The following is a 41,096-nucleotide window of genomic DNA, read 5'->3' as shown; positions in this document are numbered from 1 at the left end:
GGAAACGTAGGTGCCTGATTTTTATCACTTCTTATTTAAAGTGTCTATTTAAAATTCAATAAACATCTAGGAATTCTCATATCAATCTGTTCTATTCTTAAACTTTGATGAAATCGCCCTGCCCCTGTTTAGGGCAGCATGGTTATCGCTAGTTTTTATGTAGTAAATTCATTGGGTTAAAAAAGATATAATATAGTTTTTATTGACAGAGTAATCGATTCTTTGTACTCTTTTTAATCTCGTTTGACATTATTTAGTACCTTATTTGAGGATTATAATGGGTGTTGCTCCTAAAGTAATATATGTAAAACACAATAGTGTTGAGCCTGAATTTTATACATTTGTTGATGCAGTGTATAACAATTTCTACGAAAAAGCAGAGGAGATGCTTAAAGTATACCCAGATTTCATTAACACAATTATCACCCCCACAAATCAATCTCCTTTATCCTCGGTTTTATCTAAGAAAACAATTGATTACACGATGCTAAACATTCTCGTAAAACATGGTGTTGAATTTACTTATCCTATTAATACAATGGGAGATTTTGCTTTAGATCTCGCCTGTAGAACGAGGGATTTGCAGTTGATTAGCTATTTAGTCGCTCATGATGTCTCAATTTCAGAAGCTGCTATTCACAAATTATTATTTAAAGCTAAAGACATCAAAACTCTTAATACTAAAGATATTAAGATGCTTCTTAGCATAATTCATCAATTAGGAGGATTGGCTGAAGTTGGCGAAATGATAGATGACCAAGGTCGTACTTTTAAAGCTAAAGCAGAGCGAATAAATCTAAGCAATGACTCATATGGAACGTTGCGTTACAATCTATGGAATTTACTGAATTTAGCTGAAAATCAAGAGCCAGATAAGGCTGAACGAAATGATGCAAATAAAATATTAGATGAAGAACTAGCATTAATTACCCATCGCTATTATGAGAAAGAGAATACTGATTTTTCTTTAGGAAATTCAATAACCTCTTTATTTGGAGCAGGAGGTATGCCAATAGAATTTCCTGACGACTCTGTCTATGAATATCAACAGAAGCCTTTAAATCAAAAATAAGTATAATTTAATTATACTTGGTGACAAAAACAAATATCTATTTTTGTCCGCAAAATAAGCATTTTTATAATCTTATGATAAACTGCACTTTCTTTTACTTTTATAGAAATCCTTATGTTTGAAATATATAAAGATAATCACTTTATTATGTGCTATGAAAACCTAAACAATAGTTCTGGATTCACTCATTCACTCTCTATAAAGAACTTAATAACAAACAAGACCACAGGAATGTGGGTAGATCCGACTCACACAAGTACGGATGCGAAACTTCTGGATAAAATTCTACGATTACAACTATTGAAACAAACCCTTACTCAGGATGCATATGAACATGAAGTGGCTTGCTTTATAGAACGACTCATAGAAAATGGTGGTTATACTTGTCTTGAGATTTCAAGTTTAATGAAAGACGCATTAAGGCATCATAAAGACCCTCAGCATTTGTTTGAAACCATTAAAAACGTAGATGTTTCATACATTCGCAATGAAGATATTGATAGGTTCCATAATATTCAAGAAATGAAAAATTCTGTTGCAGAATTTATAAAAACTCTTACCGAATTCATCGGTAATCTTTTGTCTGTACCATCTGATACTTTAGTAACATCAATATTAGTAAAATTTAATATTTATCAAAATCCTATTGCTGATGATGAGCCAAATGGACCAATAAATATAAAATCTTCAATTATTTAAAATCTTCTTCTAGACGAGGAGGGCCGGGGTATTGCCCCCTCTTGTTTGATAACCATAACGCACTAGCTTATCCTTGAATCGCTATTAGAATGCAAATGGCTGATGCCTAATTACTACCTAAGAAGTGGTGTTATAGTTTCTTTTGAATCATTGCTCTCTATTTCAGGGCTTTCAGAATTCCCTATGTCTAGAGTAAAACTCTTAGAACATTTATTTGCTTGGGTTATGGTATCTGATAATGCTGTGAGTGGCGGAGCGTCCATATTCTCATGATCTTGTAGTGCGTGTTCATTTTTTCCGGCTTTATTTGCTGGTTCTACACGTGCATTTTCCCCTTTGCGTTGCCCAATATCATCTCCATATAGATCTTTTGATATTTGATTCAAGAACTTTGCGAGCATACTATCTTGATAAGTTCTACTTCCGGGATATTTTTCTTCAACTGCCCCAATTCCACCAGCTCGAATCGTTGCCAACATATCTTTGCTAAAATCATTTTTATTTATATTTAGATGAGAAATGTCATGAAAAGTATCTGAAGCAGAGCCTCGCCCTATACTGTAAGCGAGCATCTTGCCAGATGGATCATAAACTAGAACTGCAACAATTAGTTCAGGCTCTTCTTCTTCCTCTTCCTTTTTTTGAGGTTTATTTATAAACATTGTATCTTCAAGTGCTTCCTTTTCTGAATTCTCATCATTTTCCAAATTATTTATCAAATCTTTTTTAATTTCTTCTTCTCTTTCAATGATTAGAATTTCCGCTAATTGATCCTCTTTGTCTAAACTAACGATCATCTGAATATAAGCCGCTTCCTTGTTGTTTTTTTCTAAATTCTCTTGTTCTAAGTGTGGGTTGGACATAACAATGGCTCTCGGTGAATAAAAAACAAATATTATGTATTATAATAGGTCAAATTGAGTTTATTGTCTAAAACTAGAAAAGGGACCCTATGTTGTTAAGGCCTATCGCGCCAATAAAATTGAGAAAATAGGGCTCTTTAAAAGTAATGAGTTATAATCGTTTGGATTATTTATAGCGGTTTTAGCTGTATTGATTTATTTGATTACTCGTGATGAATGAGTCACATGTTATTTTTGTAGTTTTGTAGCCAGGGCTCCATGATACGGAGCCCACGAACTCAGGATTTAAACTCTCATGGGTTTATATTTTCATTGATGATCTTAGTGTGGAGGCGATTAAAGTTTCTAATACATTTTTTTTACCCATATCTGCAGCTAATGTTATAGCCGACATCATGTCACTATCAGCCAAACATGGATTAGCTCCATTACTTAGAAGAATTTCAATCAAATCCATGTCGTTATCAGGATAAAGTTTTACTACTTCGTTTAGAAATAGAGTATGTTTATTTGTTTTTTGGTATTGAAGAGGGGAGTTAATTAATTCTTCAAACTGATATTCAAAAATATCAATAAGCTCTTTAATTATTTTTTCGGCTGATTGCAACCGACCACATTTCATATAAGTAATTGCCTTGACTAGATCTTCAGGTATATCTTCTTTAAAAGAAGACGGATTTGTTCTGGATATTCTGATTTTACTGAACATTATTATAACCTCATATTATTTTTGTTAATGATTATAAGAACATCCAAATTGTATCGATGGTTTTAATCTCAATGTCCGAGAATATAAACCCAATCATCTTCCTTTTGGGACATGGATCTTAAAGTGCTAAAATCTAAACAGCAAGTACTTAATAAAAATATCTATGTGGTGAAATTTGAGCCGCCCAGCCGACAACTATCTATCTACCTTCCTATACAAATAAATCGCTTTTTCACCTGCTGAAATTAAGTAAAACTTAAGTTTATCTGCTATTTTTCGCTCCAAGTAAAGATGAATGAGAAGTGAAACAAATAACATTAAAATAGCGATCGAGATTAAAAGAAAAGGCCTTTGAGTTGACCCGGAAAAGAAATCATATATGTTTTTACCAGCCCGATTGTGCAGTAGATACAATGGATAGGTTATTCCTCCTAATGCCAACACAAATACAGTGTCCCTCATGATAAACTTACGAATAGAAATTAAATAGAACAGGAAGTAAAGACACCATACAACTCCCACAGCAATAAATCTGTCTATCTCAGAAACACCATAATGCAATATAAATCCATCTATTGCCTCCATAGCTCTAAGTGAGGAAATTAAAAGAGTGATGGAGAGGATAATGATATGAAACACTTGATATCCGCCTCGTGTTGCGAGAAAAAAAACAATCCCGGCGATAAAATATGAAGAATATTCAGGTGAAATAAACCAACCTAAGAAGAATGGTTGTTTAAAAAGTAAGAAACTAATGGTTAATATGAGCCATATAGTTATCCAAACCCTATAATATTTTAAAAGGTTACACACCAGCAACACAAAAATAAAGAAATAGAATTTGATTTCTACTCCCAGAGTCCAATAGACCCCATCGATATCTTCAATGCCAAATCGTGTATTAAAAAGAGTAAGATTGGCAAGCCAGTATTTAAAAGTAATTTGACTTGCAGTGCCCTCAAGAATAATTGCTATTAAAGCAGTTATCGATACGCAAACCCAATATGTTGGATATATTCTAGTAATTCTAGAAATACTAAATTGAAAACTAGTGCGCCCAGAAGCAGAAGCAAAAATCACGAAACCACTTATGATGAAGAAAAGGTCAACGCCAAGGTACCCAAATTTAGTGAAATTATATAGACAAGTAGCCAAAGCAGAGTTTTCCGTAGAATTTTCTATATATTTTGCTTGGTAATGATAAATCATGACCGAAAGAGCTGCACAGAAGCGGATTAAATCAATTTCCCCAAATCGTTCTTTCTCGCCAACCATTTCATACTCCGATTTAACCATCCAATTTAAATGCTAAGCTGGCTTTGCTGCATAACTATCGGTCCATTTATCTGTCACTAATTTTAGATGTATCGCTAGCTTTATTAGCGATATCATTTTATTGACTATACTACAACCTATATAGGTTTTCTGCTTTTTTCTTAATATCCTTTGAATGCATCAAACCTCCAATTCGACAGGCTTCGGCTAAAGGTAATTTAGAAGAGACGATAAAATTAATAGACATCGTTAAAAAAACAGGGGGCATTGATGCGGCAGGACTTAGCAGCAAACAAACAGCTTTACATCGTGCAGCTGAAAAGCAATATGATGTAATCAGTAATTTACTTTTACGAGCGGGTGCTAATCCAATATTACAAGATAAAGATGGAAAAACAGCGCTTAATCTTTACTTTGGCAAGATGCCTTATTAATTAGGCAAGGTAAAACTAGCCCGTATTTAAATCGACAGCCAGCAAATACAGAAGAAAACCTAATTAAACATGCTTGTATCGAACTCTCTAAGACGAATAAGTCAAAAGAATATTTTACACTTACACAAGATGGTAATCTTATTTTTGCGGACAACCCAATTGAATTGCCACATTTATCAATGCCATTCCAAGAAAATTTGTTTCAGCAATTTGGCAATTATTAGGCGGTTTTTTAGCCTTATATATTCTCCTTTTTTGAGTGGGTAAGACGCAAACAAAAAAACAGCTGAAATTGCTGGGGCTGGTTCAAAATAGAGGCGCAGTAGATGGGAGGGGACATTTAAAGGCCATAGTTAATACACAGGCGTTGTTATTTTTACATCACAGCGCAAGTCAAATCCGCATATCTTAAGTCTGATTATTTTGATAATCAGACCTAATTAGATTTCCGTTCACAACGTTAGATATATGCAATATATTTAGCCATTATCGTTGGAGCGTAAATAATGAAAGTACAGAAAATCAAATTAAGTCCTTGTGATTTCAGTTGGCTGGTTCTTGATGACAATCATTTGCCGATTAAACCAATTACAGATTTCATTCGATATCTTAATAATGTTGATAAGTCACCGTGTACCGTCCGAAGCTATGCTAACCATCTGAAGCTGTTTTGGGAGTTCTTGTCAGAAAAGCAAATACAATGGTCTAGAATAAACTTGGCAAACTTAGCCAGTTTTGTTGGCTGGCTAAGGAATATCAATAGCACCAACCAGGTAATTGACCTTCACGTCAAATATCGCATTGATAATCTCAACGAAGTAAGAAACAAAACAGGCTTAATGAATATGTATTCATTAACTTTAATTCCTATGAGCCGCTCCGTTATTCAGCAGTCAAAAAACTATTTAGTATTCTCAGTGAAAAATGTAGCTTTTATATTCGTCCACACATGCTTCGTCATACGCATGCTTCATCGTTGATTAATGCTGGCTGGGATATGGCGTTGGTACAACAACGATTAGGTCATGCAAGCATACAAACAACAATAAACACTTATACGCATATTGATAATAAGGCTATGAAACAAGCCTTTAAGCACTATATCTCCACTCAGGAGAATGGCCAATGAAAGCAATAGCATATAATCCATGTAACCAATCAGAATATGACGCCCTACTTGATAAAGATGTTTGGCTGGCTAGTGATGTAGGATTAAGCCCTGCTGCATGCCAAGGAGCATATTATTTACCATTTTCAAATGTTACTACTACGTGGTTAAAAAAAGCAGCCATGAAATTCGTACGTTTACAGGCAGCAACGAGAAGCTTTTCAACTTGTAGAGGATATATAAGAAGTTTTAATCATCTGGATTCTTACCTCCAAACACTGGAAATTAGCTTAGCCCCTAATAATATCAACCGAGCACTTATAGTTGATTTTATTCGGTTTCTATCATTAAAAGGTTTAAGCCCCATGACCAGAGGCATAACATTAATAAACATCAGGCTATTTTATCAGGTTGCCTTACAAGAGGAATGGCTAAACTGGCCAGCAAAGCCTATCATATTTGATTCAGATCTTCCTCGACGCACGATAATTGTCCCACGGTACATCAGCAATGAGGTGCTGGTTCAGTTAAAAATGCATCTTAATGGATTAACTGATTGGATGCAGCGCTTTGTTATCATTTTGATGGAAACTGGCAGGCGAATTAGTGAAGTTTGCCATCTCAATTTTAACTGTCTGGAAAAAGATAATGATGGTGATTGGTTTCTTAGAGTAAATGAAAATAAACTTAAAAGGGTTCGCTTAATTCCTATCTCTAAAGCTTGCGTTGATGCTGTTATGGCCCAGCAAGAATACTTGAGACAAACAGCCTCCAGATTGCAGTTTCTTTTCCCAGGATGCGTCGTATCAAAATCCCCTACTGTCTCAGCGCCCCATATTAACAGAGTTTTAAACAAGCTTGCCGTTGAAAAGAATATTATTGATACCAACGGGGTGGTATGGAAGTTCTCTTCACATCAATTTAGGCACACGATAGGTACCCAGATGATAAATTCTGGTGTGCCACAGGTAATGGTTCAACATTATCTTGGCCATGAGTCACCTGAGATGACTGCACGCTATGCCCATATTCATAATGAAACTATGAAGGCTGCTTTTACTGATTATCAGGAGAAGCTTATAGATATCCAAGGCAAGGTTAAATCCTCCGACGATCAGATTAATGCGCGTTGGCTTAAGAAAAATATTATGACCCAAGCCCTGCCCAATGGCTTATGCGCCCTTCCTCTCACCCAACAAAAATGCCCCCATGCTAATGCCTGTTTAACCTGCGCACACTTTAGAACATCAAAGCAGTATCTTAAACAGCATAAATCCCAGCTGGACGAAACTGCTAAAGTCATTGAAAATGCAAAACAAAATGGCTGGCAACGAATTGTTGAGATGAATACTGAAGTAGCCAGCAACTTAAAGTTAATTATTAGTACATTGGAAAATTAAAGCGATGAATAAAGGCACAGAAAATCAAATTAAGGCTCTAAAGGAAGCAGCACGTGGAAAACGGGCTGCTACTATTGAACGGGTTTTAGTAGCTTTAAAAGCTATGGAAGAACAATCATTACCTATTAATTTTGAATCAGTTGCAAGTTTTGCTAAGGTTTCAAAAACCTGGTTGTATGCATCTGATGAAATAAAAGAATTAATTATTAAAGCCAAAAATGAAGATGGGTATAATCTTTATATGAAAAACCAAGCTGCCAAATTAATCACTAAAGATAAGGAAATTAGTGTACTCATCAAGCAAAACAAAATGTTGAGGCAGGAAATTGATGAATTAAAAAAACAACTCGAAGTAGCATATGCTGCGCTTTATAAAAAAGAAGATTAGTTCAATTGTAGTACTTTAACCTTGTGTTGATAAAACCACTCTCAATTTATCTCGTAGTTTTATCAACACAGGGTTAACCCTCAATAGTTAGGCCTATCTCAAAATTATATCGGCATATTTTTCTGGTGCCGTTTTTTTATCTAATCCCAAGTCTTCTTTCAAACGAGCTGGTTGATGCTCAGCTGTAAAAAATGAAGCTATAGTATTAGTAAAATATTGGCGGGGCAAATAAGGTTTTCCCAAATGCGAATAAGTTGGTTTGCCTTCCAACACGGCTTGATTCAGTAGCGCACCAGGTACCGCTTGTGCGATTCTATCTGCAGCAGATGCAGCCTCATTCCCCGTAATATTAACCCTTAAAAAAGCACTCTGGTAAATAGGATCATTAATGGTTAATTCAGGTACTTTAATCCGACCCACAATACTATCTGGTAAAATAATTTTAAATTGATCGTTTATCTCAGGATGTTTTCGATAGATCTTTAAAATCTCTGCTAAATAAACATCCAAATTTTGTATGCCGGGATGGAGACCAAGACGAACTTGCATGTTCGGATGCTTTTTTAACTCTGTTAATAAACAATCCAAAAAGCCTGAATCGATTTCAACTGGTTGAGTGGTGCTGCTTATGAATGCTAATGATTTATCTGGTGAAACCCGTAAAGTCTCTTTGAGCTCCTTGGGGCTTTTTGTACTTCCAGAGCCTGGTATATAAGCATTGTCAATACTTAAATGTCCAGTGACGAATAGACTATCACCAGGAACCTGAAAATCTTCTTTAGCTGTGTCCAAAGGGATAGCCCATTTAACATTGGATTTTTTGCCTAAGGAAGATACATGATTCCATAAGCAATGGTTATCTGGCTTGAACATAAACTCATAAGCCATTAATACTGGAATATTGAGAGACTCTGCCAACTGGAATGGAATTTCATTGTTTACAGATGGTACTCCAAAATAGGAATAATCAATCTGTTGGCTTTGAATATATTGCCCTACCATATTAATTTGTTGTTTAGTTAACAACCCTTCAGGAAAGGAGTCTGAGTTAGATTGGAGAATTTCAAGAAGTGATATTTTATTAACTAATGATGATGATTGGAAGCTATCCACACGTTGTTGAGCAGCTTTGGTTAGTGAAATAAGAACGGTTTTTTGTCGGACATCATGCTCTAGAGCATTAATCGTTTTTAAAGCTAAGTCTGTATCACCTACACTACTAACAAAAAATGCTATTTTCATAATACTTCCAATAAGTCGTGGAGCACAAAAAAAGGACATTTTACAATTTTTTACTATGTTATTTCAATAATAAGACTGAATGTTTTACAGTCTAAATTCATTAAGATATATTTTTAATATCTATTGAACTTAAACAAATGTCTGAGATATATTTACTACCTAATCGTTATGAACGTTGTGAACGACATCCTCTTGGTTCTTTTAATATAGATAATCAGACTTAAATTAATTGTAGTATTCATAGTATTCAATGATAGAAATTAAGCGTATATTCGCGTTCTTCATTGAGGTATTTTATGAAAGTCCAAAAAATTAAATTGAGTTCTTATGATGTCACATGGATAGTTCTTGATGACAACCACTTGCCGATTAAACCCATTACCGAGTTTGTTCGCTATCTAAATAATGTAGACAAGTCACCGTGTACAGTGAAAAGCTATGTGTATTGCTTGAAGTTATTTTGGGATTATTTAGCTGATAAACAACTTAATTGGCAAACCATTAACCTTGCAAGCTTAGCTGGATTTGTGGGCTGGTTAAGACAGTCAAAAGAACCAACTCCGATAGTTGATCTACATGAAATCCAAGCGGCAAGAAAACCTGCCACTATAAACGTTATTCTGGGCTGCTTATCTAGTTTTTATCGCTTTCATAACCAACTTGGTAACACAGATGTTAAAGTCACTGAAACAGTAAACTTACCCAATAATCGATATAAAGCACTTTTGCATCATGTTTATAAGAATAAACCTTCACTCTGTCAATCAAACTATTTTTGAACAGTTCTATAGACTCGCTGCATGAGTTCGCCCAAAATAAATTTGGCTTACGCCTGTTGTAAATTTTGCGACAAACCCCTTGGCATACCATAAGGAACTATTATTTAAGACAAAGAATAACTATCTGAATCTTCATCTTCAGAACTAGAGTCAGCTCCATATTCAGATTCGGATGCAGAATTGTCCCTATCAAAATATTCATTCAAACATAAGTTAAATAAACATCGTTCTGAATAAGACAGATTTTGGTGAATGTAATCAAAATCAACACCGTCCTCATCAGCATACTTTAAGATTAAATCAGGCACATCGGGCGCTTCATCCAATACAATGTCAGTCATATCATCAGTAGTTAAACAACGAATATGATTAGCATCTTCTTTATGCAGATTTATCAATTGTTCCAAGGAATAACCTTCGCTAAGTGGTTTTTCCAGGTTATTAAACTCAAACAGGTCAGCCAGCTCGTCGCAATCAAAGGAAGCGATATCATCAATAGAAAGATGCTGATTTTCCAAGAGCTCCAGGAATTGCTCATTGCCAAGAAAATCCAGCATATCAGCAGAAAATGATAAGATTGTTGTTAAAACATCGGCATCATCCTCAATAGCAGCGATCACTTCGTCCTGACAAATGAGACCTAACTGTTCGCTGGTTAAATCAGTTAATTGAGCTAAAGTGACTTCATTTTCAGCGATAGCTGACAACAAACAATCACAATGAATTAATTCTATTTTTTCAAAATCTATAGACTTAAAATCAGTAAGTGAATACCCATTCTTGAGTAATAGTTTAAAATGCCGCTGCACATAACGAATCTTTTTCTCTTCTTCATCAAATACCTCACGGCTGATGGTTTTCAAGACCTTACCCCGGCCATCGGCAATGGTTTTATATAGAGTACGTTCGGCTTCAATAATAGAGGCCAGGCGTTTATTAGCAGTGGTCGGCGTATCAGGCAAATCAAAACTAAAATAGCCGTTTTCATCCCTGTAAATCAAAACACTATTTCGTTCTCTTGCCAAACTTTGCGCCTTATCAACCAGGCGTACCTCATTAAATGCGGATAAATAGTCCCCTAGTGACTTAATTACATTTTTCCGTTCTTCAGTATGAGGAGCATGCTTTTTAAGTGCTTCTTGCACTGCTAGATACATCTCTTTATTAATGCCGTATTTATGATGAAATATCGTTTTATAAGAACCACTAAAGGACGGATATTTGGCTTTGAAATGATAAGCGACTCGATCTTCAGGCATGTAGGCCAAAAAGGATGTTTCACGTTCGGCAACGATTACATTCCCCAAAGTGATCAGCCCCTTTTTAAATAAGGATGTAAGATGCGATGGCTTATGCTGTGCATAATCGCTTAAAGGATGCAAACTCAAATACACTTTACCTGAGTAAGGGCGTTCAGCACGCAAATTCTCTCTCCAGCGCGGACGTAAACGCTCATCTTTATGGCCTTCGTATAATTTTACACCAAACGCATATTTTAATGCATGATTAGGAACATCACTGGTTGAGAGTAAGGGGCGCTCCCTGCTCTCCAGATAACCCGCAAGAATACTGTTTCTTTTTTTCAATTCAGCATCTAGCCAGCTAGGAAATCCATCGTAATCTGCTGAGTATTGTTTTTGTAACAGTAAAAACAGATTTTGATATGCGTACCCATTGAAAGAACAAGGATCGCTTTCCTGCATTTCAATCAATAAGTTTTGTATTACCACAGCAGCTTGGGTTAAATGTACATGAAAATCGGGATTATCTTGCTCTTTATTGAGCATATCACGATACCCTTCTACTCCTTCTGCATTAAAAACTGCACTGGAATATTGCGGTTTCCCCATTTCATCCATTTCACGATGTGCTCGCCGAGCTTCGGCATCCCATCGACTTGTTACGTAATGAATCCCGCGATATTGAGCGACTAGAAACTTGGTATTTAATGATGCTAAAAACTCATCGTTAACTGACTGGCCAGCCTTTAAGCGATCATTAATAGCATTCAAATCGCTTTTGGCTTGTCTTCGCGCGAAATTACTAGGACGTCGGATGTCAGCTCTCAATTTGGGTGTGGTATCGTTCACTTGCTTATGATTTTTGAATGCCGTGAAAAATTTACCTGCTTGAGCAGTATTACGATAAATATTAGCCTGCAGATCTTTCGCTTCACGTTCTTTTTTGGGTGTTTTTATAAACTCTTGTTCCTCGTCACTGTCTGAATCATCAGATAAACATTCACTATAATATGTTTTAGCAAGTGTTTCTTGTTGAGCAAGCAGTCTGCTAAAATAATTCAGCGAACGGTTCTTGCTTTGAGGCCGCAATTTATTGATAGCGGCACGTAAGCTGAGGCAAGGTTCTTCCGTTAAATCATGACGCATCGATTCATAGATGTATTTATCAATTAATGCATAAAGGACGTCATCAGATTTTTCCGAGTGAGGCAAAATATAAAATTCGCCCTTTAAAAATAGATAATGACGTGTAGTCGTTTGCATATCATAATCTTTGACAAACTCCATTTTAAAAGATCGTGGAATGATCTCCCCCTCTTGGGTGCATTTGCTATACAATTCAAGATCTGTTTTATTGAGTAACAGAGAATCTTCAATCTGTTTTTTAATCTCTAAATTAGCCTTTTTTTTATCCTTTGTTTTTAAATCATTCAGATGTTTTAACAGTTTGTTGTATTCCTCTTTTTTTGAGGTATCGTATTTTTTGGTCAGGGATATCAACATGAAAATTGGTACTCTAAGTTTGAATAAGAAAAAAGGAGCGATTGTATTTCATTTAAAAGGCAAATAACAAGCACCTTGATTTCTGATTGATCGCTCAATGACCTTACAGGCAACGAACTAGAGCTTTTGGACTGAAAGATCACCTGGGTATTCCTGGGCGGCGTTTCTACTGGAAATCAAAAGATAAAAGAACCCATAATATTCATTTGTTTGAACAGGGATCAACAGAAATTTTACGTCATATATTTTTTAGGGATTTTATGCGTAAGCATGAAGACTATGCAAAAGCTTATTCTGTTTTAAAATGTTGTCTGGCTGAAGTATTCAATGATGATATAGAAAATTATGTCAATGGCAAAAGTTCTTTTGTACAAATCATTGACTATCAAACAGGTACAGCTCGAGATAAGCAATTAAAAGCGCAGCAATTATTAGTAATTTCTGAAGAGTGATAATTTCCTTTACTTCCTCTTGAGATTTTTGAATCACCTTTTGTAAGTCTTTGCCTGGCATTATTGGGTTGCATGCCTTTATAAGAACAACAAGACCCAATAATTGATAATTGAAAATCAATAGGTTACATGTTAACTCGTTTATTGATGCTCTGCTGAAAATTCACAATGTATCCTATGAACCTGGTATACAAAAGTTTTTCATAGAGGCTAATTCGGAAAATTTGCTTATCACTACTTCTATTTGTTGTAATGATCCGTTTGTATTTGTGGCCCAAATAATAGGTGCAATAATTTCTTTATTTAATTGCTGTAAAAGCTGTGGATTATCAAATAAAGTTTTTAACTCAGATTTATATGTTTGCAAAGCAGTAGATCTATCTGAATAGCCGAGGGTTCTTATGACTTCCTGTTTTAAATTGCTGCCATCATTACTTGCCAATAAACAATAAATAAGCAAATCAGATATAGGTTTATCATGGGCATACTTTTGGAGCAGTCCTCTAAATAGATTAGCGCGGTTTTTTCCTCGATCATAATCAAACCAGAAAGAAAATATATTCATGGTGGACTTATTCCGATTCTTAAGATAGCTTTGAATTGCAGCTAATGTACCATTGGGTGGCGATATTGCTAATTCATATTTTTCTAAGGCCAGAGCTTGTTTATTTAATAGAACCAAACGACAATACAACGTTTGCATTTTATAAGGATTCTTTTTTATTAGCTTATCAAGATTTTCGGTTACTTTATTGAAAACGCTTTCGAGACTAGGATGCAGTTGATGTTGCAAAGATGTGTAATCTTTTTTTATATCCAAAAGTTCTTGATTTACAGCTTTTCTTAATTCTGATTCATTTTTACCATCCATCATCGAGCTTCGACGTATAATTGTATGTTCCATTTTACCTGGGAACTTAGCATAAATGTTTTTAACAACCTCATCTGTTTCATATAATGGTTCTTCTGTAGAACCTATTTGATATACATCTTTTATTTCCTTATTTAAGGAAGCTAACCTTTGAAATAATATATCAATATTAAAATCTATCTCATCAGAATCGATTAATTTATTGACCTCTTCTTGGAAAATGCTTATGGATTTTTTATGGAGTTTAATTAAGGCCTCGAAATCTTTTTGGGGGTTGAATACTATGCCGTGTTGACTTAAATCTTGAGCAGAGAATTCGATTGTATTTAATACGTGATTTGGATACTGATCATCAGGATGAATTGTAATATCTTTCCATAAAATACCATGTCTTGTTTCCCACTCATTATTACGCTCAAAAGTATAAGCAAATGGAGTAGGAATGTTATTCAATAAAATTGGTTTGTCACCGGGAGCGACAGAGGATCTTAGAGGAACATTCTTCTCTTGCAACCTTTGCCAAAGAGTACAAAGTAAGTGCTTTAGCTGGGGTAGCTGACTAACATCGCAGTCATTGAAAAGATAAATACAAACTTCTTTCCCCATTTGATCTCGATCGCATCCTCGTTCATCTCTTGTTCCATAAAGCCAGTTCTTATTTAATGGTTTTTCAAGTTCTTCGGTTCTTCTATATTTCGCTAATCCCGTGACTTTATAATAATTAATTAAAGGATGATTTTTTAAAAGCTGCTCGAGGATATCAAAAACAATATCTGAGTTATTACCACAAGCTAACCATTTAGTATCGATTCCAATACGTAATTGATAGTTAAAAAATTCCCTACTTCTTTTCGTGCCTGCTCGATATATTACATTTCTGTAATCAAAATCAGTTTTTTCTTTTGCCATTTACCGCACCTCTGTAGTCATCACAGGAATTGAGTTTTCAATTAACTCCTGACCTTTCGATTGGTCATCTTTTTTATCTTTTGGAAACATACCATGATGTTTGAGGTAATAAGATTTTACGATGGTTTTTACATAAATACGGAGTTCAGCATCGGCATTTATCGTTTGCCTGTAAACGTCATCTTGGTACAATGAACAAAGGGTTCTAGCCAATTTTTTTGGTTTACCTGATTTCTCTTTATATTCTGGTTTATCTATGTCCTGAGATTCCATGGACTTCATTAGCTCCCTATAACTCATATTTTCACTCAGTTGGTTTTTATAACTATCTGCAGCCAAATGAATAAATTCCTTATGACACCACTCGTAAATAGTAACAAAACCCTCTGAGAGAAATTTTATAGGATAGGAAAAAATGATTAATGGAACAGCTATGAAGAAAGAAACACCACAGGTTAAAAATAGAGTAGCCTGGCTTGTCGTGTCCTTTAGATCAAACAAATAATCTAAAGGTTTCGTAATAATAAAAAGAGGTAAGGCCATCAACAGGCCTATTGTTCCATAAATAATGTTCAGACCTTTGGTAAAATAATCATCTGGAGAATCCCAGCCTATCCAAAAAAACGGATTTGAACCTATATAATTGGAGTAATCATTCAATAAATCAGCTACTTTTTCTATAGAGCGTTTAAGTAAATCGATAAAAGCAACAACAAGCCCTGAAAATAGTCCAATGGACCCACCAAAAAAGATACCTAGATATTCTCCGGGAGATCCAAAAATTTTTCTTAAAAATTTTCCTCCAACAGACTTTCCAAATAAAAATCCTTTCCTAATATAAGATTCAATTCTCATAACCCTCACTCCTAAAAAAGTAATATACAACTTGTATCTGTAGTCGACATTAATTTAGTTATCTGCAAACCTAAAAACTAAAAATATTTTAAAATTTTACTGTTAAAGGATGTCGATTTTCACTTTTTATTTCAGAAGTATTTGTAGCACCTTGAACTTTAAATAATATGACGCCCATGTTAACTCCAATTGCTCAGATGTAGTTAAAAGGAGGCAAGTGAGAAATTCGTTGAAAAGTTCTTTACACGAGTTGCTTCGCCGAATTAAAGTCTCAAGAAAAAGTAATTTACTTTTTCATATTCTTTGCCGCAGCGACAAACCCGTTTAATGATTAAAACTAAGTGATGCACTAGTTCTCTAGCTGTCCATAACGAGAAGATAGGTCGTTAGAAATAGTATACTATTAATATATTAAATTAAAATTAAGTTCACTTATAAAAATTGATAAAAAAATGCAATTTGAAATTACAAGTAACTAAATATTTTCTGCGGTGTGTTTACAAATTGATCCTCACCGCCTAGGCAACTAGGCTTGCTTGAGGCTCCAGGGAAATGTTCAATTGAGAGCAAGTTTTTTCATATAAGTCATCCCAAGCAGGATTCATTTTCTCACTTAAATTTAATTTCCTCTGCCTTTGGTCACGCATGCTTACCGAAAACTCAGAATGTACCGTATTGGGAAATTTTTGTCCTTTCTGGGAAATATGGGTTTATTCCCTACTCTAAAATATATCATTTTATTTTTTGAATATTTAAAATATCAAATCCTTCTATATCTATATTTTGGTGCTATATCCGAAATGGGATTTGGTATTTTTCCGTCCGGTCATATTGGCATTTGTCGATTCCCTTGTGATGGATGCCAAGTGCCTGCTCGTAAGCTCCCACTGTAGATTACAATTATAATATTAATAACAATGGCCAGTTTTCCAGAAGTTCCTTGTTTTACTGACTGTAAACACAATGGCTTAGTAACAGTTTTAGCTGTTTTCCTAGCTACTTTCTTTAGGATTGTAAATTTACTTTTTTGCTCCACAATCGATATTACTGCTTGCTGATGTGATGAGCGTCCGAAAATAATAGAGGAAAAACACGCCTAATTGATTGGGAGATCGATACAATTATCGGAGAGTTTGTAGATCGGCTAGTGACCCCTGATATCAAAAAAATGGAAATGACATATTAATATAATTGATTGGATATACTTTGCTCAAAAAGATTAAAATGGCAACTGAAAAAAATAGAATAGATAATCATCTTAGATTCAGGAGTTTTTTATGGCCCAAATGAAGCACGAATCAGTACAACCCTCAACGCCTGCAGAAGGAATGACGAGTAGCTGGATCACCGTTCGAGTGGTTGACAATGAATATTATAAATATCTAATGATTCTAAATGATAATGATAGAGATGATATCTATATCTCTGCTGAGGATTTTGCTTCTAGACCCTACGAAGCAATTAGCAAAGCGATTGAACAACAGCTGCGAACCCGCCCTCTCTTATTTACTAAGAAAATGGAGAGGACCAGTGTAAAAGGAATGGAAGTAACCTCTACCTCCTTTGATACTTATCTCGCCACCTACCTTGTAGAAGTTCAGATTCCTACTTCAAGGGTAGAAGCAACAAAGAAAAATACGACGACGCTTTATCAAAATGCTTTTGAGCTACCTCAAGGTAGCTCAATTAATCCTGGCCAAGTTAAACGCCTGGTACTTGATGTATTGAAATTGGAACGCCATATCCTTTTATTTGCCAATAATCCTACAAAAGAACTTGCAAGCCATGAGATTGCAGTATTTAAAGAAAACGATAGTTGGTTTTACTGTTTAGCTGGTGAGAAGCAGGTTTATGAATTGCCTAACGAATATGCTCCTAATTGGAGACAACCTTTTTATAGTATCTTAGATTTTTTTAGAGATGATTTAGTACAGCGAGGACGCGAATATAAAGATTATTGTGATAGTCGTTATGGGGACAATGCAAAAGTGCTCGCAATGCAAATTTTGACCCAAATAGCTGCGGCTGGGCATATACCCAAAGATTTCGGACTTAATTATCATTTTCCTTTGGAGTTGTCTTGGAACTATGATCCTATTAATTTAGCTCTAATGCTCAACCAAGCAGCTCTGCAGTCTGGATCCAATTTTTCCCAATTATCACCAGAGTTGCTCGCAATTATTTTTGCTGAGGCAACAGGTAAAAAAACCGCACAAGTTAGTCCTTACATAAGTCAAATGAATGCTTGTGTTAAGGATGTCTATAATAACCAAATTGCCCCCCAACTGATTTGTAAGGCAGACTGGGGACAAACACCAAGTCTAACGCTCTTCTGCCCTAATGATTTAGCGCTTGTGGATAAATTTTATAAAACAGGATTGCTTCCATTTAGCGAGTTTGTAAAATTAGACAAAAATAATTATCAAATTACGATTCAAAGCTCAAATGGACCTGGGTGCAGCGGGGTTTATAAAGCGAATCAAGGCCGGGAGCTCGCTATTGCTTTTGCTTCGCAAAAGGAGCGGGATGCTTGGGTCAGTATCATGGGGTTGAAACATGATTTTTATAATGAAGGTGTTGGTATTTGGAAGGATCACCCCAATAGTATCTACTTCACCGAAAAATATTTTACCATTCAAGAGGTGAAGCAATACCTGGCGCAAAAACAACAAGAACAAGAAGGATTTAAGCTGTACCTTGAGGAAGCCGCTCAAGATTCTAGCAGCCCTCAAGTTTCTTTAAGTCTGTTTAGCAATTTACTCACAGCAAAGAGTATGACTCAGCATATGACAGAAAGTTTAAAAACCTGTAATGAGCAGATTGTAGCCTCTAAATTGTTGTTAGATGTTCTTAGAAATAAAATTTCTGTGGAAGATGTACAGGAGAAATATGCACCCTTTGTTTCCATTATTAAAGAAGAAAAGGCTTTAGCTAACATTTGGGAGCAAATTGAAAGGAAAAGAACTCTTTCTCAAGGGGTATAAAAAGCCTTGATTATGCTGCGCTGTATCAAGGCTACCATGCAAGTATTGTAGTCGCTTAGTCTTGATACAGTGCTAATTATTATTTATGTAGTTGACGCTAATCACTTTAAATTTTTGATATTTAATCAACCCTGTTATTTACTTAAATAGTACCTCATAGATTTAGGTGCCCTCCTTTGGTGATTAGGAGCTCTCATATTAAGGCACTTGAAAGTGCAATTATTCCTTTTATAAAATTGGCTAAATCCGAATTAAAAACCCCGATCATTGATTTTTATGATTCAAGAACAGAAGATTAACGATCTTTTAAACATTTATTATGGAATTGATATTCACGGGGCACAACTCATCCTGGGTGGTGCTGATCTGAACGCTTTTGGATATAAAGCAGATTCTAAATCCAATTCTTATTTCGTAAAGCTTAAATATGGAGTTCATAATGAAATTAATTTCTCAATTATCCGTCTCTTGCATGATTCAGGAATAAAAGAAATTATTTTTCCTATCCATACAATCGACGGAAAATTATTTCAGCAATTGGATCATTTCAAAATAATTGTATATCCATTTATTAATGCGCCAAATGGTTTCACGCAAAATTTAACAGAAAAACAGTGGAACCAGTTTGGAAAAGTATTAAGGCAAATTCATGAAACAGCAGTTCCCGCCTCTATTCAACATCAATTAAGAAAAGAAACCTACTCTACTCAATGGCGTAAAATTGTCAGGTCCTTTTATAGTAAAATTGAATTGGATGCGTCAGATGATAAGATTACTGCTGACTTCAAATCTTTTTTTAAACAAAATATCGACTCAATTCATCAATTAGTTGATTCCTCAGAAGAACTATCTAAAACAATTCAACCTGATTTAACCAAGTATGTTTTATGCCATTCTGATGTACATGCAGGCAATCTATTGGTTAATGGGGAGTCTATATACATTATTGATTGGGATGAGCCCATTTTAGCTCCCAAAGAACGAGATTTGATGTTCATTGGAGCTGGCGTTGGTAACGTCTGGCATAACCCTCTTGAAATCCATTACTTTTATGAAGGTTATGGTCAAGCAAACATCGATAAAACAATTTTGTCCTATTACCGGCATGAACGAATCGTCGAGGATATTGCCGTGTATGGACAAGACTTGCTTTCACGTGCTCAAAACGATCAGTCCAGACTCGAAAGTTTTAAACATTTTAAGGATATGTTTGCTCCAAACAACGTTATTGAAATTGCTTTTGCTACAGGACATTAGAAACCTCTGTGCAATCAATTATTTCTACGTGCAGTTTAACCGCTCATTTCTATTGAATGAAGAAACTGGATTTTTTAGATAAGCTCTTAACTACCTCCTCGATACACTCCTCTACCCCACTTCTGAAACTGACAAGATCCGCGGCTGTTTGTCCTCGCTTATTGACAATGGTGCAGTCAACACGCTTATCTTGGAGCAAACGCTTCACACAGTTCAAATGACCGCGCTCCACAGCATCATGCAGAGCTGTATAACCTATATTATCCTGTTGATTGGGGTTGAGTTTAGGATCAGCAAGGAATAGTTCAAGCACCGCGACATCTCCAATGGATGTGGCCCAGAACAGGATGGGCTCAGATGTTGCAGTACAAGCATTAATATCAATACCTGGGGTTTTTAGAAGCATTTTGACAATGTTGAACGCGTCGTTATATTCCTCTCCTTTTTTCCCGGCCAGTTTTTGTATTGCCTCTGTCAAAGGAGCGGTGCAATAGTGGTCGCTCGTTTTGACTACTTTGACGTCAGGATAAGTGAATAAAAATCCGCGGATGGCACGTACATCGTTGGTACGAATAGCTATAATTAAATAATCTATATTTTCCTTTACAATACCAGGATTGCTATTTTTAAATGCCTTAAAATATTTACGATCCGCTTTTCTTTCGTGTTTCTCATGTATAAGGAGTTGTTGCATTTCGGTATCTCTGGTCATATTTACCACAGAATCACCACGATATGGGCGTTTGAATAATGTCCCTGGATATTGAAGCAATAACCTTACTGTATCGGTATGTTCATTTTTAAGAGCTAATTGTAACGGTGTAATCCCATTCACATCTTTTGCTGCCGTATGGACATCACCATAATACACCAGGCTCTGAAGATTTTCATTTTGACCTGATAGAGCTGCAGCATGAACAGGGGTTCTGTAGCTATGCGTAGTTTTTTTCATAGCCTCTGGATGAAACTCCATTAACGAGTTTAAAATCTTTGGATCTTTAGAAGCAGCATAATAAGCACTATATTCGCTAGGTTTGGCACCATGATTTAGTAAGGCATTTACTAAGTCAACTCTATTCATCCTAATGGCGCAGTCTAATGCATTGTCATCTTTTGTCTTTGTTGTATCTGCCCCAGCCTTAACCAATAGATCAATCATCTCAACAGATTGTACCAGGCATAATGGTTCTTGGTTGTGCCAATTGGGTTGATCCACTGCATTGGGGAACATCTGGATAAGTGAAGCAGCAAGAGCAAGGTTATTATTCATTACTGCAAAATGCAATAAATGATATCCTTGGAACTGTTGTTCCGTTAAAGAGGAGGATTTTAATTCGTCTAAATCTTCATGAGTCACTTTATCATTAAGGAAGCGGTCTAATAACTGCAGCCGAGAATTCATTTCAGGAACACGTGTTATTTGAAGAGACTGTAATTGTTTATCAAACTCCTCTCTTGATTGGCGTGTAGCTTTCAGTAACCAACCTTTCACCATGAGTTCAATCTGTAAAATCTCCTGATTTTCGTCTGAACTGAAATGGTCGGTTAATAGCGTCCTTATTAAATCCAGTTTGCCTTCAGGTAGTAACTTTTGGGTAATTAACCGCATTAACAAATGGGGCAATGTTGGATTATTAGCGTATAGAAAAAGATATTCGTTCAAAAAGAATTGTTCAAAAAACCGAATCGTATCGGTAAAAAGCTCATCGGCTATGCTTTCAGGTAAAAATAAGCGATATTTTATTTTTAAAGCGATTAACTTATTGTGAAGATCGCAATTCCCTACTGTTTGAAACTCTCCATCAATACTATCGTGATAGACAAGACCGAGAGTTTCATGCAAATCTTGTTGGATGAATGTTTTATTTGCCTCATAGCTATCTTCATAAAGAGTGGCAAATACTTTTTTTGTTACATTCTCAGATTTGGTAATTGTGTAATGCTCTGTTGTACTGTCAGTACTGCATCCTCCGCCATTATTACGATATAAGTCTTTTTGTTTGATGATAAGATCGATACCATGCCCAGGCCAACCAGTGAATAATTCCACCCCTGACTTTTTACTGTCCTCTTCCATAGATAACCAATAATCATCCGTGTATGGGAGCATACCCGAATAATTCGCCAGAAAATAATAGCGCATTGCTTTTATTGTCATATTTCTAACTTGCCGAATAGCGTCCTGGTGTTCTATGTAGCTATCATTTTGCTCACAATGAGACATGTAAGCATTCATCAAATGCACTATAAATGGCGCTGTGTAAAATGAATTACTCCCTGTAAGTCTAACAAGATTGCCGTCGACAGGTATTGATCCACTCAATGCAAATAAATGGCCGAACATTTGAGTGTCTTTCTTGATAGAGGAAAATGTTTTAGTTTGTAGATGATGTTCTTCAAAAGCGAGGGCACTGTCACTGAAATCATTGATGTTATTGGAAGAAAAATTGAATTTGCAGATATAACTTAATGCGTTGGAACGCTCATTACTACCCTCTTTGGTTAAATTTTTTATATGACGAATAACAACATTGAAATCCAAATCAGGTTTAAGCGTCTTAAAATGGCTGTTTATTTTTTCACTTTTATACTGAGGATTATAAATCGCGACAAGAGCGAGGCAATACTCGACATCTACACTAATACCTGTTGTAACAATCGATTGAGTTAAATCGAGGATTGTCCCTTCAGAAACACCATTTTGATGAAAATTAGCGAACGCCTCACCTATTATCTTTTTAAGAAGCCCTGCAGAATTCTCCTGATTTTTACATAGTTCAATAATGGTGACGAATTTGGAGCTGATGCTCCAATCATCCATAGCAAGTAACGCACTTAAAATTGTTCTTCCATCTGAATATGTATCAAAGAGTGATGAGGGATGTATCTTAACTAGCGTTAATAACAGGTCGTTTCGGATTGTATCGGATCTACACGCTTTGTTTTCGAAAATCAAATCAAATACTGACTTACCATCATTATTTCTATGTGTGACGTCAATACCTCTATTAATAAGCAAAGGTGAAATTTTTTCAGCACTGAATTTTTGAGAAATAATCGCAAGTTGGAGGTAATTATTTCCATCATTATCTACGGCATTGATATCAAACAATTCATGATTAACTAATGCATTAACATACTCCATGTTACTCGATTGTTTTCCCTCCAGGGCTAGAGCCAAAGCAGTTTTTCCATTATCATTTTTGACGTTAGGATCTGTCCTTTTGTGGTTAATTACACTGACTAGTTGATCTCTATATTTGAACATATCCTTGAACATCATATGGAGCAAAATGGTGTTATGTTCAGATGTTTTCTGATTAGGATCAAACTTATCATGGGCTATTAAAGCTTTTAGGGAATCACTTGATCGATAATCTGTGGAGTTAAAAATGCATTCGAAAAGAGTCTGGCCGTTTGCCAATGTTTGATTGACATCAAAGTCGTCATTTCTAAGTAATAAGTCGAAGGTATCATATTTTAAGTAATTTGCCAGATTATCCGTTCGTATCTGTTCTATATAGTAACCCAAGAACCCATTACCTTGCCTATCGAAAACATTTACATTTGCGCCTGCTGTCATCAACGCGTTGAGGTATTCAGAAAAATTTATTTTTTTTGCATGTTCCGATTTAGCTAATACATGCAGTATCGAATCCCCATCATCAGTAACATCAGAAATTGCAAATTGGTTTTCTTTAAGTTTTGTTAAAATCTCATCCGGTTGCTTCACTTCATTGATAAGAGCAAGAAGACTTATGGTGTCCATTAATAATCCAATATGGTATTGAAAATAGCCCGAAGTATGCCAGAATAATCTTAATAAAATATTAAGGAATAGGCTTTTATTTGCTCTACGAATTGGTCATTAAAAGCGATTTCATCACAACGTCAGGTCATTTTAAATTTGATGTTTTATGATAAGATTAGTGCTGGCTTCAAATATTTTTCAATCATATCGAATTAACTCCTCAATTAGTTGATTCGTCAGAAGAGCTATCTAAATAATTAATCTGATATAACTAAATGCTAAAAGGATACTATTTGGAAACGAAAATATGAGATATCACTTTATTTCACTGATACTTATTCCTTTAGCTTTTAGTGGAAATTCTTTTTCTCAACAACAAAAAGTATATCAACCCCAATTAGAATCTGTGACAATTAGGTCTATTCATAATGCCATTCAATCTCATCAACTCACTTGCTTTGATCTAGTAACTAAATATATCGAGCGGATAAAAAAATATAACTTAAGTGCCAAAAACCATGCCCCAATCAATGCGTGGAGCGAGATCAATCCTTCTGTTATAGTACAAGCACAACAATTAGATGCTTCCTTTAAAAATACAGGTCAGCTATTAGGCCCCCTCCACTGCATTCCAATTATATTAAAAGATAATATTGATTCATTTGATACAACTACAAGTTCTGGATCCTATGCGTTATTAGGCAGCCAACCAATTCGTGATGCTTTTCTGGTAAAAAAATTACGTAATGCTGGGGCTATTATTTTAGGAAAAGGCGGAATGGATGAGTTTGCTTGGGGCATAATTGGAATAAGTAGTCGTAGTGGCAGAATTGGTAATGCTTTTGATCCCAATAAAAACCCTGGAGGATCTAGTGGTGGACCGGCAGCTGTCGTCAGTGCAAGTTTTGCTTTACTCGGTATTGGTACAGATAACAGTGGCTCGGTCAGAATTCCAGCTGCATTTCACGGTTTAGTTGGATTACGCCCAAGTACTGGATTAATTAGTCAACAGGGTATTTTTCCTATGGGAAATCTGGATGGAACAGCAGGCCCTATTGCACGTACTACAGAAGAACTCGCCATTTTGTTGGATATCATCGCTAAACCAGATTCACACGATCCAAAGACTCTTGATATTCCTAGAGTAAAAACTTACACGGAGTTTCTAAAGACGAATGGATTAACTAAAAAGCGAATTGGTATTGTACATCACGTCAACGGCATTAATACATTTGATAAGATGCCTCCGCACATTTTAAAAATAGTACGAAACGCGACTCAAAATATGCGGAAAATGGGTGCATCGCTTATTGATATTGATCTTCCACGATTTAACAATAATCGAAAAAATAACCAAGCAGGAGAAATTCAAGATGTAAATGAATATCTAGCTTCTTTTCCATCAACACGGAAAAATTTTCAGGATATTTGTGAGTCTAATCGCACGCGAAATTTCGGCACAACTAAAGATTGCCTTCACTTTATCAAGAATATGGCAAGCAAGAGCAGTAAGTCTTATAAACGAGCACAATCTATAATTGCCCAAAATAAAATCTATGTCCAAAAGATTATGAAAAAAAATAACTTAGATGCTCTACTTATACCAATAACTACTCATGGAACGGCGACATATGATGGAATGACCGTAAATACTTGGCGTGCCCCGGTCTCATCTAACTCAGGTCTTCCTTCTATAAATATAAATGTTGGTTATAGTGATGACATGCATATGCCTATTGGAGTTGAATTAGTGGGAAAACAGTTTCATGAAGGCACATTGATTGAAATTGCTTATGCTTATGAAATGCATACTCCTAAAAAAATCAATCCAACTATGCCAGAAGAAAGTTCAGAATTATTAAATTTATCAATCCCAGAACTGAATAATTTATTTACCTTACTTGGTAAAAATGCATATGATAAAGTTTTAATACATAATAAAGCTGGTGAATTAACTCCAGAAAAATTCCAAGAAATTACGGTTGATACTATTGAAAAAATGAAATTGAATTTACAATGAATAATAAATGTTCTTTCTACCTGATACTTTTCCGAACCTCATCATGATTTAAAATGGATTCACATATTGTTGAACTATATCCCTCGTTATGCAAACTTAATGACCCAATTTATTAGTGTTCAATTTTCTTTATAAAGATCGGGCTGAGTGCTTGAAAAACAAATAGTTTAATATAAGATACAATATTACGGTTTTTTTGCTACTTGATTTTCAATCAGGTTTTTTGATTAATTTATAGTACATGATGTAAAAGAAAGAAGGTATTATGATTCAAGTAAATGTTTGGCTCTCTACAACCCAGATTTTAGGCAAACGAATAAAAAATCGTTTTTTTGGTCCTTTATTAGCCTCTGAGGACAAAGGCGAAAACATTGGCCATGCTAATTTTGTTATGGAGCTTAATGAACGCTCTCCTGGATATCAAAAATTAGAAGATAAATCATCTCCTTTATTCGCAAGAAAAAGTCTTTGTTATATCCCTGAAGTTGTTGTTGGCAATTCAGGCCTGTATTATAAACGCAAACCGCTTCGAAGTGTTCAAGTCACTCATAGCTTCTGGCCCGAGGAAAGTCCTTCCTCAGGAGAGTTAGCTCGTGATTTTTTTAATCTATTACACCTTGCCCCCAAAAGTAAAGGAACAAAGCCAGAAATATCGGATCATGATTCCGATATGAGAAGAGAAGAAAGTCATACCCATTCTCTTACCATCGAACATCCCGCTTATAGGATAAAGCAAAAAAAAATAGATGCTGCCAAGAAAAAAAATCTCAAGGCAACTGTTGATGTTTGGAATTTAGATGGGGATATAGACAATAGAAAAAATATCGTAGAAAAAATCAATCAATTAACGATAAAACAGCAAACTTTGCTTGCTTCACATAACCAACTTCTTGAGCAATCTCAGGCTGACCTGTATGCATTAAGTAAAGCAAAGGATGAAATAACTGCTGAATTATCAAGAAATACTAAAGAATCCATTTTTCCTTCCAAGATATTAAGTTATTTAAAAAATGTTGCTAAGCCTGATTCAAAGACGATCGCTGAAATATCGCGAATAATCAATGCGTTAGAGGATTTGCAAAAAGAGAATGAAACACTCCATCGATCATTGATTGCTCTTGAAACAGAAATAGAGCAAACACAGCTTATTTGCCAAGGGCAATTACGAGAGAATCAACAGGCGTTGGATCAGACTGCAAATGAGATCGTAGTCCTTGAGAAGCAACTTCAAGAACTCAATGAACGAATCAATGGCATGGATGAAAATACAGTTGAGCAGTTAAAAGCCAATGTTCGAAATCGAGCAGACTTTCTTTTACGGAAGGAACGGTTGATGGAAAGTTCGAATAGAACCGAAGGCAAACATCCCGATCACTCGATCCATCTGCCAACAAGTGATAGTGGTTTACGTTATCATATTAATGAGTTGGCAGTTATTGATGCAATGCAAAAGGAGAGTAATGAAAATTACTGTTTTATACAAAATAATTGTGCGAAAAGTGTTAAACGTTGTTTATTGGCTGGTATACAACATTTAAAAAACGAATTGAAAAAAAATGGAGTGCCAGATAGTTTTTTCAGACCTCAAGCTATTGAAACAACAAATGGAGTTTATAAGTGGGCTAGATCATTGGAACGTGAATTGACCAAGTTAAATACCCGGCCTGAAGTGCAAATTGAAGTGGAAAAAACCTCTCTGAGTATGAGCTGTAAATAAGACTTTAGCTGCTATAAAATTCATAATAAATTTTAGCTAATGCATTATGACAGCTTAGTTGAAACCACCGTATGCGACATCGCGCATACGGTAGTGTGATAGGACGGGGTTGTGAGACCCCTCCTCCTACTACTCAATAATCTGCAAAAATATCTGGTTATACTTATTTTTTCATTGCGTCAATATAACCAAGACGATAGAACGCATCATAATAATTTAGAGACGCGGCCATCCTATAGTAATAAGCTGCTTTTTCATAGTTAACGTCTCCAAATTTATTCTCAGAAAAACCACTTTCATACATTCTACCGATGAGATAGTAGTAATGAGGGTTAGATTTATACTTTGACATTTCTTTAAAGGCTAACGTGTAAAACTTTTCTGCTTGTTTCATGTTTTGGTCTACACCAAAACCATATTGATAAAAATAACCAACATAGTAATTAGCATCAATATTTTCTCTCTCGCTTAATTTTTCGAAAAGAGAAAATGCTTTTTTGTAGTAGAGATCAGCTTTTTTCTCATCATGATTACATCGATAGTACTCAGCTAAATCATAACAAGACTTGGCATCATCATATTTAATATCATTTTCTGCGTACCCAATAAATTTTTCATTAAAATATCTTTGATAACCCTCGCCAAAATAAATTTCTGAATAGTTCATAATTAATATCCTTATTAGTTTATGTAACAGCTTTTGCCAATGGTACTGTAATTAACAATAGAATGCTTTTTTAATAAATCAAGATTTATTTCAGCTTAAAGATCATTGTTATGTCCTGTGGCTATTGTTTATTTATCGCAATCATAAGTTATTTATTAATAATTCGCTTATTTGTTTAATATTTTTCAGTTGATCTTAAAGACAAAAATAAGCTCCTATTGCGCCACAATAAAGCCCCGTGGTTATTTAACGGACATATTCAGTGAAAAATGCTAAACTACGTCCTCCTAATTCATAAGCGATGCAAAATGAAACTAAACATTCAAAACTTACTTAAAGAACTTGTGTCCTATACGATCGTTGGCTCTTCTAATTTAAGCGTTGAGGCTAAATCAATATTGTCCGAAATGAGAAAAGAATTCAAAAGACTAGAAGCCAGTAGTGATGCTAACAAACAAAAAAAAATGATTGCATTATTTATGGGTGGAACTATTTCTGCTCTTATAGAAGATGATTTGAACTATAACTATACATTTAAGCTTTATCCAAATGCTGCTACTAAAGAAATTCTAGAAGAAATACCAACAAATGTATCTAAAATTGAAGGAATCTATGTAATAGGAAATAAAGCATTATCAAATCTTCCTCAATTATTTAATAGTGATATATTTAAGGTTGAGGAAAAGATAATTAATACAAATAACCCCATACCATTCTTTCCTAAACTTAAAGAGAACGCCGATCAAATTGATCTGTTAGTTAAATTTTGTATTAAATATTCAAATGACTTAGAGCATTCTGAGGTTGAGACTGACGACTTAGCTTTGGTTAATTTAAAATTTGAGAAACCAGCATCTGTCGAAGCGGATATTGTAACTCCATTCTCGAATATCAGTATGCAAATTTTAGGTGGTTTTATGGCCGTAGTTGGTGCCGCTGCGGTTGTGGTTGCTTTTGTAGTTCTTAATGCAGCAACTTTTGGTATTGCAGGATTAATAACAGCGGGTATCGGAATCGCAGCAGCCCTTTCAGGTGTTGGGCTATTTGCTACTGGTACATATAGAAATTGTCAGTCAGCACCTGATCAGTCTTTAGATAGCGTTTTTGTTCCTGTCTAACGTGAGTTAGACTGTAACAAAACAAAGGAGTTTGGTTTAAATTAAGTGAAGTTTTTTTAGGCTTCTACGCATAAGCTGCCAATCCTGCTAATGGATTAACCATAAACAAAAAATAGCCCTCCGACCAAAGAGGATAAATAGAAAAATTGTGAACTATCTAGTAAGTGGGTTTTGAGCTAAAATGTAATTGGCATGGTTAAATATTTTAAAATTATTCCTGATCGGTATAGAAACAGAAGAAAATGGTTTACCTTGAGATTTAATTTAATTGCTGCAATTTATGATTTTGAGATTTAAAGCTGTTAGGCAAGAGTCTTTTATTGTGCTTTCATAAATACCTCATTGAAGAACGCGAATATAGGCTTAATTTTTATCATTGAATTCATCCTGCTTTGTCCTCTACCCTTCAAAACCAATGGCAATCTTTTCTGTTGGATTTTATGCATTACTATTATTAAAGCGCAAATTTCATTAATACTAAAAAACGTTTTATGACAGTACGATCACCAGATAGGTTAAATATAAAGCTCCATTCAAAAGCAACGCCTTAATTTTAATTCCGCGAGTTGAAATATTAAATCTTAACCATGCTGTAGCAATATAGGTTACAAGAATACCTGTAAGCACTATTCTAGAAGGCTCCCAAGGGGTTAGGAGTATTCCTAATGCAGGAAGTAATGTACCTTGAAAAACCATTGCTCCGGTTATGTTGCCAAAAGCAAGAGTATCTTGGCGCTTTCTCACCCAAATCACGCTATTCACTTTTTCTGGTAATTCTGTTGCTATGGGAATGACGAGCAATGATAGAAGCAAAACAGGTATGCCCAGAGAGTTAGCCGCCTGTTGTATCCCATGAATAAATCCTTTTGCACTCAATACTAATAAGACTAAGCCAAAAAGTAATTGAATTAAAATTGTTGTAAGGTTGGTTTTAAAACCCAGTTTAGCGATTAACAATGGTTCATTTGTGATCACTGCATGGCCATCTTCTACCAATGCCTTAGAGGCCCTGAACGTGAGCAACAGGTAAATAAAATAAAGGAGAATAAGAATGATGCAAAATAAAATACGCATGTAGTTTGGTTCTAATGGAAGAAACATCGCTAAGGCAGCCAAAGTAAAGGCGACTAAGAAAAAACTCATGTCCCGTTCAAAACCAGTCGCTTCTGGTGTTATATATCCATTAATTCCTCGTTTCTTAATGACTGAAAAAGCCATAATAAAAGTTGATAAGGTTGATAACATTAACGGAGCACCTAGAATTGCGCCTACACTAATTTCTTCATTAACTTGCCTATCAGCAGTTCCTGCAATTATTGCTAAAATCGGTACGGTAGTTTCTGGAAGTGCGGTAGATATTGCTGCAAATATTGAGCCAGTTACACCGGTTGAAATATCTATTTTTTCACCAAAGTACTCCAGCGCATTAGAAAATAATTGCGCTGAAATTAAGATGAGAATCAGCATTAATAATAACTCAAACCACATATACATATAATATCCCTCAACTTGCAGCCAATTTATTCATCCATAAGTGTTTTTTTAGATATATTCGGGGTTCACTTACAAAATTTTAATGTCCAACATAATTTAGAGTAACTAAAATACAAGGCCCTTTTGCAATAACATTAATTTTATGATGGTTACACGCTTCAATGGCTGAGTCACTTTCTGCCCCAGGCTGCATCCAAATATTTTTAATTCTTTTTTTAATTGCCTCTTCAACAATTTTCTCAGTAATAAAAGACGGAGTTATAATGGAAATACTTTCAACCTCATCGGGTAATTCACTTACTGAATGTATTACAGACATCCCTTCAATTGTATCTTCTTGCGGATTTACAGGATAAACTTTTTTCTTATTCTCAAGATAACAGCGTAAAACCTTATTGCCATATTTTGCCCGATTAGATGAAGCCCCAATAACAGCAAAAGCTTTTGACTGGAAAAATGTTTCAATTTGATGATTTATCATAGTAGTTTCACCTTAATAGTTTACATTTACTTAATTTAGCAGTGAATATTGATCCATCATATTTTTATACAGCTATCAATTTGATAATCATAACATTTTTCCAATTTCAACATCACGCGGATCACTTTCATGATGGTCGGGAGCACGAAATGGAATGCCATACTCACCCATCGTTGAATATCCAATCTGTTCCATCGCTTTTGACGCTTTATCAACGAGCAAAATATCTTGAACAACAGGAAGGATATCAATAATAGGTTTTGCACTTAATCCTGGCACTGACGTTGAGCCGATATGATGCATTTCGATGCAATTGTCCCCCAGTCCTTGCTTTATTTGATGGGCTTCTGCTGCAAAAAGTTCAGGCCATAGTGGATTATAGGAAACAACTTCAACGATTCTATTCATGATTTTGTTCGATTAGGTTTCAAAATTGTGAATCATACCTTAGAGAGACATTACACTCAAATGAGCATAATCCTTTTTCTGTAGCTAGCGAATAGGCGGTAGTTGGATTTTTTTATTTTAAGGCCGTGTTTAACCTATCAAAATTTTCTACATGTTGTTCATCTTTGTTCTTTTCGTTTCAGTTTCCTCTCTTGCAGTATGTAATATTCTTTTTACCCAGTTTTTTAATTTAATATAGTGCGGTCCCTCCCAATAAACCTTTTTGCAGGATTCGCACTGCATGAAAGTCTGATAATGTTTTTTTGTCAATGCTGATAGCTCCCCGCTAACTTCAGTTTTTTTTACGTTCTTTAGTAATCCGTTACACGCTAAACATCGTGTAAATGGATTGCATTGATTTATTAAATGAAATTGCATCAAAACTTCCTCTACCTGCTTTTCTGGATTGGTATTGTGCATCCAGTGGCCATGGGTGACGCTTTTATTTTTTAAAATGCCAACATCGCGGGTTAATATAATTCGACGTTCCTTTTTACTGCACTGAATTATAAATTCATCGGTCAAATTGTTCTCATAAATCGCATCAAATCCAAGTAAACGTAAATACTTGACGAGTTTCCCAAGATGGACATCCAGAATAAAACGAGGAGTTCTTAACGGTTTTGGACGAAGTCGAATTAACTCACTTACATCAAAAGTTCCAAATATTGGATAGACAGAAATATAATCATGATCTTGAATTAGGTAGTTAAAATCAACAGATTTTCCATTGACCAGGATTACTTCTACCTCAGTATGAGGAACTCCAAACGACTCAATAAGATCTTTAATCGAAGTTTTTTGAGCCAAAGTATGAGTGAAGCACTTTTTACGCTTCTCCAGAGGAATTAAATCATTTAATTCATCATAAAATCGTAAACTTAATGAGATCATAATTTGATTAAGCTGTTTGCTATTTCAATTAATGGCACAAAATCTGAAAAAAAATTAGAACACTATCATTCGGCCTTTTAAAAATTGCAGAAGCATTCTCTCATTTGATATAAATCTTTAGATTATCCATTATTTGATATATTATAGTACACCTTGGTTATTTGTTATTTTGTATAACAATTTATAAGTTTTATTATGCCTAAATTAAATAAAGTAGATAACAGCAGCGATGGAAATTGTCTTTATTATGCCTATGGCATCTCATTGATGTATCACTTGCGTAAAAATGGAGAGAGAGCGGAAGCAGAGAGCATATTTACCAGGCTGGGATTAAATCCTGCAGAAAAAGCAAAGCTTTTTTATTTATTAGGAAATGAAAAAAATAAACCATTTACGCCGCTACATATAAAAAGAATTATCGAGCCTATACTTGGTTCTGCCTTGAGACATTATGCTGCAAATATGACTCGAGAGAACTTTTTAGAAAATCCCAAAGGTTCATCCCTATATACAGCAACCAATTATGGTATGATTTTTCTTTTCAAAAAAATGCTTAAACAAAAAGAGCATCCTGCTCTTTTCTTGTTTGAATCAGATAGTTTTGATAATGAAAACTATAATACAGCAGAAATATTTAAAGTCGAAAACATGTCTAGAGAAATGCATGCATTTATGAGCGCGAAATTCGAAGAAATTATAAATATTTTCGATCATGAATGGTTTGCAGAACAAAGAGAACCTAAATCACTTGCTGAGATCGGGAACTACATGTTCCATTTAAAGCAGCATCTAACAGATGTAATCGGAGAAATGACTGTAGCGTTTTTCCTGAAAGAAGAACACAAGAATCTTGAGGCTTATATTCGTCATTTAAGTACTAATTACAGATGGGGGACAGAAGAAACCTTAATGCTGATGCATTGTAAACTCCAGGGAGAAATACGCGAGCGGATTGACGATGGCCATGTAGCAATACGCTACGAGACCCCTATGGCGTTGCAAATTTATCGTGACGGAACACCTTATTTTTCATCAGAGGAACATGGTACTCCAGATATTATTTTAAATAACTCAGGCAATACTCATTGGTTCTCTTTGATTAACTCTGAATTCTACTCGATTAATAGCGAACATATTCTGAGAAATGATCTATTAGATATAGTAGGATTTAATGCATATATGCAAAAAATGTTGGAAAAGGGAGACGATCTGGAAAAAACGGATAAAACAGCAAGTGATGAAATATATCTACTTCATAAAAGATTAACTGAAGAAAAAGAAAAATTTCTAGCTCAAGACTCTCGGATCACACGAAAAGAATTCGCAGCCGCATGTAACACTCTATTATCAGACCCTAATGCAACGAAGGAATTACAAAAACAATACGGTGCAGTAGATATCCTAAACAATATAATAAACTGCCTTTATCTCATAGTTACATTTGACTTTAGTAATTTGCTTTTGGGTAACTTTAATGTGATTAATCCTTTAGGAATCAATTCAATGTTTCATCGAGTGAACACCCTAAAAACATCATTAAAAATATCACTTTTAGACTTAGAAAACAGTGAAATTCTTGATAATAACAATCAATTAGGATAACCAAGAATTATCTCTGAGTGACGTAGTTGAATTTTTATTAAATAAATTCCTCATTTTTTATGGATAGCGAGAAAGAACATACTCCTGATGATGTTCTTCATCTTCAATAATCAGTCTGGCGTTTGTATGTTCTCCAGGCTCGAGCAAGAGCCTTCTAGCAAGCTCATAGATAGAGAACGTATTATTGGAATACTTTGAAAAGCGAAATAAATGCCTTTCTTTTTTTAAAAAATGGTCTGAGCTGTTTAAAATATGGAACGCCAAGCTCCTTTTTTGCTCACGATCCAACTCATTAATTATATTTTCCAAGCCTAAAAGATATCCCTCTTTGCGTTCTTTAAGGGAGAGATTGGGTAACAATTTTTCCTGCAGCCATTGATCAATCTCTGCCTCACTTCTTCTCTTTTTTGAAAGGTAATCGAGATCATTATGTGCTGATATTTCAAACAAAGTAGTCGGCTTTTTATGAGGATTGAAACTGAAGTATGTAACTTGTACGCCAGAAAGCTTCTTGCAATTTTCCTGGAAATTTCTTAGCTCATCTGCAGTAGGCGTTTCATCAAGAAGCAATTTAGTGAGGAACATCTTTAACTCATAAGCACAGCTTCTCCTTTCACATGCCTCTTCACCATCTCTAGTTATCGTGCCCTTAAGTTCAAAATAGGTAAACAAGTGAAAAGGTAATAAATCATGAAGCTCAATCTTTGAATTTATAGAACCTTTTACATTTAAAAATGACTGTAGGGTTTTATTTTTCTTATCAATATATTTAATAGTTAAACTAAAGCTTCCTTTCCCGTCAGGTGCCCATTCAAGATATAATTTCCCTATCTTTGCTTGCGCCCAAGAGCGACCCGGATCATTTGGTGGTATGACAAAATCTTCATCTTCAAATAGTCGTGATGGCAAATTCTCCTCACTGCATTCTGGTAGATCACGTAGCCTGTAGAGACACATAGGGACTTTCTCATAATCATTTCCGACTTTTCGAGAGGTTAATATATCGTTTGGAGTATATGGTTTTAGATCTTTAAGTTTTGTCATTTTCCACCGTTTTCGATGATGATTATGTATATAATTTACACCAAGTGAATTATTTTGGTAATATAGCGCTATTGAAAGATAAATTTTCCAAAATGGAAATAATTTAAAAAAAGATAATGGACAAAAGTGATTTCAATGAATTTATCCTCGATTTGTTCATGCCACTCGCTATTACTGTATATTAATTATACACTTGGTGGGTTATCGAAGATTCTTCTCAAGATATTTATACCATTCTTATCATTCCATAATATTCATAATCTATTATGAAGCGCTCCAAATATAGCCAAGCCTTGAGTACGAAACCAGTATTTATCTTCACCAATAACATACGTTTCAAGTCCGGGAATCGCCTGAATATTGGAGTACCCTGTTGTATAAAAATAGCTCTTCCCAGTGATGTAATGCTCTTTCATATCTCTGGAAGGAGTAACCAGAATAAAGCCATCAGGAATAATTTTGACTAATTGTCTAATAAAATCCACTATGTCCTTTTCTTTTTCAATTCCGTTCTCTACCCCTAAAAGATAGGGAACAAAAGCAGTATCAAAAGCCTGTTTTTGATCACTAAGTATTTGGTCTATTGTCCCCACATGAAACTGAATGTTTTTATCAAGTTCAAAATTAGTTTGAATTTTGGATTGAATAGCACGCTGTACCAGTACCAGCATATAGTGAATATAAATCCGTCTTAAAGAATTGGGATAAATTATCCAGAATAAAAAATTAGTAAATTTTCCATAGGGCAAAGTAACTAACGGTGGATACCAACATGTAAGCGCATCTAATAATTCACCAATTGATGGTAATGGATTTCCTCGATAATCATACTCACGATAAAGATAATATTTCTTAAATGCTTTCATCCACGCAATTGTAATGGGATCCTTATCAAAAGCTGTAACTGATTTTGCGCCCGCCAACGCAAATAAAAAACTGCTATTTCCAAAACCAGGGATCACCAAGACATTTTTCCCTTCGATGTCAGATCGTATATCATAGCGATTTTTTTGATTCCCGGTCAAAGCAGATGATAAAAAGCGCTCAGCCCCCATGGGGTATATTTGAACCTCTTTATTATCAGAGAGTCTTGTTATACGCCTGTCCAAGATCCATTTCTTTTCTTGCTTGCTTAAAATAGTTTCATAAGCTGACATAAAATTCCTAGTTAATTTTTTGACAGTTGTAATCGCAACGATTTAATCGATTTTGTTATCAATGCTAGTAACTCTGGAGTGCTGAAACTTAATTTTTCCGCAAGTTTTTTGCCTAACGATTGCGAAGGTCGTTCGACAAATACATGCAGGAACCAAGATAGTAGTACCGATGCAAAAATAACTGCACTCAAAGCAATCCCAATTCTAAAATTCATATCCAACATGATACGAAGAATAATGTAACCCATAATGCTGTGAGTAATATACAAAGGATAACTAATACCAGCTAGAAAATTAAATATAAGATTTGCTTTAAAAAGATGAGGAAATATATAAGCAAACATAAAAGTCAATAAAGCTAAAGCATAGCTCCAAGCCAATATTAAATTGTTTGAATAAGGCCCTGCCCACCAAGCGATGCAAAACATGAAAAATAAGATACTTATTATCAAATACCCCATATCAGATGATATTTTCTGACAGAATAAATAATGAAAAACCACCCCGATAAACATGAAAATTAAATAGGGTGTTGACATCATATAGATTTCAGCCTGGATGAAGGCAACTAAATGATTCATTGCCCATACTGGAATCATGTGCGACGCATAGCAGGTTAAAAGAAAAAGGGTTGTGGGTATAAAAAAAACGTTCAGTGAGTAACTACGAAACCAGGCAATCGATAAAGCCACAATTAGGTAAAATTTCATTTCTATTTCGAGAGTCCAGATAATTATATCTATGTTTCTTGATCCAAGAATATCTCGAATTCCAGGAATGTAATGAATTAACACCTCTTGAAAAGTATATGGCCATGCTGCTGGAAAATATTTTCCGCATAAAAAAAGAGCTAATAAAGTAATACTAAATCCTATCATGTAGGTTGGAATAATACGAAAAAGGCGATTTATGCAAAATCCTATGGCATTTATTCTATGGAGTGAAAAAGGAATAACAAATCCACTGATAATAAAAAATAACCCTACCCCATAAGCTCCCCAGTCAAAAAGAGGAAAGAGATTAAGCCATATAATATATGGTGGTATTGCGTGGGATTCAGGAGAGAAAAGTGGTGCATTAATTAGATGCGCGATTGAATCTCTCTTGTACCAAAATGAACTTAAGTAATGGGAGATAACAACCGATAATGCCGCAAGGCCTCGCAAGGTATTTGCAAATTCGATCCTGGAATTAGTGCATAAAATGTCACTCATAAGTAGGCAACTGGCCCCTCTTTTCTATGATTATTATTATGAGTCATCGCGGTATTTTCATTATACTTTGAATCAAACTAATAAAAACCAATTGTATCTCACTACGTTTTTCTTGACTATCCTCTGTTTTAGCTGTGTACCATGTAACAGTAAATTTACACGATTATTCAGAAGGATGGATTTTTTTAACGCCTTCATCTTAAGTTTTTTTGTCTAATACAGAAAAATTTCACCTGGTTTAAGCCTCAGTTAACAATGCTCTGATAAAATTAAATACATATAGTTCATAAACCGAGGAAATCATGAGATACAAAACAACTGTTGAACAACAACGCGATGGCTCTCTTGTTATGAAAGATGGAGCGCGTGAGGCAATTGGCGATATGACTTTTGCATATCATGCACTTTTAGCAATTTGCGACGATCAAAGTAGTAAAAAAAATGCATTCGTAAATGGCAAAGATTTTTTTGTAGAATCAGCCGATGGTCGTTTAAATTCAGACAGGTTAAAAGTAACTATTAGTAAAGAGTTTGCCCAAGATGCGATTGCGGTACTCAAAAGTGAATACCCAGGATTGGAGATCAAAGGCGAACAACCTGTTCAAACAAACACAACTAATTATCATCCTAATTAGGGAATGTATTTTTTAGCGAGGAAATAAGAAAATTTCTTTTGCTAAATGATTTTCTGATATCTGATGAGTAGCATTTTGACTCAATCTATATATTTTTATTTCGAACATACCCACTTTAATCAATACAATCATTTAACTTAAAATTTATTGCTGATAATGGTTTACAAGTTAAAAGAATGAATTCATTATCTTGATTCAATAATTTAGTATCAATTAAAACTATGGATGCTAAAGTAGCTTTCAATCGTCTTCCAAGCGCTCAATGCAACGGAATTGAAACGCGGCGATTTAATTTAACCATTTTTATTTAAGGACAAATGTATGGCTAAAATTCTTTGTGTTCTGTATGACGATCCAATCAATGGGTATCCCAAATATTATGCGCGGGATAGACTTCCCAAAATAGAACACTATCCTGATGGACAAATGGTACCTACTCCTAAGCATATTGATTTTAAACCTGGCGTTTTACTTGGCTCTGTGTCTGGTGAACTAGGGTTGCGTGAATTTCTTGAATCTCAAGGACATCAGTTTGTTGTTACTTCTGATAAGGAAGGACCAAATTCTGTTTTTGAACAAGAATTACCTGACGCAGATGTAGTGATTTCTCAACCTTTTTGGCCTGCTTATTTAACTTCAGAGCGAATTGCCAAAGCAAAAAAATTGAAATTGGTAATTACTGCAGGTATTGGTTCGGATCACGTCGACTTACAAGCAGCTAAAGAAAGGAACATTACCGTAGCGGAAGTAACTTATTCAAACAGTATTAGCGTTGCCGAGCATGTGGTCATGATGATTCTTTCATTGGTACGTAATTATTTGCCTTCTTATCAATGGGTTATTCAAAAAGGTTGGAATATTGCGGATTGCGTAGTTCGTTCTTACGATCTGGAAGGAATGACAGTGGGTTCTGTTGCATGTGGACGAATCGGTTTGGCGGTTATGAAACGCTTAAAACCCTTTGATGTTAAATTGCATTATACAGATCGCCATCGATTGCCAGAGAGAACCGAAAAGGAATTGGGATTGGTTTTTCATAATCATGTCGAATCTCTTGTTGAAATGTGTGATGTGGTAACTATTAATTGCCCCTTAACACCAGAGACCGAAAATTTATTTGATGAACAATTGATTAATAAAATGAAACGTGGTTCTTATCTTATTAATACCGCTCGAGGAAAAATCTGTAATCGCGAAGCCATTGTAAAAGCCTGTGAAAATGGCCAACTTGCAGGCTATGCAGGAGATGTATGGTTCCCACAACCAGCGCCTAAAGACCATCCTTGGCGTACAATGGCTAGCCATGGTATGACTCCTCACATTTCAGGGACTTCCTTATCTGCACAAGCTCGTTATGCTGCGGGAACCCGTGAGATTTTGGAGTGTTGGCTCGAAGGCCGCCCTATCCGTGATGTGTATCTTATTGTGGATCAGGGTAGACTCGCTGGAACAGGAGCACATTCATACAGTATGGGTAATGCAACTGTAGGGGCTGAAGAAGCATAAGATAGCCCGGTTCTTGCATCCCGAATTTCTGTTCGATCCTGGATGCAAGAGGCCATTTCTAGACTTATTTTTTATACATAGCGAGACAGAACAAGATCCTGATGATGTTCTTCATCTAAAATAATGGCCATGAACGGACGACTTTATTGAATGAACGATATTGGATCTTATTATAGTAGGAATCAACAGTTAATCTAAACCTGGCAGCTAATCCAAGTGTTTCCCAATATAAACTTTCAATTAATCCCATACAAAACAGCCGTTCTCTTCTTAATTTAGATAGACGCAGTTTGGTAAACACGCTTATAATCAAGCGTAAAACTGTCTTGCAAGAGACTACATAGATGGTTTAAAAGGTTCCTCATCAAAAGAAAAGTTATCAATACCATTGAATCTTAAAATAGAATTAATGAGATCAATTATCTTCTCAAATATTGTCCTTTTATCATAAAGTGTTTGTGCGAGAGTACTATTATATTCAATAGCTAAATCTGTATTTGCATATTCCATACCGCCTAACCCGGTAGGTCTCAAATGGAGTCTATTTTTAATGATCATCATTGCAGATTTATCGTCATTAGTCACTTCGACTATTCCTAATCCATCAAGTTGCCCTAAGCCCATTAGCTCTGTTTGCTCATCAATATAGATACTTCCATTTTTTTCATAAATATTAATTTTTGTATTTAATTTATTTCCATCAATTATGTATCCTTTTGCAGCAACCGCAGTATTATCAGTGAGTGATTGCGCTGCTAAATAAAGAACGCCCCATTGATAAAAAACTTTACTTAATGTGCCAACATACTGAGTTTTAATCTCCTCATTATTACAAAACTTCAATAGCTCTCTTTTAAAAAGATTGGATATATTATCGATCGAGAGTTTATCTTTTACGGCACTTATCTTGTCATTAATAGTCATCCCTTTTGCATCAATTGCCAAATCAGCAATGAAGATATCCAGTAATAATTTGCCATTAAAGTGAATTTTTGCTGCATCTCGCTTGAGATCATGAAGACACTCGGCAAGATCGCCCTTCATGCTCGCTTTTCGTGTTAAAAATTTTCTATTTCGTATTTGCCAAAATGGTGTAGTCATCAAGAATTTTTTTTGATATTTTTCCGTTTGTCATTATAAGTACATTTTATTAATGTTTTATTAAGTGCATTGAAATCTGATCCTGAATCCAGGGCGATTTCATCAAAGTTTAAAAACCAATCACTTTTCTTAAGTATTGAGTAGAAAGAGCAGCTTTCATTCTTTTTAAAGCAATACCATCCTGAGAGGATTTGTCCTCTTCCAGCA

The 41,096-nt window shown here is 35.1% G+C and carries 34 protein-coding genes and 2 pseudogenes; 18 read left to right on the top strand and 18 right to left on the bottom strand.

From position 1 onward, the window contains the following. Positions 1 to 277: 277 nt before the first annotated feature. Together ankJ and ELY20_RS15380 are read left to right on the top strand one after the other, a co-directional pair. On the top strand, positions 278 to 1,072 hold the full coding sequence (gene ankJ, locus ELY20_RS15385; RefSeq protein WP_110144037.1) for a Dot/Icm T4SS effector AnkJ/LegA11: 795 nt from the start codon (positions 278 to 280) through the stop codon (positions 1,070 to 1,072). Positions 1,073 to 1,186: 114 nt separating this feature from the next. After that, positions 1,187 to 1,771: a hypothetical protein gene (locus tag ELY20_RS15380; RefSeq protein ID WP_126955731.1), complete on the top strand. Its 585-nt coding sequence runs from the start codon at positions 1,187 to 1,189 to the stop codon at positions 1,769 to 1,771. A 113-nt stretch (positions 1,772 to 1,884) separates the two neighbouring features. Here ELY20_RS15380 and ELY20_RS15375 read toward each other — a convergent pair whose 3' ends face one another. From ELY20_RS15375 to ELY20_RS15365, 3 genes are all read right to left on the bottom strand, one after another. Then, a complete protein-coding gene (locus ELY20_RS15375; protein ID WP_110144039.1) occupies positions 1,885 to 2,634 on the bottom strand; it encodes a hypothetical protein in 750 nt (249 codons plus the stop codon). 301 nt (positions 2,635 to 2,935) lie between these two features. Then, positions 2,936 to 3,343, bottom strand: a complete 408-nt coding sequence (locus tag ELY20_RS15370; RefSeq protein WP_110144040.1) for an ankyrin repeat domain-containing protein — start codon at positions 3,341 to 3,343, stop codon at positions 2,936 to 2,938. Positions 3,344 to 3,538: 195 nt separating this feature from the next. Continuing rightward, a complete protein-coding gene (locus tag ELY20_RS15365) occupies positions 3,539 to 4,618 on the bottom strand; it encodes an acyltransferase family protein (RefSeq protein WP_158618895.1) in 1,080 nt (359 codons plus the stop codon). Positions 4,619 to 4,782: 164 nt separating this feature from the next. Here ELY20_RS15365 and ELY20_RS17215 point away from each other — a divergent pair, with 164 nt between their 5' ends. The 5 genes and pseudogenes from ELY20_RS17215 (at position 4,783) to ELY20_RS15345 (ending at position 7,948) form a co-directional block, all read left to right on the top strand. After that, complete coding sequence (locus tag ELY20_RS17215) at positions 4,783 to 5,052, top strand: ankyrin repeat domain-containing protein (RefSeq protein ID WP_110144056.1); 270 nt, start codon at positions 4,783 to 4,785, stop codon at positions 5,050 to 5,052. Between the two features lie 506 nt (positions 5,053 to 5,558). Further along, positions 5,559 to 5,795: pseudogene (locus tag ELY20_RS17050) on the top strand (site-specific integrase); the annotation flags it as partial. A 110-nt stretch (positions 5,796 to 5,905) separates the two neighbouring features. Further along, positions 5,906 to 6,181, top strand: a complete 276-nt coding sequence (locus tag ELY20_RS17045) for a tyrosine-type recombinase/integrase (RefSeq protein ID WP_233590625.1) — start codon at positions 5,906 to 5,908, stop codon at positions 6,179 to 6,181. Further along, positions 6,178 to 7,560 (top strand): tyrosine-type recombinase/integrase, encoded by a 1,383-nt coding sequence (locus tag ELY20_RS15350; RefSeq protein ID WP_110144042.1) that lies wholly within the window; start codon positions 6,178 to 6,180, stop codon positions 7,558 to 7,560. The genes ELY20_RS17045 and ELY20_RS15350 overlap by 4 nt, the downstream gene beginning before the upstream one ends. A gap of 4 nt (positions 7,561 to 7,564) precedes the next feature. Continuing rightward, complete coding sequence (locus ELY20_RS15345) at positions 7,565 to 7,948, top strand: DUF6262 family protein (protein ID WP_110144043.1); 384 nt, start codon at positions 7,565 to 7,567, stop codon at positions 7,946 to 7,948. 93 nt (positions 7,949 to 8,041) lie between these two features. Here ELY20_RS15345 and ELY20_RS15340 read toward each other — a convergent pair whose 3' ends face one another. After that, positions 8,042 to 9,190: a hypothetical protein gene (locus tag ELY20_RS15340; RefSeq protein WP_110144044.1), complete on the bottom strand. Its 1,149-nt coding sequence runs from the start codon at positions 9,188 to 9,190 to the stop codon at positions 8,042 to 8,044. Between the two features lie 296 nt (positions 9,191 to 9,486). Between ELY20_RS15340 and ELY20_RS15335 the strand changes: the two genes are divergently transcribed. Then, the gene (locus ELY20_RS15335) at positions 9,487 to 9,969 is read left to right on the top strand and encodes a site-specific integrase (RefSeq protein WP_110144045.1); all 483 of its coding nucleotides are present in this window, start codon (positions 9,487 to 9,489) and stop codon (positions 9,967 to 9,969) included. 104 nt (positions 9,970 to 10,073) lie between these two features. Here the strand turns inward: ELY20_RS15335 and ELY20_RS15330 are convergent, their stop codons facing one another. Next, complete coding sequence (locus ELY20_RS15330; RefSeq protein WP_110144046.1) at positions 10,074 to 12,713, bottom strand: hypothetical protein; 2,640 nt, start codon at positions 12,711 to 12,713, stop codon at positions 10,074 to 10,076. Between the two features lie 131 nt (positions 12,714 to 12,844). On the opposite strand from ELY20_RS15330, the gene ELY20_RS15325 reads away from it, so the two are divergent. Further along, positions 12,845 to 13,165 (top strand): GrpB family protein, encoded by a 321-nt coding sequence (locus ELY20_RS15325; protein ID WP_126955730.1) that lies wholly within the window; start codon positions 12,845 to 12,847, stop codon positions 13,163 to 13,165. A 175-nt stretch (positions 13,166 to 13,340) separates the two neighbouring features. Here ELY20_RS15325 and ELY20_RS15320 read toward each other — a convergent pair whose 3' ends face one another. Together ELY20_RS15320 and ELY20_RS15315 are read right to left on the bottom strand one after the other, a co-directional pair. Continuing rightward, the gene (locus ELY20_RS15320; protein WP_110144048.1) at positions 13,341 to 14,945 is read right to left on the bottom strand and encodes a cytochrome P450 family protein; all 1,605 of its coding nucleotides are present in this window, start codon (positions 14,943 to 14,945) and stop codon (positions 13,341 to 13,343) included. After that, a complete protein-coding gene (locus tag ELY20_RS15315) occupies positions 14,946 to 15,800 on the bottom strand; it encodes a hypothetical protein (protein WP_110144049.1) in 855 nt (284 codons plus the stop codon). It abuts the gene before it with no gap. A gap of 1,277 nt (positions 15,801 to 17,077) precedes the next feature. Between ELY20_RS15315 and ELY20_RS15310 the strand changes: the two genes are divergently transcribed. Then, the gene (locus ELY20_RS15310) at positions 17,078 to 18,784 is read left to right on the top strand and encodes a hypothetical protein (RefSeq protein WP_110144086.1); all 1,707 of its coding nucleotides are present in this window, start codon (positions 17,078 to 17,080) and stop codon (positions 18,782 to 18,784) included. Between the two features lie 276 nt (positions 18,785 to 19,060). Further along, positions 19,061 to 20,041: a phosphotransferase gene (locus ELY20_RS15305; protein ID WP_110144087.1), complete on the top strand. Its 981-nt coding sequence runs from the start codon at positions 19,061 to 19,063 to the stop codon at positions 20,039 to 20,041. 49 nt (positions 20,042 to 20,090) lie between these two features. On the opposite strand, the gene ELY20_RS15300 is transcribed toward ELY20_RS15305, so the two are convergent. Next, positions 20,091 to 23,810, bottom strand: coding sequence for an ankyrin repeat domain-containing protein (locus ELY20_RS15300; protein ID WP_110144088.1), 3,720 nt, complete (start codon positions 23,808 to 23,810; stop codon positions 20,091 to 20,093). Positions 23,811 to 24,099: 289 nt separating this feature from the next. Between ELY20_RS15300 and ELY20_RS15295 the strand changes: the two genes are divergently transcribed. Next, positions 24,100 to 25,812, top strand: coding sequence for an amidase (locus tag ELY20_RS15295; RefSeq protein WP_110144089.1), 1,713 nt, complete (start codon positions 24,100 to 24,102; stop codon positions 25,810 to 25,812). A gap of 265 nt (positions 25,813 to 26,077) precedes the next feature. Then, positions 26,078 to 27,529, top strand: a complete 1,452-nt coding sequence (locus tag ELY20_RS15290; protein ID WP_110144090.1) for a coiled-coil domain-containing protein — start codon at positions 26,078 to 26,080, stop codon at positions 27,527 to 27,529. Positions 27,530 to 27,692: 163 nt separating this feature from the next. On the opposite strand, the gene ELY20_RS15285 is transcribed toward ELY20_RS15290, so the two are convergent. Beyond that, positions 27,693 to 28,196, bottom strand: a complete 504-nt coding sequence (locus ELY20_RS15285; protein ID WP_110144091.1) for a tetratricopeptide repeat protein — start codon at positions 28,194 to 28,196, stop codon at positions 27,693 to 27,695. Positions 28,197 to 28,504: 308 nt separating this feature from the next. On the opposite strand from ELY20_RS15285, the gene ELY20_RS15280 reads away from it, so the two are divergent. After that, complete coding sequence (locus tag ELY20_RS15280; RefSeq protein ID WP_110144092.1) at positions 28,505 to 29,314, top strand: hypothetical protein; 810 nt, start codon at positions 28,505 to 28,507, stop codon at positions 29,312 to 29,314. Between the two features lie 180 nt (positions 29,315 to 29,494). After that, a pseudogene (locus tag ELY20_RS17210) lies at positions 29,495 to 29,611 on the top strand (IS5/IS1182 family transposase); the annotation flags it as partial. A 192-nt stretch (positions 29,612 to 29,803) separates the two neighbouring features. Here ELY20_RS17210 and ELY20_RS15275 read toward each other — a convergent pair. From ELY20_RS15275 to ELY20_RS15260, 4 genes are all read right to left on the bottom strand, one after another. Further along, positions 29,804 to 30,808 carry a sodium:calcium antiporter gene (locus ELY20_RS15275; protein ID WP_233590622.1) on the bottom strand — a complete coding sequence of 335 codons (1,005 nt, stop codon included), beginning with the start codon at positions 30,806 to 30,808 and terminating at the stop codon, positions 29,804 to 29,806. A 79-nt stretch (positions 30,809 to 30,887) separates the two neighbouring features. Next, positions 30,888 to 31,289 carry a CoA-binding protein gene (locus ELY20_RS15270; RefSeq protein ID WP_110144093.1) on the bottom strand — a complete coding sequence of 134 codons (402 nt, stop codon included), beginning with the start codon at positions 31,287 to 31,289 and terminating at the stop codon, positions 30,888 to 30,890. A gap of 87 nt (positions 31,290 to 31,376) precedes the next feature. Then, positions 31,377 to 31,697 (bottom strand): GrpB family protein, encoded by a 321-nt coding sequence (locus tag ELY20_RS15265; protein ID WP_110144094.1) that lies wholly within the window; start codon positions 31,695 to 31,697, stop codon positions 31,377 to 31,379. A gap of 147 nt (positions 31,698 to 31,844) precedes the next feature. Then, positions 31,845 to 32,630 carry a Mut7-C RNAse domain-containing protein gene (locus tag ELY20_RS15260; RefSeq protein ID WP_110144095.1) on the bottom strand — a complete coding sequence of 262 codons (786 nt, stop codon included), beginning with the start codon at positions 32,628 to 32,630 and terminating at the stop codon, positions 31,845 to 31,847. Between the two features lie 195 nt (positions 32,631 to 32,825). Here ELY20_RS15260 and ELY20_RS15255 point away from each other — a divergent pair, with 195 nt between their 5' ends. After that, positions 32,826 to 34,232: a hypothetical protein gene (locus ELY20_RS15255; RefSeq protein WP_110144096.1), complete on the top strand. Its 1,407-nt coding sequence runs from the start codon at positions 32,826 to 32,828 to the stop codon at positions 34,230 to 34,232. A 57-nt stretch (positions 34,233 to 34,289) separates the two neighbouring features. Here ELY20_RS15255 and ELY20_RS15250 read toward each other — a convergent pair whose 3' ends face one another. From ELY20_RS15250 to ELY20_RS15240, 3 genes are all read right to left on the bottom strand, one after another. Beyond that, the gene (locus ELY20_RS15250; protein ID WP_110144097.1) at positions 34,290 to 35,276 is read right to left on the bottom strand and encodes a hypothetical protein; all 987 of its coding nucleotides are present in this window, start codon (positions 35,274 to 35,276) and stop codon (positions 34,290 to 34,292) included. A gap of 254 nt (positions 35,277 to 35,530) precedes the next feature. After that, on the bottom strand, positions 35,531 to 36,433 hold the full coding sequence (locus tag ELY20_RS15245) for an ABC transporter permease (RefSeq protein WP_110144098.1): 903 nt from the start codon (positions 36,431 to 36,433) through the stop codon (positions 35,531 to 35,533). An 11-nt stretch (positions 36,434 to 36,444) separates the two neighbouring features. Beyond that, positions 36,445 to 37,647, bottom strand: coding sequence for an acyltransferase family protein (locus ELY20_RS15240; RefSeq protein ID WP_110144099.1), 1,203 nt, complete (start codon positions 37,645 to 37,647; stop codon positions 36,445 to 36,447). A gap of 302 nt (positions 37,648 to 37,949) precedes the next feature. On the opposite strand from ELY20_RS15240, the gene ELY20_RS15235 reads away from it, so the two are divergent. After that, positions 37,950 to 38,282, top strand: a complete 333-nt coding sequence (locus ELY20_RS15235) for a hypothetical protein (RefSeq protein WP_110144100.1) — start codon at positions 37,950 to 37,952, stop codon at positions 38,280 to 38,282. Positions 38,283 to 38,603: 321 nt separating this feature from the next. Further along, positions 38,604 to 39,788, top strand: coding sequence for an NAD-dependent formate dehydrogenase (locus ELY20_RS15230; RefSeq protein WP_110144101.1), 1,185 nt, complete (start codon positions 38,604 to 38,606; stop codon positions 39,786 to 39,788). 336 nt (positions 39,789 to 40,124) lie between these two features. Here ELY20_RS15230 and ELY20_RS15225 read toward each other — a convergent pair whose 3' ends face one another. Continuing rightward, the gene (locus tag ELY20_RS15225) at positions 40,125 to 40,889 is read right to left on the bottom strand and encodes a hypothetical protein (RefSeq protein ID WP_110144102.1); all 765 of its coding nucleotides are present in this window, start codon (positions 40,887 to 40,889) and stop codon (positions 40,125 to 40,127) included. Positions 40,890 to 40,998: 109 nt separating this feature from the next. Continuing rightward, positions 40,999 to 41,096 (bottom strand): hypothetical protein (locus tag ELY20_RS17035; protein ID WP_233590623.1); only part of this gene is annotated, 98 nt, incomplete at its 5' end.

The organism is Legionella qingyii, assembly GCF_003990155.1.
Lineage (GTDB): Bacteria > Pseudomonadota > Gammaproteobacteria > Legionellales > Legionellaceae > Legionella > Legionella qingyii.
The sequence above is the reverse complement of the archived record's forward strand: the minus strand, read 5'-3'. Positions and strand labels throughout refer to the sequence as shown.

Excerpts from the sequence above, each read along its gene's own strand:
- ankJ (WP_110144037.1), top strand. The coding sequence starts at position 278 with ATGGGTGTTGCTCCTAAAGTAATATATGTAAAACACAATAGTGTTGAG.
- ELY20_RS15380 (WP_126955731.1), top strand. The coding sequence starts at position 1,187 with ATGTTTGAAATATATAAAGATAATCACTTTATTATGTGCTATGAAAAC.
- ELY20_RS15375 (WP_110144039.1), bottom strand. The coding sequence starts at position 2,634 with ATGTCCAACCCACACTTAGAACAAGAGAATTTAGAAAAAAACAACAAG.
- ELY20_RS15370 (WP_110144040.1), bottom strand. The coding sequence starts at position 3,343 with ATGTTCAGTAAAATCAGAATATCCAGAACAAATCCGTCTTCTTTTAAA.
- ELY20_RS15365 (WP_158618895.1), bottom strand. The coding sequence starts at position 4,618 with ATGGTTGGCGAGAAAGAACGATTTGGGGAAATTGATTTAATCCGCTTC.
- ELY20_RS15350 (WP_110144042.1), top strand. The coding sequence starts at position 6,178 with ATGAAAGCAATAGCATATAATCCATGTAACCAATCAGAATATGACGCC.
- ELY20_RS15345 (WP_110144043.1), top strand. The coding sequence starts at position 7,565 with ATGAATAAAGGCACAGAAAATCAAATTAAGGCTCTAAAGGAAGCAGCA.
- ELY20_RS15340 (WP_110144044.1), bottom strand. The coding sequence starts at position 9,190 with ATGAAAATAGCATTTTTTGTTAGTAGTGTAGGTGATACAGACTTAGCT.
- ELY20_RS15335 (WP_110144045.1), top strand. The coding sequence starts at position 9,487 with ATGAAAGTCCAAAAAATTAAATTGAGTTCTTATGATGTCACATGGATA.
- ELY20_RS15330 (WP_110144046.1), bottom strand. The coding sequence starts at position 12,713 with ATGTTGATATCCCTGACCAAAAAATACGATACCTCAAAAAAAGAGGAA.
- ELY20_RS15320 (WP_110144048.1), bottom strand. The coding sequence starts at position 14,945 with ATGGCAAAAGAAAAAACTGATTTTGATTACAGAAATGTAATATATCGA.
- ELY20_RS15315 (WP_110144049.1), bottom strand. The coding sequence starts at position 15,800 with ATGAGAATTGAATCTTATATTAGGAAAGGATTTTTATTTGGAAAGTCT.
- ELY20_RS15310 (WP_110144086.1), top strand. The coding sequence starts at position 17,078 with ATGGCCCAAATGAAGCACGAATCAGTACAACCCTCAACGCCTGCAGAA.
- ELY20_RS15305 (WP_110144087.1), top strand. The coding sequence starts at position 19,061 with ATGATTCAAGAACAGAAGATTAACGATCTTTTAAACATTTATTATGGA.
- ELY20_RS15300 (WP_110144088.1), bottom strand. The coding sequence starts at position 23,810 with ATGGACACCATAAGTCTTCTTGCTCTTATCAATGAAGTGAAGCAACCG.
- ELY20_RS15295 (WP_110144089.1), top strand. The coding sequence starts at position 24,100 with ATGAGATATCACTTTATTTCACTGATACTTATTCCTTTAGCTTTTAGT.
- ELY20_RS15290 (WP_110144090.1), top strand. The coding sequence starts at position 26,078 with ATGATTCAAGTAAATGTTTGGCTCTCTACAACCCAGATTTTAGGCAAA.
- ELY20_RS15285 (WP_110144091.1), bottom strand. The coding sequence starts at position 28,196 with ATGAACTATTCAGAAATTTATTTTGGCGAGGGTTATCAAAGATATTTT.
- ELY20_RS15280 (WP_110144092.1), top strand. The coding sequence starts at position 28,505 with ATGAAACTAAACATTCAAAACTTACTTAAAGAACTTGTGTCCTATACG.
- ELY20_RS15275 (WP_233590622.1), bottom strand. The coding sequence starts at position 30,808 with ATGTATATGTGGTTTGAGTTATTATTAATGCTGATTCTCATCTTAATT.
- ELY20_RS15270 (WP_110144093.1), bottom strand. The coding sequence starts at position 31,289 with ATGATAAATCATCAAATTGAAACATTTTTCCAGTCAAAAGCTTTTGCT.
- ELY20_RS15265 (WP_110144094.1), bottom strand. The coding sequence starts at position 31,697 with ATGAATAGAATCGTTGAAGTTGTTTCCTATAATCCACTATGGCCTGAA.
- ELY20_RS15260 (WP_110144095.1), bottom strand. The coding sequence starts at position 32,630 with ATGATCTCATTAAGTTTACGATTTTATGATGAATTAAATGATTTAATT.
- ELY20_RS15255 (WP_110144096.1), top strand. The coding sequence starts at position 32,826 with ATGCCTAAATTAAATAAAGTAGATAACAGCAGCGATGGAAATTGTCTT.
- ELY20_RS15250 (WP_110144097.1), bottom strand. The coding sequence starts at position 35,276 with ATGACAAAACTTAAAGATCTAAAACCATATACTCCAAACGATATATTA.
- ELY20_RS15245 (WP_110144098.1), bottom strand. The coding sequence starts at position 36,433 with ATGTCAGCTTATGAAACTATTTTAAGCAAGCAAGAAAAGAAATGGATC.
- ELY20_RS15240 (WP_110144099.1), bottom strand. The coding sequence starts at position 37,647 with ATGAGTGACATTTTATGCACTAATTCCAGGATCGAATTTGCAAATACC.
- ELY20_RS15235 (WP_110144100.1), top strand. The coding sequence starts at position 37,950 with ATGAGATACAAAACAACTGTTGAACAACAACGCGATGGCTCTCTTGTT.
- ELY20_RS15230 (WP_110144101.1), top strand. The coding sequence starts at position 38,604 with ATGGCTAAAATTCTTTGTGTTCTGTATGACGATCCAATCAATGGGTAT.
- ELY20_RS15225 (WP_110144102.1), bottom strand. The coding sequence starts at position 40,889 with ATGACTACACCATTTTGGCAAATACGAAATAGAAAATTTTTAACACGA.